Annotated in this window: 47 protein-coding genes and 1 pseudogene (2 of these 48 running past the window's edge); 10 read left to right on the top strand and 38 right to left on the bottom strand. The window is 68.3% G+C overall.

The genetic code is table 11. From position 1 onward, the window contains the following. The 11 genes from LC490_RS11770 to LC490_RS11720 all read right to left on the bottom strand — a co-directional run. Positions 1-114: the 5' portion of a TPM domain-containing protein gene (locus LC490_RS11770; RefSeq protein ID WP_223620287.1), read on the bottom strand. 378 nt of this gene lie to the left of the window's left edge; the window shows 114 of its 492 coding nt (coding positions 1-114); it begins with the start codon at positions 112-114; the stop codon falls past the left edge of the window. Continuing rightward, on the bottom strand, positions 114-905 hold the full coding sequence (locus tag LC490_RS11765) for a TPM domain-containing protein (protein WP_223620488.1): 792 nt from the start codon (positions 903-905) through the stop codon (positions 114-116). The genes LC490_RS11770 and LC490_RS11765 overlap by 1 nt, the downstream gene beginning before the upstream one ends. A gap of 148 nt (positions 906-1053) precedes the next feature. After that, positions 1054-1692, bottom strand: coding sequence for a LemA family protein (locus tag LC490_RS11760; RefSeq protein ID WP_036149658.1), 639 nt, complete (start codon positions 1690-1692; stop codon positions 1054-1056). A 325-nt stretch (positions 1693-2017) separates the two neighbouring features. After that, positions 2018-2761 (bottom strand): TerC family protein, encoded by a 744-nt coding sequence (locus LC490_RS11755; protein WP_031373892.1) that lies wholly within the window; start codon positions 2759-2761, stop codon positions 2018-2020. A 144-nt stretch (positions 2762-2905) separates the two neighbouring features. Further along, entirely contained in the window at positions 2906-3301 is a 396-nt protein-coding gene (locus tag LC490_RS11750) for a diacylglycerol kinase (RefSeq protein ID WP_057918974.1), read from the bottom strand. Between the two features lie 1170 nt (positions 3302-4471). Beyond that, positions 4472-5677, bottom strand: a complete 1206-nt coding sequence (locus tag LC490_RS11745) for a hypothetical protein (RefSeq protein WP_223620286.1) — start codon at positions 5675-5677, stop codon at positions 4472-4474. Between the two features lie 85 nt (positions 5678-5762). Continuing rightward, positions 5763-7001, bottom strand: coding sequence for an ABC transporter permease (locus LC490_RS11740; protein WP_031373581.1), 1239 nt, complete (start codon positions 6999-7001; stop codon positions 5763-5765). Next, positions 6998-7708, bottom strand: a complete 711-nt coding sequence (locus LC490_RS11735; RefSeq protein ID WP_031373580.1) for an ABC transporter ATP-binding protein — start codon at positions 7706-7708, stop codon at positions 6998-7000. Before LC490_RS11735 ends, LC490_RS11740 begins: the two co-directional genes overlap by 4 nt. Beyond that, the gene (locus tag LC490_RS11730; protein ID WP_223620285.1) at positions 7705-9282 is read right to left on the bottom strand and encodes an efflux RND transporter periplasmic adaptor subunit; all 1578 of its coding nucleotides are present in this window, start codon (positions 9280-9282) and stop codon (positions 7705-7707) included. Before LC490_RS11730 ends, LC490_RS11735 begins: the two co-directional genes overlap by 4 nt. Positions 9283-9479: 197 nt before the next feature. Then, entirely contained in the window at positions 9480-10808 is a 1329-nt protein-coding gene (locus LC490_RS11725) for a HAMP domain-containing sensor histidine kinase (protein ID WP_051885307.1), read from the bottom strand. Positions 10809-10820: 12 nt separating this feature from the next. Next, a complete protein-coding gene (locus LC490_RS11720) occupies positions 10821-11531 on the bottom strand; it encodes a response regulator transcription factor (RefSeq protein WP_031373577.1) in 711 nt (236 codons plus the stop codon). Between the two features lie 106 nt (positions 11532-11637). On the opposite strand from LC490_RS11720, the gene LC490_RS11715 reads away from it, so the two are divergent. Continuing rightward, positions 11638-11979 (top strand): DMT family protein, encoded by a 342-nt coding sequence (locus LC490_RS11715; protein ID WP_031373576.1) that lies wholly within the window; start codon positions 11638-11640, stop codon positions 11977-11979. Between the two features lie 61 nt (positions 11980-12040). Here LC490_RS11715 and LC490_RS11710 read toward each other — a convergent pair whose 3' ends face one another. The 6 genes from LC490_RS11710 to nudE form a co-directional block, all read right to left on the bottom strand. Next, positions 12041-12631, bottom strand: coding sequence for a hypothetical protein (locus LC490_RS11710; RefSeq protein ID WP_152566363.1), 591 nt, complete (start codon positions 12629-12631; stop codon positions 12041-12043). Between the two features lie 92 nt (positions 12632-12723). Then, positions 12724-13029 carry a DUF962 domain-containing protein gene (locus tag LC490_RS11705; RefSeq protein WP_031373574.1) on the bottom strand — a complete coding sequence of 102 codons (306 nt, stop codon included), beginning with the start codon at positions 13027-13029 and terminating at the stop codon, positions 12724-12726. A 32-nt stretch (positions 13030-13061) separates the two neighbouring features. Further along, complete coding sequence (locus LC490_RS11700; RefSeq protein WP_223620284.1) at positions 13062-13625, bottom strand: hypothetical protein; 564 nt, start codon at positions 13623-13625, stop codon at positions 13062-13064. Positions 13626-13802: 177 nt separating this feature from the next. Next, positions 13803-14642: a nucleoside triphosphate pyrophosphohydrolase gene (gene mazG, locus LC490_RS11695; protein WP_223620283.1), complete on the bottom strand. Its 840-nt coding sequence runs from the start codon at positions 14640-14642 to the stop codon at positions 13803-13805. Continuing rightward, positions 14635-15474 (bottom strand): 3'(2'),5'-bisphosphate nucleotidase CysQ, encoded by an 840-nt coding sequence (gene cysQ / locus LC490_RS11690; RefSeq protein WP_051885305.1) that lies wholly within the window; start codon positions 15472-15474, stop codon positions 14635-14637. Before cysQ ends, mazG begins: the two co-directional genes overlap by 8 nt. Next, positions 15471-16040, bottom strand: a complete 570-nt coding sequence (gene nudE, locus LC490_RS11685) for an ADP compounds hydrolase NudE (protein ID WP_031373570.1) — start codon at positions 16038-16040, stop codon at positions 15471-15473. Before nudE ends, cysQ begins: the two co-directional genes overlap by 4 nt. Positions 16041-16117: 77 nt before the next feature. Here nudE and bioA point away from each other — a divergent pair, with 77 nt between their 5' ends. Beyond that, complete coding sequence (gene bioA / locus LC490_RS11680; RefSeq protein WP_223620487.1) at positions 16118-17518, top strand: adenosylmethionine--8-amino-7-oxononanoate transaminase; 1401 nt, start codon at positions 16118-16120, stop codon at positions 17516-17518. After that, entirely contained in the window at positions 17509-18246 is a 738-nt protein-coding gene (locus LC490_RS11675) for a 16S rRNA (uracil(1498)-N(3))-methyltransferase (protein WP_223620282.1), read from the top strand. The genes bioA and LC490_RS11675 overlap by 10 nt, the downstream gene beginning before the upstream one ends. 201 nt (positions 18247-18447) lie before the next feature. Here the strand turns inward: LC490_RS11675 and LC490_RS11670 are convergent, their stop codons facing one another. The 8 genes from LC490_RS11670 to pilG all read right to left on the bottom strand — a co-directional run bounded on the left by LC490_RS11670 (position 18448) and on the right by pilG (position 32413). Next, the gene (locus LC490_RS11670) at positions 18448-19587 is read right to left on the bottom strand and encodes a heparan-alpha-glucosaminide N-acetyltransferase domain-containing protein (RefSeq protein WP_223620281.1); all 1140 of its coding nucleotides are present in this window, start codon (positions 19585-19587) and stop codon (positions 18448-18450) included. Next, positions 19584-20093: a chemotaxis protein CheW gene (locus LC490_RS11665; protein ID WP_223620280.1), complete on the bottom strand. Its 510-nt coding sequence runs from the start codon at positions 20091-20093 to the stop codon at positions 19584-19586. The genes LC490_RS11670 and LC490_RS11665 overlap by 4 nt, the downstream gene beginning before the upstream one ends. A 133-nt stretch (positions 20094-20226) precedes the next feature. Next, entirely contained in the window at positions 20227-21969 is a 1743-nt protein-coding gene (locus LC490_RS11660) for a chemotaxis protein CheB (protein ID WP_081931223.1), read from the bottom strand. Then, the gene (locus LC490_RS11655; RefSeq protein WP_223620279.1) at positions 21962-28849 is read right to left on the bottom strand and encodes an Hpt domain-containing protein; all 6888 of its coding nucleotides are present in this window, start codon (positions 28847-28849) and stop codon (positions 21962-21964) included. Before LC490_RS11655 ends, LC490_RS11660 begins: the two co-directional genes overlap by 8 nt. 155 nt (positions 28850-29004) lie before the next feature. Further along, positions 29005-31023: a methyl-accepting chemotaxis protein gene (locus LC490_RS11650; protein ID WP_057918989.1), complete on the bottom strand. Its 2019-nt coding sequence runs from the start codon at positions 31021-31023 to the stop codon at positions 29005-29007. A gap of 50 nt (positions 31024-31073) precedes the next feature. After that, complete coding sequence (locus tag LC490_RS11645; protein ID WP_031372854.1) at positions 31074-31625, bottom strand: chemotaxis protein CheW; 552 nt, start codon at positions 31623-31625, stop codon at positions 31074-31076. 4 nt (positions 31626-31629) lie between these two features. Further along, positions 31630-31995, bottom strand: coding sequence for a response regulator (locus tag LC490_RS11640; protein WP_031372855.1), 366 nt, complete (start codon positions 31993-31995; stop codon positions 31630-31632). Between the two features lie 19 nt (positions 31996-32014). Further along, positions 32015-32413, bottom strand: a complete 399-nt coding sequence (pilG, locus tag LC490_RS11635) for a twitching motility response regulator PilG (protein WP_031372856.1) — start codon at positions 32411-32413, stop codon at positions 32015-32017. Positions 32414-32746: 333 nt separating this feature from the next. Between pilG and gshB the strand changes: the two genes are divergently transcribed. Continuing rightward, positions 32747-33706: a glutathione synthase gene (gshB, locus tag LC490_RS11630; RefSeq protein WP_031372857.1), complete on the top strand. Its 960-nt coding sequence runs from the start codon at positions 32747-32749 to the stop codon at positions 33704-33706. Next, positions 33703-34584 carry an energy transducer TonB gene (locus LC490_RS11625; protein WP_031372858.1) on the top strand — a complete coding sequence of 294 codons (882 nt, stop codon included), beginning with the start codon at positions 33703-33705 and terminating at the stop codon, positions 34582-34584. Before gshB ends, LC490_RS11625 begins: the two co-directional genes overlap by 4 nt. 446 nt (positions 34585-35030) lie before the next feature. Here the strand turns inward: LC490_RS11625 and LC490_RS11620 are convergent, their stop codons facing one another. Continuing rightward, positions 35031-35345: a hypothetical protein gene (locus LC490_RS11620; protein WP_223620278.1), complete on the bottom strand. Its 315-nt coding sequence runs from the start codon at positions 35343-35345 to the stop codon at positions 35031-35033. A gap of 168 nt (positions 35346-35513) precedes the next feature. Between LC490_RS11620 and LC490_RS11615 the strand changes: the two are divergent. Next, positions 35514-35695 (top strand): annotated as a pseudogene (locus LC490_RS11615) (energy transducer TonB); the annotation flags it as partial. Between the two features lie 599 nt (positions 35696-36294). Here the strand turns inward: LC490_RS11615 and LC490_RS11610 are convergent. The 10 genes from LC490_RS11610 to LC490_RS11565 form a co-directional block, all read right to left on the bottom strand. Further along, positions 36295-36600 (bottom strand): hypothetical protein, encoded by a 306-nt coding sequence (locus LC490_RS11610; protein WP_223620277.1) that lies wholly within the window; start codon positions 36598-36600, stop codon positions 36295-36297. 173 nt (positions 36601-36773) lie between these two features. After that, complete coding sequence (tsaB, locus tag LC490_RS11605) at positions 36774-37511, bottom strand: tRNA (adenosine(37)-N6)-threonylcarbamoyltransferase complex dimerization subunit type 1 TsaB (protein ID WP_223620276.1); 738 nt, start codon at positions 37509-37511, stop codon at positions 36774-36776. A 127-nt stretch (positions 37512-37638) separates the two neighbouring features. Beyond that, complete coding sequence (locus LC490_RS11600; protein ID WP_031372862.1) at positions 37639-38070, bottom strand: VOC family protein; 432 nt, start codon at positions 38068-38070, stop codon at positions 37639-37641. A 20-nt stretch (positions 38071-38090) separates the two neighbouring features. Next, complete coding sequence (locus LC490_RS11595) at positions 38091-40205, bottom strand: ATP-dependent DNA helicase (protein ID WP_223620275.1); 2115 nt, start codon at positions 40203-40205, stop codon at positions 38091-38093. Between the two features lie 7 nt (positions 40206-40212). Next, complete coding sequence (locus tag LC490_RS11590) at positions 40213-40848, bottom strand: hypothetical protein (protein WP_223620274.1); 636 nt, start codon at positions 40846-40848, stop codon at positions 40213-40215. 3 nt (positions 40849-40851) lie between these two features. After that, positions 40852-43263: a penicillin-binding protein 1B gene (gene mrcB / locus LC490_RS11585; RefSeq protein WP_223620273.1), complete on the bottom strand. Its 2412-nt coding sequence runs from the start codon at positions 43261-43263 to the stop codon at positions 40852-40854. A 330-nt stretch (positions 43264-43593) separates the two neighbouring features. Beyond that, a complete protein-coding gene (locus tag LC490_RS11580; RefSeq protein WP_051885163.1) occupies positions 43594-44538 on the bottom strand; it encodes a glycosyltransferase family 2 protein in 945 nt (314 codons plus the stop codon). 1 nt (position 44539) lies between these two features. Then, complete coding sequence (locus LC490_RS11575; RefSeq protein WP_223620272.1) at positions 44540-45547, bottom strand: glycosyltransferase family 2 protein; 1008 nt, start codon at positions 45545-45547, stop codon at positions 44540-44542. Between the two features lie 244 nt (positions 45548-45791). Then, on the bottom strand, positions 45792-47351 hold the full coding sequence (locus LC490_RS11570; protein WP_223620271.1) for a hypothetical protein: 1560 nt from the start codon (positions 47349-47351) through the stop codon (positions 45792-45794). A 291-nt stretch (positions 47352-47642) separates the two neighbouring features. Further along, positions 47643-49787: a bifunctional (p)ppGpp synthetase/guanosine-3',5'-bis(diphosphate) 3'-pyrophosphohydrolase gene (locus LC490_RS11565; RefSeq protein ID WP_152566295.1), complete on the bottom strand. Its 2145-nt coding sequence runs from the start codon at positions 49785-49787 to the stop codon at positions 47643-47645. Positions 49788-49907: 120 nt separating this feature from the next. Here LC490_RS11565 and LC490_RS11560 point away from each other — a divergent pair, with 120 nt between their 5' ends. Beyond that, positions 49908-50432, top strand: a complete 525-nt coding sequence (locus LC490_RS11560) for a hypothetical protein (RefSeq protein WP_031372870.1) — start codon at positions 49908-49910, stop codon at positions 50430-50432. 89 nt (positions 50433-50521) lie between these two features. Then, positions 50522-51001 carry a hypothetical protein gene (locus LC490_RS11555; protein WP_223620270.1) on the top strand — a complete coding sequence of 160 codons (480 nt, stop codon included), beginning with the start codon at positions 50522-50524 and terminating at the stop codon, positions 50999-51001. A 36-nt stretch (positions 51002-51037) separates the two neighbouring features. Here the strand turns inward: LC490_RS11555 and hrpA are convergent, their stop codons facing one another. Further along, the gene (gene hrpA, locus LC490_RS11550; protein WP_223620269.1) at positions 51038-55087 is read right to left on the bottom strand and encodes an ATP-dependent RNA helicase HrpA; all 4050 of its coding nucleotides are present in this window, start codon (positions 55085-55087) and stop codon (positions 51038-51040) included. A 135-nt stretch (positions 55088-55222) separates the two neighbouring features. Here hrpA and LC490_RS11545 point away from each other — a divergent pair, with 135 nt between their 5' ends. Further along, positions 55223-55804, top strand: coding sequence for a Dps family protein (locus tag LC490_RS11545; protein ID WP_036149088.1), 582 nt, complete (start codon positions 55223-55225; stop codon positions 55802-55804). A 107-nt stretch (positions 55805-55911) separates the two neighbouring features. Here LC490_RS11545 and LC490_RS11540 read toward each other — a convergent pair whose 3' ends face one another. After that, a complete protein-coding gene (locus tag LC490_RS11540; RefSeq protein WP_223620268.1) occupies positions 55912-56826 on the bottom strand; it encodes a LysR substrate-binding domain-containing protein in 915 nt (304 codons plus the stop codon). 179 nt (positions 56827-57005) lie between these two features. On the opposite strand from LC490_RS11540, the gene LC490_RS11535 reads away from it, so the two are divergent. Further along, a protein-coding gene (locus LC490_RS11535; protein WP_223620267.1) for a nuclear transport factor 2 family protein crosses the window boundary here: on the top strand, positions 57006-57352 show its 5' portion. Its footprint extends 547 nt past the window's final position; the window shows 347 of its 894 coding nt (coding positions 1-347); it begins with the start codon at positions 57006-57008; its stop codon lies beyond the right edge, outside the window.

Raw genomic sequence — 57352 nt, 5'->3', positions numbered from 1 at the left:
CTGGCCGTGATGACGCGACTCGCTGGCCGCGATGGCCGCGGCGATGCGTTGCAGGCTGGCTTCGGGAAACAACCGTCGGGCCGAAGGCGCACACAGATGACGGAGCCAACGCATCACCAACTCCCCGAGGCGCCGCCGCCTCCGCTGGAACCGCCGCCGCCCGACCAGCCGCCACCGCCTCCACCGCCACCACCGCCGCCCCAACCGCCGCCACCGTAGCCGCCCCAGCCGCCGCTGCGGACGAACTGCCCGCCGCTGCCGCCGAGCAGGCCGACGAACAAACCGATCAACGCCGTCAGGCCGACCAGCCACCAGGCCAGCGACAACAACCAGGCGATGCCGCCGACGACCAGCCCGGACGCGAGCCCGCGCACCAGCGCCGGCAGCCGGCCGAGCACGGCGCGCACGAACTGCCCGCCGAAGATCGCGATGAAGAAGGCGAGCACCCAGCCCTCCTCGCCACCTCCGTCGTCCTGGGTCTGGCGCGCCATCGGCGGCGGCAGCGGTTCGCCGTCGATCAACTTGACCAGCATGGCGGTCGCGTCGACCAGGCCGCCGGCGTAGTCGCCGGTGCGGAATTTCGGCGCGAGGTATTCCTGGATGATGCGGCCGGACTGGGCATCGGTGATCGCGCCCTCCAGGCCGTAGCCGACTTCGATGCGCACGCGGCGGTCGTCCTTGGCCACCACCACCAGCACGCCGTCGTCGACGTCCTTGCGGCCGAGCTTGAACTGTTCGTAGGCGCGCACCGCATACGAGTCGATGTCCTCCGGCGCGGTGCTCGCCACCACCAGCACCTGCAACTGGCTGCCCTTGCGCTGCTGCAGCGCACGCGCCTGTGCTTCCAATTGCGAACGGGTGGCGGCGTCGAGCGTGCCGGTGGTGTCGACCACCGGCGAGGTCATCGCCGGGATCGCAGCCGAAGCCTGCGCCCGCACCGGCAACGCCGCGAACGCCAATAGCACGACGCTCAGGCAGACGGCGACCCAGGCGACGGGCGTGCCGTGGCCGAACCCGCGCGTGCGTGCGGGGAACGCCGTCATCGGACGGCGATCAGCCCTGCGCCGGAGCGGGCTGCGCCGCGGCAGGCGGCGTGCTGGCCGGCGCTGCGGGCGCCGGCTGGCCGAAATCGACCTTCGGCGCTTCCTGGATCTCGGCCGGGTTCTCGACGGTGAAGTTGGGCTTGGTCGAGTAACCGAACAGCTTCGCGGTGAGGTTGGTCGGGAACTGGCGGATGTAGGTGTTGTAGTCCTGGACCGTGCCGATATAGCGCTGGCGCTCGACCGTGATCCGGTTCTCGGTGCCTTCGAGCTGGGTCTGCAGGCTCAGAAAGCTCTGGTCGGCCTTGAGCTGCGGGTAATTCTCGCTGACCACCAGCAAGCGCCCGATCGCCCCGCGCAACTCGCCCTGGGCCTGCTCGAACTGCTTGAGCGACTCGGGATTGTTGGCGTCGACATTGATGCTGCCGACCTTGGCGCGCGCCTCGGTGACCTGGGTCAGCACCTGTTGTTCGTGGCTGGCGTAGCCCTTCACCGTGGCCACCAGGTTCGGCACCAGGTCGGCGCGGCGCTTGTAGACGTTCAGCACCTGCGACCAGGCCGCGGTGACCGCCTCGTCCTTCTGCTGGATGGTGTTGTAGCCGCAGCCGCTGAGCAGCGCGGTCAGCGCAAGCACGATCAAGGCTCGGAACATGGCGCGGACTCCTGCTGGGTGACGGCCGCATTCCAGCACCGGCCGCCGGCCGGCGCAATGGACGCGGTGTGACGACGCCGGCCCGCCCGGGGCGCTATAAGCGCGGCCCCAATAAGCACCGCCGCAAACACGAAGGGCCGGTAATCACTTGCCGGCCACAAACAGGAAGGGCCGGCAATCGCTTGCCGGCTACAAACAAGAAGGGCCCGCAATCGCTTGCCGGCCACAAACGGGAAGGGCCGGCAATCGCTTGCCGGCTACAAACAAGAAGGGCCGGCAATCGCTTGCCGGCCCTTGCGCTCGCTCGATCGATGCGGCTCGACGCTTATTCGGCGCTGAGGCGCCGGTTCGCGCGCTTCTTCGCCCACAGGTTCAAGCATTCCACCAGGGCCGAGAAGCCCATTGCGCCGTAGATGTAGCCCTTCGGGATATGCACTTCCAGGCCGTCGGCGATCAGATACACGCCGACCAGGACGATGAAGGCCAGCGCCAGCATCTTGATGGTCGGGTTGTGGTCGATGAAGTAGCCCAGCGGCTTGGACGCCAGCAGCATCACCGCCACGGCGAGCAGGATCGCGGCGACCATGACCGGGGTGTGGTTGGCCATGCCGACCGCGGCGATCACCGAGTCCAGCGAGAACACGATGTCGATGACCGCGATCTGGGCGATGACCGCCATGAACGAGGCCGCCGGCTTGGTGTGCACGTCTTCGGATTCGTCCTCGCCGACGATCAGGTCCTTGACCTCCATCGAGCCCTTCACCAACAAGAAGGCGCCGCCGAGGATCAGCACCAGGTCGCGCACCGAAATGCCCTGGCCGAATACGGTGAACAGATCGTTGGTCAGGCCGGCCAGCCAGGCCAGCGTCAGCAGCAGCGCGATACGCGAGATGCAGGCCACCGCGATGCCGAACTTGCGCGCCTTCTCGCGGCTCTCGTAGGGCAGCTTGCTGACCGCGATCGAGATGAAGACGAGGTTGTCGATGCCCAGCACGATTTCGATCGCGCTCAGGGTGATCAGGGTGATCCAGACTTGCGGATCGGTCAGCAGTTCAATCACGTGCGGCATACCTCAAGATGTCGATAACGAAGAAACCTGCGGACCGGATCCGCAGACGGCGCGCCGAGGGGCGCGCCGGTGGGCCGCCGTGGCGGCCCGGTGTAAGCCAGGCGATGAAGCCGGCCGGATGGCGTGGGCGGCCCCGGGGCGCGCTCAGCCCATCAAATGGGTCCACAGCCGGGGGCCGAGAATCGCCGCCCAGGTCAGCAGCACGTTCATCAGCAACACGAACACCGCCGCCGAACCCATGTCCTTGGCGCGTCCGGCCAGTTCGTGGAACTCCGGGCCGTAGCGTTCGATGACCGCCTCGACCGCGGAGTTGAGCAATTCCACGCTCAGCACCAGCAGGATCGAACCGATCAGCAGCACCCGCTCGACCCCGCTTTCGCCGAACCACCAGCCCACTGGCGCGAGGGCCAGGAACAGGTAGACCTCGAGCCTGAACGAGGACTCGTGCAGCCAGGCCGCGCGCAGGCCCTGGAACGACCAGGTCGCCGCTTTCAGGATGCGTCCGGGACCGCGAGGCAGATGCCCGTATTCGTCAGCCATGGAGGCGGACTCCCTGCGACGAGGGGACCGCGGCATTGCGACGGAGGCACTCGGGCGGAGACGGCTCGAAGGTCGGCATGGACGCGGGTCTCGATCGTGCGGGGCCGGGACAGGCCGGGCGCGGCCGACGGCCGCTACAGGGCGGGGATTTTGCCACAAGCCCGGCAGGGGCGCCCTGACGGCAGGCGGCCGGATCTCGGTTTTGGGTGGCCCGGGCGGGCTCGGGCGCTTGTGCGCGGGTGGGGTGAGGGAGTCGTAAGGCCCGATGAGATTCGGGTGAGGGGAAGTCAGACCGCGGCCTTCGAGGCTTTGGCTCCGGTTGTGGCTGTGGCTGTGGCTTTACCGGTCAAATGGAGACCCGGAGGGCGGCGCACAGGACGTGCGCCGTTTTCCGATAGGACAAGGATGTCCTATCGGAAAATCCCGGCGACAGCATCGCACTCGTGGCCTGTGCCCTTGCAAGGAGAGCCCTTTTCTTTGGTTAGCTTTCTTTTGGGCTTAGCAAAAGAAAGTAACCCGGCCGCGTAGCGGGCGGAAGCTCTGCTCTTGCTTGAGAGACACGCCGGAGGCCGCGAGAACGCGGTCGCGACTTGCGTCGCTCCTACCCTTAAAGCGGCGACCACTACACCTCAACCTCGCGCTGCTCCCGGCTGGAGCCCAGGGTAGGAGCGGCGCGAGCCGCGACCGGGCTGTCGCGGGTTTGCGGCGTATCGCTCAAGCAAGATCTAGATCTAGATCAAACGCCTAAAGCTTCCGCCACTAAAGCGGCGGGTAACTTTCTTTTGTCTAAAGCAACAAAAGTCCGCCTGGATTCCCTTCGGTCAAAAGTCACCAAAGAAAAATGCTTTTGCTTTGAATCACAGGCCCGCACGAGCGGTGCCTCCGCGGGGATTTTTCATACGGGACATCCCTGTCCCGATGAAAAACGGCCCGCATCCTTGCGGGCCGCCCTCCGGGTCTTCGATTGCCTTCGCGAATGCTGGGCGACGCACAACAAGAGCAACAGCAACAACGCCGCCATCGAATATCGAATATCGACGGCACAGCCTAAGGTTTCAGCCGGAATGAAAGATGCGACGCCAACTTGGCTACGAGTCGCGGCTTACGCCGCTCCTACAAGAGGGCAGCCAACATCCAGACGAGAACTCACCGTCGGGATCTGCGCCCCTTCTATCGCGAGGATTTCGCCACCGCCACATCGCGCTGCCAATAGCCACGCAACTGCTCGCGTTGCCGCAGGCTCAGCCCTTCGGTGCAGGCCTCCAGCAACTCGCTCGCAGCGGCCGCATCGCCGGCCGCCCAGGATTCCCGCGCCGCCTCCAGCAGGGCGCGGCGGCGTACGTCGAGGTTGCCGAACGGGTCGAACCAGGAATCCACGCGCGCGACATCCTTGACTCCGGTCCAGGCGAAACGCGCATCGCCGGCGTCGGCGGCGATGGCGCGGTAGCGCGCGATGGCCTCTCCGCGCTCGATCCGGCCTTGCAGCAGATCCAGGCGAACCCGGAACAGCCGCGCCTGCGGCGTTGCGCCGGCGGCTTCCAGCGCCGCCACCGCGCGTCCGACGTAGCCGTAATCCACCGGACCGGCTACCGATTGCTGGCCGAGCAGGTTGAAACTCGCAATCGCGGTGCGGTACTCGATGCGGTCGTGCGCCGCGATCGCCTTGGCATCGGGGCGGCCCAGCGACGACGGCTGCACCAGGCGCACGCCGGGTTCGTCCTTGAGGATCGCTTCGATATCGTGCTTATGGAATTCGCCCACGACCACCACCACCGTGCCGCCCGGATGCGCACGCGCCGCGGCGGCGATGCGCTGCGCCTGCAGATAGGTGCGGTAGAGATAGAGCCGGCGCGGCAGGTCGTTCTTGGCGCGGGCGGACGGCGTCGCCGCCCAGTTCGTCACCTTATGCAGCTTGGCCGGGTCGTCGGCATGGAAGAAGTCGCGCGTCGACGCTTCCTGGCCGAAGGCGAGAAAGCCCATGAAACCCTTGGCCGGGCGCAGCTCCGGCGGCGCGTCCAGGCTCAGGCCGAAGCCGAGCCGCTGGTCCTCCGCCGGCGGCTCCCAGTCGATCGGGCACAACTCGATCCCGTGCCGGCGTGCGAACGGCACCGCCACGTCCTGCACCTCGTAGGTGAACTCGTAGAAATCGCCGCGCGCGAACGCTTCCGGCGCGCGCTCGATGCAGATCGCATCGGGCTTGGCGCGATCGAGGAATGCGTCCAGCAGTGCCGGCTGGTCGCGCTCGGACACCAATTGCGCGGCGTGGTCGACGCCCAGGACGATCACCGTCGCCGGCGTCGCGCCGGCCTGCGTGGCCTGCGCGCCGAATGCCTGCGACGGAAACAGCAACAGCACCGCCAACCACCACTTGCTCATGTGCGCTCCGCTCCGATCCGACGACCCGTCCACGCTGTCACGGCACGGCGGCGCGCGCCCGTGCCGTTGGTCGCGGTCGGTCGCGCTACTGCTGGCGCAAGGCCTCGATGGGGTCGAGCTGCGAGGCCTTGCGCGCCGGGTAATAGCCGAAGAACAGGCCGGTGGCGATCGAGAAGCCAGCCGCCAGGGCGATGATCTGCCCGTTCAAGGCGATCGGCAGGGCGCCGAACTTGCCGACCAGGATCGTGCCGACCACGCCGATGGCGATGCCCAGCGCACCGCCGATCAACGAGATCAGCATCGCCTCGGCCAGGAACTGGCGCTGGATGTCGCTGGGGCCGGCGCCGACCGCCATGCGCAGGCCGATCTCGCGGATGCGCTCGGTCACCGACACCAGCATGATGTTCATGATGCCGATGCCGCCGACGATCAACGAAATCGTCGCCACCGCGCCAAGCAGCAGGGACATCAAACGCGTGGTCTGGGTGCGGGTGGCAACCACCTCGGCGATGTTGCGCACGCTGAAGTCGTCGTCGCCGCCGGGCTGGATCTTGTGGCGCTGGCGCAGCAAGCCTTCGATTTCCTCTTGCGCATAGGCCACGTCCTCGGCGCGGCCGACGCCGACCGCGATCTGCATGACCGCACCGGTCGGCAGGCCCATCGCGCCCAGCAATCGCCGGCGCCCGGTTTCCAACGGCACCAGCACCACGTCGTCCTGGTCCTGGCCGAAACCGCCCTGCCCTTTCGGCTTGAGCGTGCCCACCACGGTGAACGGCACGCGCCCGAGACGCACGGTCTGGCCGATCGCGTCTTCGTCGCCGAACAGTTCGCGCCGCACGGTTTCGCCGAGGATCACCGACTTGGCGCCGCTGCCGTAGTCACGCGCCTCGAAGCTGGCGCCGGAGGCGATGGTCCAGCCGTTGATGTCGAAGAAATCCGCCTGCACGCCCTGCCACTGCGTCGACCAATTGTTTTCGGCGTAGACCGCCTGGGTGCCGCCGCGCAACGAGGCGGCCACGTACTGCACTTCCGAGACTTCGTTGCGGATCGCCTCGCCATCGGCCTCGGTCAGGGTGAAGAAACTCGAGGAACTCAGGCGCACGCCGCCGCTGCCGCGTCCGCCGCCGCCCGAACTGATGTCCAGCCGATTCGAACCCAGCCCCGAAACCAGTTTGTCGATTTCCGATTGCGTGCCCTGGCCGACCGAGACCATCACGATCACTGCGGCGATGCCGATGATCACGCCGAGCGAGGTCAGCGCGCTGCGCAGCCAATTGCCGCGCAGGGCGAAGATGGCGGTGCGCAGGACTTCCATGAAACTCATGCGCCGGCCTCCTGCACGTGCAGTTCGCCGTCGCGCATGACGAAGGTGCGGTCGGCGTGCGCGGCCACGTCCGGGTCGTGGGTGATCAGCACGACGGTGTGATCCTCGGCCTGCAGACGCTTGAACAGGGCGAGGATCTCCTCGCCGGTGCGGGTGTCGAGCGCGCCGGTGGGTTCGTCGGCGAGCAGGATCGGCGGACGGTTGATCAGCGCGCGCGCGATCGCCACGCGCTGCTGCTGGCCGCCGGACAATTCGCTCGGCCGATGGCCGGCGCGGCCGCTGAGGCCGACCGCGTCGAGCGCCTGCTGTGCGCGGAGCATGCGCTCGTCGCGCGGCACGTTGGCATAGCCCATCGGCATCGCCACGTTCTCCAGCGCGCTCATGCGCGGCAACAGGTTGAAGCCCTGGAACACGAAACCGATCTTGTCGCGACGCAGGATGGCGCGTTCTTCGGCGTCGAGGCTGGCGACGTCGATGCCGTCGCACAGATACACGCCGCTGGTCGGCGTGTCGAGGCAGCCGATCAGGTTCATCAGGGTCGACTTGCCCGAACCCGACGGCCCCATGATCGCGACGAACTCGCCGCGCGCGATCGACATCTCGACGCCGTGCAGGGCGATCACTTCGGCCTCGGTGCCGGGCGAATAGACCTTGCCGAGCGCGCGGGTCTCGATGACCGCGGTGGCGTCAGCGATGCCGCCGCTCATTTCGTGCCGCGCCCGCTGCCGACCACGATCTCGTCGCCTTCCTGGATGTTGCCCGAGACTTCGGTCCAACTGCCGTCGCTGGCGCCGACGCGGACCACGATCTGTTCCGGCTCGCCCTTGACCAGCTTGTACAGCGGTACGCGGCGCGCGGTGACCAGGTTGGCGATCTCGGCATCCCACTGCTTGCGCTGGGCCTCGTCGAGCATGGAGCGGAACGAGCCGAACTGCTGGTTGAAGCGTTCTTGCATGCGCTGGCGCGCCGCGCCGGAGACGGCGCCGCCGCTGCGGTTGCCGCGGTTGTTGTTGCCGCCACCGCCGCCCGGGCCGCGCCCGCCGCCGATGATGATCGGCGCGCCGCCACCGCCGCCCGGCGCGGCCGCAGTCGGCGCCGCAGTGCGCGCGGCCATGCGTTGCTTCATCTGCTCCAGCGCGGCGTCGAACGCGGCCCGTTGGTTCGTATCGAGCTTGAGCGCCTGGGCCACCTGCGGCAGATCGCCGCTGAGGCCGCCGCGCGCGCCGCCGGCCGGACCGTTCGCGGCGCCCGCACTGACTGCTTCGTCGGCCGGCTTGTAGCGCAGCGCGGCATTGCTGACCCGCAGCACGTCGTCGCGGCGGCTGACCTCGATCTCGGCGTTGGCGGTCATGCCCGGCAGCAGCACGCCGTCGACGTTGTCGACCGAAACCACGACCGGATAGGTGATGACGTTGCTGGTGTTGGTCGCCGACAACCGCACCTGCTGCACGGCGCCGCGGAACTGACGATCGGGAAACGAGTCGACGGTGAAGTTGACGCTCTGGCCCGGCTTGACCTGACCGATGTCGGCCTCGTCGATGGCCAACACGATTTCCATCTTCGACAGGTCTTCGGCGATCTGGAACAACACCGGCGATTGCAGGCTCGCGGCCACGGTCTGGCCGGGCTCGATGCTGCGCGTCAGCACCACGCCGTCCACGGGTGCGCGGATCACCGTGCGCTGCAGGTTGAGGCGCGAAGTCTGAGTCGAGGCGATCTGCTGGTTGATCTGGGCTTCGGCGCCGGCCAACTGGGCGCGGGCCTGGTCGCGCGCGGCGCGGGCCAGGTCGGCGTCGCTGCGCGCGACGAGCTGGTTCTTGGCCAGTTCCGACTTGCGCTGGTAGTCCAGCTCGGCATTGCGCAGGGTCGCCTGCGCGGTGGCGAGGCTGGCGCGGGCGTTGCTGACCTGGGCCGAGCCCTGGGCGATCTGCGCTTCGTAGGTGGCCGGGTCGATACGCGCGATCACCTGCCCCTTGGTCACGCGGTCGTTGTAGTCGGCCAGCACCTCGGTGACCTGGCCGGAGATCTGGCTGCCGACGTCGACGGTCGAGATCGCCGAAAGTGCGCCGGTGGCCGAGATCGCGACGCGGATGTCGCCGCGTTCGACCTTGGTGGTGCGATAGGCGCCCGCGGCGTCCTCGGCATTGCGCTGACGGTAGTAAGTCCAGGCGCCGCCGGCCACGGCCAGCGCCACCGCCGCGGCGACGATGCGCTTGGGCCACGGCGATTTGCGGCGCCCGTTGTTGTTCGTCGCGGGTGAGGTCGGCTTGGCTGCGCTCATGGGACTCGGATCGTGGGCTATGAAGGCGCGAACGCGCGTGGCTGAATGCGGTTGACAGCGCTCGCTGCATTGACCGCATCGGGCACGAACGGTTCAGTTTCCGCCACGGTCGGTGCAGGCGAAGCGAGCGCTTGGCGGCAAGCGATTCTGCACAGGGATTCGCCAGGGCGCGAAAGCGTCGCAGCCGGCGGCCGGGCTCAGGCGCCGGGTCGGCGCGGCAGCGGCGGCATATGGGTGCTGAGGGTGGCGCTGCCGGGGCGGAAGCGGATCACCGCGGTGGTGCCCTGCTCGGGCGCGCTGGTCAGGGTGACCGGCCAGCCGAAGCGTTCGCCGAGCCGGCGCACGATCGACAGGCCCATGCCCTTGCCGTCGCCGACCGAGAAGTCGGCGCGGTAGAACGGGGTGAAGGCCTTGGTCAGGGTTTCCACCGACATGCCGATGCCGGTGTCGCGGATCTCGATGCTGTCGCGGCTCAGGCGCACGTCGATGCGGCCCTGGTCGGTGAAGCGCACCGCATTGCTGAGCAGGTTGCCGACCATGACCCCGAGAGCGTGCGGCGGCGCGGTCAGGCGCGGCCCGCCCTCGTCGTAAAGATGCAACTCGACCGGTTTGCCGTTGAGCAGCGGCAGGATCCGCTCCATCTCGTTGTCGACGATGTCGCGGACCAGGAAATCTTCGGACTGCGGCTCGACGTCGGACTCGCGCGCCAGGATCAGGAAGGCGTCGATCACCGCCTCCATGTCGCGCCCGGCGCGTTGCACGCGCAGCAACGAGCGTTGCGCGCGCAGGGGCGTGTCGGGGTCGGCCAGCATCAGGTCGGTGGCGACCCGGATCACCGTCAACGGCGTGCGCAGTTCATGGCTGGCGTCGCGGGTGAAATCGCGCTCGCGCTCGACGAAGTCGCTGACTCGTTCGGCCAGGCCGCTGAGCGAACTCGACAAGCGGCGCACTTCGCTGCCGGGGTCGTAGGGGAATTTGATCGGCTCGATCAGGCTGGTGTCGGGATCGCGCGGGTCCCATTGCGAGACCACGTTGGCCAGCCAGCTCACCGGCGAGACCAGTCGCTTCGAAGTGCGGTAGGTATGCCAGGAAATCAGATACGTCGTCAGCAACGACAGCAGCAGCGAGAACAGGCCGGTGTAGAGGATCGCCTCGTCGATCAGCTCGGTGGCGTAGATCATGTAGAAGGTGCCGGGCTCGCGCCGGTCCACCAGCACCACCCGGCCGCCGCCGGGCAGGTTGTGCAGGCCCGAGTCGACCCCGCGGATCACCATCGGCAGCAGCGAGTCGCTGGCGCCGGTCGGGACGAAATGGCCGCGCGTGGTCGAGGTGCGCGGCAACGGATAGTTGGGGTCGCGGATGCGCCCGGCCCAGTAGTCGTCGGCCTCGCGCTGCATGCGCTGTTCCAGCACCACGTGGCGCACCGCGAGTCCCGCCAGGAGGATGCCCAGCGTGATCGCGATGCTGCCGATCAAGGCTTGCAGAATGAACGCGAGCTTGATCTTGCGCGGTAGCCCCTGCGGCATGATCGCGGCCGGTCAGTCCGGCGGCTGGGAGATGTCTGCCACCCGGTAGCCGGCGCTCTGCACGGTATGCAAAAGCTGCTTGTCGAACGGCTTGTCGATGGTCTTGCGCAGGTTGTACAGATGGCTGCGCAAGGTGTCGGAGTCCGGCAAACCGTTGCCCCAGATCTCGCGCTCGATCTCCTGGCGGCTGACCACGCGCGGCGATTCGCGCATCAGGATGGTCAACAGGCGCAAGCCGATCGGCGAGAGTTGCAGTTCGCTGCCGCCGCGGGTGACCCGCAGGCTGGCCGGGTCGAGCACCAGGTCGGCGACCTTGAGCACCTCGCCGCCGACCTGGCGGCGCTCGCGCCGGATCAGGGCGCGCAGGCGCGCTTCCAGTTCCTGGATCGCGAAAGGCTTGGTCAGATAGTCGTCGGCGCCGGCGCTCAAACCGGTGAGCTTCTCGTCGAGCGTATCGCGTGCGGTCAGCATCAGCACCGGCGTGGACTTGCGGGCCTCTTCGCGCAGCTTCTTGCAGACCTCGATGCCGTCCATGCGCGGCAGCATCAGGTCCAGGACGATCACGTCGTAACTGTTCTCGGTGGCAAGGCGGTAACCGTCGAGACCATCGGCCGCGTAATCGACCTCGAAGCCGCGGCTTTCGAGGTACTCGCCGACCATTTCGGAGATATTGCGGTTGTCTTCGACGATCAGGACCAGCCCCCCGTCTCTCGTACCCTGCATGCAGCCTCTCCATTCCTTCAGTTTTGTGAAGGTTGCCCTCGCCAAGGTGGACGGCCCGTGAAGACCCTCGTTACGCTGACCGCCCACTCCGTCACGAAACGCCCCGATGCTCGCCGAACGCCTCTACCCGATCCTGCTTTTGCTCGGTTCGAACATCTTCATGACGTTCGCCTGGTACGGCCATCTCAAATACAAGTCGTCGCCGTTGATGATCGCGATCGCGGTCAGCTGGGGCATCGCCCTGTTCGAGTACTGCCTGCAGGTACCCGCCAACCGTCTCGGCAGCGCGGTGTACTCGGCGCCGCAGCTCAAGGGCATGCAAGAGGTCATCACCCTGCTGGTGTTCGCCGGCTTCTCGGCCTGGTACCTCGGCGAGCCGCTGAAGTGGAACCACTGGGCCGGGTTCGGCCTGATCGTGGTCGCGGCCTGGCTGATTTTCCTGGATTGAGCTTCCCGGATTGATCTTCCCGGATTGATCTTCGCGGATCGAGCGCGGCGCAACGACCCGATCAAGGCCCGCACAAGGACTCGACCTCGACCTCGCGCTGCCAGCGCTGACCACGGACAGTCACCGTCAGATGGCCCTTCCAGCGGGTGAGGGTGCTGGCGTCGTCCATCGCCGCGCGCGCCTGCACCGCCTGCGCCGCCGGCAGCCGGGTCCAGCGCCCGTCTTCCTCGACCGACAGGCTCGGCGCGCCCAGGCGCAGCTCCGCCGAAATCTTCTCGCCCGCATCGGACCAACGCAGGGTCTGACCGCGCTGCCGCTGCAGACCCAGTGCTTCGATATCCGAATGTGCGCCCTCGCGGCGCAAGGCAAAAGCTTGACCGTTCACCGACAGGTGCAGCGCCGGCCAGGCCGCCAGCGCCGAGTTTTGATCGCCGCGGTTGCGCCACAGCGTCGCCACTGCGGAACCGCCCTCGGCCGATCCGGCCCCAGCCAGATAAACGCGGACGATGGGACAGGTCTTGCTGTCCATGCTTTCGCTGAGCCACGGGGAGACGCGCATCGGCACATCGGGCTGTGCGGCGGGCGCCGCCGACACCACGCCCGGCCACAGGTAAGTCAACATAAGGCCGCACACAGCGATCTTGAGATTCAAGATATCTTCCTTGATGGATGCGAGCCCGACGCGACTCGTCGGTTTCGCGGCTGTTTTGGGGGGTTCTTTCTCGGGCGCGTTCGGGCGGGCGCTCAGAACTTGATCTTGCCGGTCAGGATGTCCTTGAACATCACCCAATCGCCGACGAAGGAATACAGCGGGTGCTTGAAGGTGGCCGGGCGATTCTTCTCGAAGAAGAAATGCCCGACCCAGGCGAAACCGTAGCCGCACAACAGCGCCGCCAGCAGCAGCCAGGGCCGGCCTTGGGCCAAGGCCAGCGCGAGCAGCACCAGCACGCCGCAACTGCCGATGAAGTGCAGGCGCCGGCTGGTGCGGTTGCTGTGTTCGCTCAGATAGAACGGATAGAACTCGCGGAAACTCGCAAAACGGTTCGCCATGTCCCTGTCCTCGCCTGATCGCCCCGCGTCGCTCAATCGCCGGCCTTCGCCGCGTCGCCGCCGAACATGCCCCGCGCCTTCAGCACCGTGCGCTTCTTGACCTCGAACAACTCGTGCACCGGGCTGCCGGTCAGACAATACGCCTTGTCGCCGTCGATGCGGAAATGCTCGCTCGCAAACAGCTTGCGCCGGTCCTTGCTGGACCACTCAGGCTTCAGCGGATGGTAGGCATCGCTGTCCCATGGCATCGGCCTGGCTTCGGCGATGCCGCGACGATCCTCGCTATCGCGCTCGCCCACCGGTCCGCAACCGAACCAGGCGCCGGACGGGGCCCTGAACACCGGGTAATACTGGTATTTCTGATGGTAAAGCCGGTTGCCGTCGCGCGATACGAACAACAAGGCATGGGGAAAGCGCGAGAACGGCGGCACACCGTGATGGTCGTAGGCCTCGAACTCAATCGTATCGCCGTCGTACTCGCCATAGACGAGCTGCTCGACCCGATACTTCGCCTTGAAGGCGGCGTCCATGAGGAGCACGTCCTTGCCCAGTACGGGTCCGAACTGCTCGACCGACAGCTTCTCGCCGACGAACACGATCAGGTTTTCCTGCTCCGCCGCTTCGACCGAGAAACATGCGGCGAACAGACAGGCCAGCGACCACCGGCGCATGCGACGATTCATGGCGTTCCCTCGCTTATCGATCCTGCACGCATCCTGCCGTGCCGCTCGCAGCGCCGCAAGATCGGGCGCCGCTGGGCGCGAACGCCGCGCTCAGGATTCGCCGCGCTCGGCTCGCTTGCTCTTGTCCCAGTACGCGTCCTGGCCTTCCAGCGGCAACTCCGCCAGGGCCAGACCGTCTTGCGCGGCCAGGGTTTCCATCGCGCGGAAACGGCGCTCGAACTTGAGGTTGGCACGACGCAGCGCGGCACCGACGTCGACCTTGCCGTGGCGGGCCAGATTCGCGCAGACGAACAGCACGTCGCCGATCTCGTCCTCGAGGCGGTCGTGCGCGGCCGCATCGTCGGGCGCGGCGGCGACCGCGGCGAACTCGGCGCGGACTTCCTCGATTTCCTCGTGCAGCTTGGCGATCACCGGGCTCACGTCGGGCCAGTCGAAACCGACCGCGGCCGCGCGCTTTTGCAGTTTCACCGCACGCTGCCACTCGGGCAGGCCGCGGGCGATACCGGCCAGCGCCGAGGTGTCGACCTCGCCCGCCGCCTCGCGCTCGCGGCGCTTCTGTTCTTCCCAGGCCACGGTCTGGGCCTCGACGTCCTCGACGCTGGCGTCGCCGAACACGTGCGGATGACGGCGCACCATCTTGTCGCTGATCGCCGCGACCACGTCGTCGAAAGCGAACGCGCCCTGTTCCTCGGCCATGCGCGCATGGAACACGACCTGCAGCAGCAGATCGCCGAGTTCGTCCTTCAGCGAGATCAGGTCCTTGCGATCGATGGCGTCGGCGACTTCGTAGGCTTCTTCGATCGTGTACGGCGCGATCGAAGCGAAATCCTGTTCGATGTCCCAGGGGCAGCCGCTGTCGCGATCGCGCAGGCGCGCCATGATCGTCAACAGCCCGGCGATACCCGGCGGCAGGTTCAGCACTTCAGCCATCGAGCCACTCCTTCCACGGCAGAGCCAGGTCGCCCACAGCGACGAAATCGCCGTTGAGAATGCCGGCGCGCTGGTTGTAACGGAACGGCCGGCCTTGCGGGTCGAACACGGCGCCGCCCGCGGCTTCGAGCACGCACTGGCCGGCGGCGGTGTCCCATTCGCTGGTCGGGCCGAAACGCGGGTACAGATCGAGACCGCCCTCGGCGATCCGACAGAATTTCAACGACGAACCCAGGCTGAGCATGTCGATGCCGCCGGGCGCTTCGCGTTGCAGACGCGCCATCGCCCGTTCGGCGCGGTCGCTGTGGAAGGAGCGGCTCGCGGCGACCCGCAGCGGCTGCGCCGCCGGTGCGCGCACCCGTACTTCGCGCTCGTCGTCGCCGTCGCGGCGGTAGGCGCGGCCGCCGCGCTGGGCATGCCAAAGCGCTCCACCGACCGGCGCCTGGATCAGGCCGAACACCGGCACGCCGTGGTCGATCAGGGCCAGATTCACCGAGAACTCGCCGTTGCGCTTGACGAATTCGCGGGTGCCGTCGAGCGGGTCGACCAGCCACAGGCGCGACCATTCGCGACGCTGCTCGAAACTGACCTCGTGCGCGGATTCCTCCGACAGCACCGGGATGTCCGGGGTCAGGCGGGCCAGCCCGTCGACGATGAGGTGGTGCGCGGCCATGTCGGCGGCGGTGACCGGCGAAGCGTCGGCCTTGCGTTCGACCGCGAACTCGCCGTCGTAGACGGTCAGGATCGCGGCCGCGGCGGCGCGGGCGATCGCGATCGCGCCTTCGATCTGTTCCGGGCTGAGCAGGGCTGGTTTCACAGGGGCTGCGCTCATGCTTGCGGCTCCGGGTGCGGCTCGCCGTTGCGCAGCCATTCGCGGGCGATGAACAGCGCGGCGATGCTGCGGCCTTCGGAGAAATCCTCGCGCAGGATCAACTCGTGCAGGTCATCGAGTTTCCACGGCACCACTTCGAGCTCTTCGGGTTCGTCGCCGGGCAGGCGCTCGGGGTAGAGATCGCGCGCCAGCACCAGATGCGCCTGGTGGCTCATGTAGGTCGGCGCCAGGGTCAGGGAACGCAGCACGGTCAACGAGCGCGCGCCGTAGCCGGCTTCCTCTTTGAGCTCGCGGTCGGCGGCCTCGATCGGGCTTTCGCCGGCGTCGATGCGGCCCTTGACCAGGCCGAGCTCGTAGCGGTGCACTCCGGCGGCGTATTCGCGCACCAGCAGCACGGTGTCGTCGTCGATCATCGGCACCACCACGACCGCGCCATGGCCGCGCCCGTGCAGGCGCTCGTACTGGCGGCGTTCGCCGTTGGAAAACTCGAGATCGAGCCGTTCCAGCCGGTACGGACCGGCCTCGTGCTCGGTGACGTGATGAATGGTCGGCAGCCGCCGGGTCATGGCGCGGCTCCGGGCGTGAGCAGGGAGCGGAAAGGCACGATAATAGGGGGATGCGAGAGATCACTCACGACACGACGATGCTAACAGAGCCGGGCGCCGACGCGGCGGACTCCTGGCGCGAACGCGACCTGGCGGTGCTGTGGCATCCCTGCACCCAGATGCGCGAACACCCCCATACGCTGCCCTTGCTGCCGATCGCGAGCGGGCAAGGGCCGTGGCTGATCGGCCGCGACGGGCGTCGCTATCTGGATGCGATCTCGAGTTGGTGGACCAACCTGTTCGGCCATGCCGAACCGCGCATCGCCGAGGCTATCGCGACCCAGGCGCGCACCCTCGAACACGTGATCCTGGCCGGCTGCTCGCACGCGCCGGCGGTCGAACTCGCCGAGCGCCTGCTGGCGCTGGCGCCGCGCCAGGACGGGCGCGCGCCGCTGAGCAAGGTGTTCTACGCCGACAACGGCTCGGCCGGGGTCGAGGTGGCCCTGAAGATGGCCTTCCACTGGTTCCGCAACCGCGGCATCGAAGGCCGGACCAAGTTCATCGCCCTGGAGAACGGCTACCACGGCGAAACCCTCGGCGCCCTCGCGGTCGGCGACATTCCGCTGTACCGGCGCATCTACGCACCGCTGCTGGCCGAGTCGCTGTTCGCGCCCTCGCCCGACGCCTACCTGTGCGAACCCGGCCAAACCCCGGCCGAGCGCGCCGAACAGGCCGCGACGGCTTTGCGTCATCTGCTCGAACGCCATGCCGATGAAGTCTGCGCGCTGATCCTGGAGCCGCGCGTGCAATGCGCCGGCGGCATGCGCATGCACGACCCGCTGTATCTCAAGCTGGCGCGCGAGCTGTGCGACGAGCACGGCGTGTTCCTGATCGCCGACGAGATCGCGGTCGGCTTCGGCCGCACCGGCACCTTGTTCGCGAGCGAACAGGCCGGGGTCATGCCCGACCTGCTGTGCCTGTCGAAGGGCCTGACCGGCGGCGCCCTGCCCCTGGCCGCGGTGCTGACCACGCAATCGATCTACGACGCTTTCCTCGACGACTCGCGCGAGCGCGCCTTCCTGCACTCGCACAGCTACACCGGCAACCCGCTCGCCTGCGCGGCGGCGCTGGCCAGCCTGGATATTTTCCGCGACGACGACATCGTCGCCCGCAACCGCGTCACCAGCGCGCGCATGGCCCGGCTCGCCGCCGATTTCGCCGACCACCCGCATGTCGCCGACGTGCGTCAGGCCGGCATGATCGTCGCCTTTGAGCTGACCCGTAACGGCGACAAGCGCACGCCGTTCGACCCGGCCGCCCGCTTCGGCCTGCACGCGTATCGTGCCGCGCTCGACCGCGGCGTGTTGCTGCGGCCGCTCGGCGACGTGCTGTACTGGATGCCGCCCTATTCGATCGACGAGGACGCCCTGGGCTTGCTCGCCGACACCACGCGCGCGGCGATCGATCACGCCGTGCGGGAGGCCGACGCATGCGCCTGACCCGAGTCCATGTCGATGCCGATCTCGCCGCCGGTCGCGAGGTCGTGCTGCCCGAAGGCCCCGCCACGCACCTGGCGCGCGTGTTGCGCCACGAAGTCGGCGACGCCTGCGTGCTGTTCAACGGCGACGGCTGCGACTACCACGGCCGCATCGTCGCGCTCGGCAAGCGCGAGGTGCGGGTGGCGCTCGAATCGGCGCAAGAGGTCGAACGCGAATCGCCGCTGCCCCTGGTGCTGCTGCAAGGCATCGCCCGCGGCGAGAAGATGGACCTGATCCTGCAGAAGGCCACCGAGCTCGGCGCGCACGCCGTGCATCCGTTGTGGTCGCAGCGCAGCGAGGTCAAGCTCGACGAAGCGCGCGCGGAGAAACGTCATGCGCATTGGCGCAGCGTGGTCGCGTCGGCCTGCGAACAGAGCGGTCGTGCGCGCGTGCCCGAGGTCTCGGCGCCGCGTTCCTTGGCGGCGACGCTGGCGGCGCTGCCGCCCGGCGGCCTGCGCCTGATCCTCGACCCGGAAGGCGAACTCGCCTTCGCCACCTTGTCAGTCGAGATCGAGGCACCGGTACTGCTCGCGATCGGCCCGGAAGGCGGCTGGTCGCCGCTCGACCGGCAGCAACTGCGCGATGCCGGCTTCCAGGGCCTGCGCCTGGGCCCGCGCATCCTGCGCACCGAAACCGCCGGCCTGGCGGCGATCGCGGCCTTGCAGGCGAAGTTCGGCGATCTGGCTTGAGCGACGTCTCGTTGTCGCTTTAAAGGCAAAAGCAAAATCCCCCCTGCCCCCCTTTTCAAAGGGGGAAGTGCACGACGCGACGGTGCTGCTGCCTTAGAGCCGGTGCTATTGCCCCTTTTAAAAGGGGGCGCGCCTGCGCAGCAGATGCGAGGGATTTGCTGTTGCTGTTGCTGCCGCCTCACCCGAACCCGGCAACGACACTCAGATCTTGAAATAGATCCGCCGCGCGTCCAGCCAGCGCACCACGCCCCACCACAACGCGACGAAGACCAGCGCGAACGCCAACGAAGGCAGATAAGGCCCGAACAGCGGCGTCATCCAGTCGGCGAAACCGCGGCGGTAGATCGGTTGCAGCCATCCCATGCCCATCAGCAGGTACAGCAGCAAGGCCGAGCCGCCGTAAGCGGCGATGGCGTTGACGCCGAAGGCGCGTCCGAGCGCGGGCCAGCCGCGACGGTCGATCAGTTCGTGGAACACGGCCAGCACCCAACACGACAAGCCGCCGCTCCACAGCACGTAGGCCGGGGTCCACAGGTTCTTGTTGAACGGCTGCCAATACGCCCCTACCCAGCCGGCGAGCAGGCAGACCGCGCCGGCTATCCACAGCGCGCGCAGGTTGCCGCGGCGCAACCAATCGCCGGCGCGCAGTCCGAGCAAGGTCGTCGCCAGCGCGCCGAGCGTCGACACCAGGCCTTCGGGGTCGTGGCCGCGGCCGCTGGCCGGGTCGATCTGAAAGACGTGGACGCCGAACAGCGCACTGTCGAAACGACTGGCGATGTTCTCGAAGGGTGCATAACTGCCGCCGGCTGCGAGCAAAGCCGCATAGCCGAACAACAGCGCGCCCCAGGCGATCCATTGCACCCGCGCCGGCAGATACAACGCGATCAGCGCCGCGGCGGCGAAACACAGGCCGATGCGCTGCAACACGCCGGGTATACGCAGGTGCTCGTGGCCGAACGCCCAGATCGCGCAGACATGCAGCAGCAGGCCGAGGCCGACGATGCGCGCCGCGCGCCACAACGCCGGACGCAGCAGGGTCGCAGCGGCCACACCGTGTTCGCGGCGCGGCATCAGCGCCAGCGCGATCGACACGCCGACGATGAACAGGAACATCGGGAATACGAGGTCGGTCGGGGTGAACCCGTGCCATTGCGAATGCAGCAAGGGCGCGTAGACATGGCCCCAATCGCCAGGGTTGTTGACCAGCAGCATCGCCGCGACGGTGAGCCCGCGCAGGGCGTCGACCGAGGCGTAGCGTTTCGGCGCCGACGCGGCCGACCGCGGGCCGGATGACGAGCCAGACGGCGACGTCGCGCCGCCGGCCTGCGGCGCCGGACTCACGCCGCTTGTACGAGCGCTTCGCCGATCATCGCTTCCAGCGCTTCCAGATCGGGCAGCAGCGCCGGATCGTCGTTGAGCAGTACGCGCGCCTGCACGGCGTGCGGCAGCACGTCGCCTTCGCGTCCGGCGACCGACAAGCTGTCGCGCGACACCGTGACCAGGCGCGGGAAGCCCTGGGTCAACAAAGCGAAATACGGCAGGCGCGAGGCGGCGCTGAGCGCCTTCAGCACCACGACCTTGCTGCCCAGGCCGCCCTGCTCGCGGGCGAGCCCGGACAGTTCGCCGAAAGCGACCAGCGGCAGATGCCAACCGCGCCAACGGATCTGGCCGAGCAGCCAGCGCGGCGCGTCCTCGATCGGCGCCGGCGGCGCGTACGACAACACCTCGGCGATGGTCGCGTTGGGCAGCAGCAGTCGTGCGCCGCCGACCTGGATCAACACGCCGCGGATGTCGGCTTGCGAGGTGGCTTCAGGGGCTGCGTCGCTGATCTGGTTCTCGTTCGACATCGCTTCGCGTCCTCGCCGCGGATTGCGCGGCCTTCAACGGGTGGATCTGCTGCGGTGGATTCCTTGATGCCGGAATCCGGGATTCGGTGCCGTCGCCACGCGGCGACGGCGTTCGGGCTCTTGGCTTGCGGCCTTAGATCGCGCTTTGTACGGACCAGCGCGAGGCCAGCTTGGCGGCCAGATCGGCCGGCTGTCCGCTGCCGGCGCCGCGCGCGATCGCCGCGCTGGCCGCGGCCGCGTCGTAGCAACCGTCGGGCGACTGGCCGGCGACCAACGCGCCGTGCGCGGACAGCTTCATCGCCGTATCGACCTGGGCCGGGTCGGCGCCGCTGAACAGCAACACCGCGCTGTCGGAAGCCGGCAAGGCGTCGATCACCTCGGCGCCTTCGACGAACTGGATGCCGCTGTCGCTGACGTCGATGCCGAGTCCCGCCGGCAGGATGTAGATCACCCCATCGATGGTGCGCGTGCCGGGTTCGGCGAGCTTGACCAGCACCGAGGTGGCGCGCTGCATCTGAGCGACCAGCTTGTCGTAGCGGCCGCCGTCGAGACGCTGTTGCACCAGCACCGGCCGGCCGAAATTCTCCGGCAACGCGCCGAGCAACTGGCGCACCGCATCGGGTCCGCCGATGCCGGCGAGCACGAGCACGGCGCCATTGCGCGTCGAGGCCGGCAGGCTGTCGTCGACCAGTTCCAGGCCGGAAATACGACGCTCGATTTCGTCGAGATCGTGCTTGCCCACGCCTGCGTTGCCATGCGCGCCGCTTTGACCGGTCGCCGCGCTGACCAGGCTGGCCTCGTCGCTGAACGACCAGTCCGGCACGGCAGGCGCCGGCGGCAACGGCGCTTTCGGCGCCGCTTGCAGGTCTTCGTTCAAGTCGAACTCGAAGTCGCTCTCGAAGTTACGCGCTTCGGCCGCGGCGCGTTCGTTGCGGCCGTCGTCGAAATCGAGCGGCGCGACCGTCGATGCGGATTCGGGCCCGGACTGGTCGTCCTGGATCGCGAAGGCGCTGTCGAAGTCGATCAGCTCGCGGACCTGGTCCTGCGGCGGCGCGCGCCACACTTCGAGATCGCCCAGCCCGGTTTCGTCGAGCGCGGGCACGTCGGCATGGGCCGCGGCCGGCTCCACCCACTCGCCGAGCGTCTGCGAATACGGCGCGGCGTTGCCCGGAACCTCGTCCTGGCTGTCGACCGCTTCCAAGGTCAGGTGGCCGATGTCGAAATCGTCGGCGGCGACCGCTTCGGTGGCGATGATTTCTTCGGCTTCGAGCTGTTCGGCGCCGTCCTCGGCCATCGCTTCGGCGGTGATGAATTCGATACGGTCTTCGGCCGGCGGCGGCGACGGTGCGACCCGCGCCAGTTCGCCGATCTGTTCGGCGGCGACGAACGACAGCGGGTCCAGCGAGGCCTCGGCCGAAGCCGGGTCGAACCCGACCGGCTCCTGCGCCAACGGCGATCCCGCCGCGAACGGACGCTCGAACCCGGTCGAGATCAGCATCGGATCGGGTTCCGGCTCGGGCTCGCGGCCCGGCGGCAACACGTCGTCGTGACGGTGCAGTTTGGCGCTGAGATGGCGCGCCCAACGCGCTTCGTCCCAGCCCTCGCGCGACACCGTCAGTTCGGCTTCCTCGAAGATCACCTCGATCGAGGGATCGACCAGCAGGTTCTCGAAACGGTCCAGCGCGTCCTCGGTGGCCGGGTCGAGCACGACCACGACCACGTCCGGATCGGCAGCGTCGAGCGCAGCCGGTTCCAACGCGGTCGGATCGCCCACCAACACCAGGTTCGCGCCGGCATCGCCGAGCGCGCTACGCAAACGGTCGCAGGCCACGCCGGCCCGCGCCAACAACGCTACGCGACGTTCTGCTTCAGCCATGATGACGCGCGATTCCAAGCAGTTCGAACACGTTGCGGATCAATTCAAGCTCCTGATAAGGCTTGCCGAGATAACGCTCGACACCGATCTCGAACGCACGCTGGCGATGCTTCTCGCCGGTACGCGAGGTGATCATCACGATCGGCACTTCGCGCATGCGCGCGTCGGCCTTCATCTGGGTGGCCAGCTCGTAGCCGTCCATGCGCGGCATTTCGATGTCGAGCAGCATCAGGTCGGGCACGCGCTCGGCCATGCGTTCGAGCGCGTCGATGCCGTCCTTCGCGGTAATGACCTCGAAGTTGTGGCGTTCGAGCACGCGTCCGGTGACCTTGCGCATCGTCACCGAGTCGTCGACCACCATCACCAGCGGCACGCGGCGGGTTTCCGCCGGGGCCGGCGGCGGCTCCACCACCTGGGCGAAGTCGAGCAACTGCGCGGTACGGCGGCGCACCAACGGCGCGACGTCGAGGATCACCACCACGCGGCCGTCGCCCATGATGGTCGCGCCGAAGATGCCGGGCACCGACGCCACCTGCGGGCCGACCGGCTTGACCACGATTTCGCGGTTGCCGATAACCTGGTCGATGGTGATGGCGGCGCGCAGATCGCCGGAGCGGATCAGCAGCAACGGCATCTGCAACTGGCCTTCGGCCTTGGCCGGCGCGTGGCCGATCAGGGTGCCGAGGTCGTGGACGACATAGTCTTCGCCGCCGTAACGGTAGTTGGCCTCGCCCGCGTCGAGCAGCTCGCGCGACAGGCGGCCGACGCCGCGCACCGAAGCGATCGGCACGGCGAAGGTGATGTCGCCGATGCGCACGAACACCGCCTGGGTGACCGCGAGCGTCTGCGGCAGGCGCAGGGTGAAGTGGACGCCGTGGCCGGGACGCGAGTGGATGTCCAAGGTGCCGCCGAGCTGGCGCACTTCGCTGGCGACCACGTCCATGCCGACGCCGCGACCGGCGAGGCGGCTGACTTCGTCGGCGGTGGAGAAGCCCGGCTCGAGGATCAGCGAGTCCAGGTCGGCTTCGGCGATGACCGCGTCGGCACGTACCAGGCCGCGTTCTTCGCCGCGGCGACGGATCGCCGCACGGTCGAGACCGGCGCCGTCGTCGGCCACTTCCAGCACGACTTCCGAACCTTCGCGGCGCACCGCGATGCGCACCGTGCCTTCGTCCGGCTTACCGGCGGCGCGACGCTGTTCGGGACGTTCCAGGCCGTGCGCGACGGCGTTGCGGAGCATGTGCTCCAGCGGCGCGGTCATGCGCTCGAGCACGTTGCGGTCGAGTTCGCCCTGGGTGCCTTCGAGCTTGAGCGTGACCTGCTTGCCCAGTTCGCTCGAGGCCTGGCGGACCACGCGGCGCAGACGCGGCAACAGGGTGTCGAACGGCACCATGCGCGTGCGCATGAGGCCTTCCTGCAACTCCGAACTGACTCGCGACTGCTGCAGCAGCAGGGTTTCGTACTGACGGGTCAGGTCGTCGAGGGTGTTCTGCAGGCTGTTCTGGTCGGCCGCCGATTCGGTCAGCGCGCGCGACAGCTGTTGCAAGGTCGAGAAGCGGTCGAGTTCCAGCGGATCGAACGACTGGTCGCCCGAATCGCCCTCGCGCTGGTAGCGCGCGATGATCTGCGCTTCGGTCTCGATTTCCAGACGGCGCAACTGGTCGCGCATACGCAGGTTGGTCTGCGCCATTTCCGCGATGGCGCCGCGGAACGCACCCAACTGCTGCTCCAGGCGCGCGCGATAGATCGCGACTTCGCCGGCGTAGTTGACCAGGCGGTCGAGCAGGTCGGCGCGGATACGCACCTGTTCCTGCGGCGCCCGCACGCCGATCTCGTCTTCGTCGCCCAGCGGCGCGTCGACGATCGGCGCGGACAGCGGCTTGAGGCCGTCGTGATCGGCCGCGACCGGCTGCGCCTGCGCTTGCGGCTGCGCGGCTTCGGCCGGCTCCAGACCGGCGAAGCTCGGCATCGCCTCGCCGCGCCAGCGCGCTTCGAACACCGAGATCAGCGCTTCCGGCATCGCGATCGCGCGACCGGTGCCGACGCGGGTGACCATGGCGTGCAGGCGGTCGAAACCGCGTTCGAGCAGGACCAGACCGTCGCGACCGAGTTCGGTGCGATGGTCGACGACCGCTTCGAGCAGCGACTCCATGACGTGGCCGAGTTCGCCCACGGCCATGATGCCGGCCATGCGCGCACCGCCCTTGAGCGTATGCAGATCGCGTTGCAGCCCGACCAAGGGCTCGCGCTCGCTCGGCGTCTCGCGCAACTGCGCGAGCAGACCGTCGGAGTGGTCGAGCAGGTCGCCGCCCTCTTCGACGAAGATGTCGACGAGTTCGGGATCGAGTTCGCTCACATCGAGCGCTTCTTCCGGATCGGGATTAGCGTTGGAGGCATGCGCGAAGATCGCGGCCAGCGCGGCCGGCACGCCGGCGGCGATGCCGGTCTGCACGGCCGTGCTTGTGCCCGCCGCCAGCGCTGCGGCCGGACGCTCGACCTCGGCGCTCGACGCTTCGTCGTTGTCGTTGGCCGCGGCTTCGCTGTCGGTGCCGCGGTCGTCGAGACGGACCTGGGCCAGATCGGTCGCCGGCTGTTCGGCATCGGCCTGAGCTTCGGCTTCGGCCTGCTCGCGTGCGAGGCGTTCGGCTTCGGCGTACTCGGCTTCCAGGCGTTCGTATTCGAGACGCTCGGCTTCGGCTTGCTCGGCGGCAATGCGTTCGGCTTCGAGGCGTTCGGCCTCGGCCTGCTCGGCGGCGAGGCGCTCGGCTTCGAGGCGTTCGGCTTCGGCCTGCTCGGCGGCGAGGCGTTCGGCTTCGAGGCGTTCGGCTTCGGCCTGCTCGGCGGCAAGGCGTTCGGCTTCGAGGCGCTCGGCTTCGGCTTGCTCGGCTGCAACGCGTTCGGCTTCGAGGCGCTCTGCTTCGGCCTGCTCCGCAGCAAGGCGTTCGGCTTCGGCTTGTTCGGCGGCGATGCGCTCGGCTTCCAGGCGCTCGGCTTCGGTCTGCTCGGCCGCGATACGCTCGGCTTCGAGGCGAGCCGCTTCGGCCTGCTCGGCTTCCAGGCGTGCCTGCTCGGCGCGCTGAGCTTCGGCGGCGTATTCGGCTTCGAGACGCTCGTATTCGAGACGTTCTTCCTCGGCCAGGCGTTCGGCTTCGGCTTTTTCCGCAGCGATGCGCTCGGCCTCGGCTTGCTCGGCGGCAAGACGCTCGGCTTCGAGGCGCTCGGCTTCGGCCTGTTCCGCAGCGATACGTTCGGCTTCGAGACGTGCGGCTTCGGCTTGTTCTGCGGCAAGGCGCTCGGCTTCGAGGCGTTCGGCTTCGGCCTGTTCCGCAGCGATGCGTTCGGCTTCCAGACGTGCGGCTTCGGCTTGCTCGGCGGCAAGACGCTCGGCTTCGAGGCGTTCGGCTTCGGCCTGTTCCGCAGCGATACGTTCGGCTTCGAGACGGGCGGCTTCGGCCTGTTCCGCAGCAAGGCGCTCGGCTTCGAGGCGCTCGGCTTCGGCCTGTTCCGCAGCGATACGTTCGGCTTCCAGACGTGCGGCTTCGGCCTGTTCTGCAGCAAGGCGCTCGGCTTCGAGGCGTTCGGCTTCGGCTTGCTCGGCAGCCACACGCTCGGCTTCAAGACGGGCCGCTTCGGCACGCTCGACTTCGAGACGTGCGGCCTCGATGGTGCTGTCGGCGAAACCGACCGGCAGCAGGTCGAGACCGAGGCTCAGCTCGTCGCCGTCGAAATCGGTCCGGGAGACCGGCTTGGCCCCGGCATCGTCGTTACCGGCGACCTGGGCGAATTCGCGCGAGGGGTCGTAATCGCCGAACGCGCTGAGATCGTTGACGGTGAGCTCGGACAGATCCTGGCCTTCCGGCAGGACGTCGTCGTGGTAGAGCTCCTCGGTGATCATCGGCGAACGCGCGTCGGGCAGGCTGTCGCGCAGCGCGGCGATGCGTTCGGGCAAGCCGACGAACATCGGCACGTGCGGCATCGGCGACTTCAGCGCCTCGACCGTAGTGCGGATCGCATCGGCCACCGCGGTCAGCGCGGCCACGCCTTCGGCGCTGGCCGGCGCGGCGCTGGCGAGCAGACGCTTGACGTAGGCTTCGGTCGGCGCGGTCACGTCGGTGATGACCGGCACTTCGGTCATCGCGAAGGCGCCGTTCAAGGTGTGGATCGAACGCTGCAGACCGTCGCTGGCGAGCTGCGGTTGCGGGTGCGAGGCCGCCAGCCAGGCTTCGATGGTGACCAGGTGACCGGCCACTTCGCCGTCGAGGATTTCGAGCAGGACCGGGTCGACCGACGCCGGCACGTAGGGCCCGTCGATCGCGACCGGAGCCGCGGTTTCGGTTTCGGCTTCGACCGCGGCTTGCGGCGGCTGGTAGAAGGCTTCTTCGCCGGTCGCGAGCAGATCGGCATGCGCCTCGATGCCGGCGACGTCGACGGTCAGCGGGCCCTGGTTGCGCAGGGCAGCGTAGAAACCCGGCAGCGCGCGATGAGCGTGCTCGACCAGGTCGATCACTTCCGGGCTCGCCACGCGGCCGTGTTCGCGCACGCGGTTGAGCAGGTTTTCGATGTTCCAGCTGAACTCGCCCAGGGTGCGCGCGCCGACCAGGCGGCCGCTGCCCTTGAGGGTGTGGAATACGCGCCGCACAGGCTGCACGCGGGCCAGATCGTCCGGCGCTTCGCGCCAGGCCGGCAGCAGGTTGTCGAGGTTGGCGATCTCCTCCTCGAATTCCTCGAGGAAGATTTCCCGCACTTCGTCGTCGATGTCGTCGACTTGTTCGAAACCGCCGGTCGCCACCGACTGTCCGAGCATCGACGGCGGTGCGTCGGGCACGGCGTTGAGCAAGGAGGCGTCGATCAGCGCGCCGCCCGCGGCGACGGACGCCACGGTTTCGGTCGCGTTGGTTTCGGTCGTGATGGATTCGGTCGGGGTGGTTCCGGGCGCGGCATCCGATGCCATGGCGAGCGTCGGCTCGACCGGTTCGGCGGTATCGGCCGCGACGGCGTCGCCGACCGCTTGCGCGTCGACGGTCTGTTCGCTGCGCTGAAGGTCGAGGCTGTCGGCAACAGCGGATTCCGGCGTCGAGGCCTCGACGGCCGGCGCCTGCGCCCGGGCCGTATCGACCGGGGCGGCTTCGACGGCCGGGGTCGCGGCGACCGGGGTGGCTTCGACCGCCGGCTCGACCCGGATCACGTCCGGCAACGGCCAGTAGCGCAGGGTTTCCAGGCTCTGGCGGGCGATGTCGAGAATGTCGTCGCGGTTCGGACGCTGCTCGCGCAGCGCTTCGAGGTAGTACTCCAGGCTCGCCAGCGCATCGGCCAGCGTGTCGAGCTGCTGGCCGCTGGGCACGCGGCGGCGGCCGATCAGTTCGACTTCGGTGTAGCGCTTGACGCCGGTCAGGTAGTCGGCCGCCAGCGGCAGCTCGATCATGCGCAGGGCGCCGGCGACTTCGTCGAGCACGCGCGGCACTTCGGTCAGTTCTTCGTGGTCCCACTTGGTCTCGACGAAGGCGACGAAGGACTGGCGCGCGTCGCCGAAATTGGCGATGGCTTCGCGTGCGACCACGTCGAGCACCTTGCGCGCCTCACCGGCAAGCAGGTTCTCTTCGGCCTTGTCCTCGGGCAGGCCCAGGCGCGAAACCTGGTCGTCCAGCGAGGCGTCGACATAGAGCAAGGCGCCGGCCACGTCGAGCAAGGTGCCTTCGTCGGCGGCGCGGCGGCCTTCCACGATTTCGTGCATGGCTTCGCGCTGCTGCAGCACCACGGTGCGGGCCATGCCCAGCCCCATCATGCCCAGCGTGTCGCTGACCCGTGCCAGGGCGTCGACCTGCGGACGCAGTTCGCCGGGGTCGGTCTGGTTGGTACGCAGGTGCAGGTCGAGGGCGTCCTTGACCCGCAACAAGTCTTCCTTGATCGCCGCCGCGACGGTGTCGAGCAGGGCGCGGTTGCGGCCGCTGAGGCTGCCGCGGGCGTGTTCGAGTTCGGACTCGCTGGGCAGGTGCGCGGCGAGTTCGAAGGTCTGGCGCAGGTCGTCGAGCGCCGGATGGCGGCCGTCGCTGTGGGCGACGTGGTACAGCAACTGGCGGGTCGGCTCGGCCGCGGGTTCGCCGCGCGGCGCGCTGAAGCCGTCGTCGGACAGCATCTGCCGCGCTTCGCGGTCGACGCCGCCGAAGGCCTGGCGCAGCGCGCGGGTGGCTGGCAGGGCGCCGTCGCGCAGGGCGTGGGCGACCGACGAGGCCACCCACAGCATGCGCCGCACCGGTTCCAGCACGACGTCGGCGAGCAGGCCGTCGATCGCGGAGGCGAGCTGAGCCGGATTCGCCGGCGCGCCGTCTTCCGGCCAACCGGCCAGGGCGTCGCGCAGCGAGGCGAGATGCGGCGCGCTGGCGTTGCGGCCGGCGGCGCTGCCGACCGGCAGCGGCGGCGGCAGGTGCGCCGGCAGCGGTCGGTCGAGATTCGGCGCGAACAGGACGCTTTCGTTGAGCCCGGACTCGCCGCGCGTGGCGCGCAGCTCGTTAAGCAACGGCAGCAGCACGATCGGAATGTCGCGATGCCCGCCCTGCAGACGCTCCAGGTAGTCGGGCAGCAGCACCACGCCGCGCATCAGCGCCGCGCAGGCCTCGTCGCGGTCGGCGACCTGGCCCTGCTGCAGGGCGATGGCCAGACGCTCCATCTCCTCGGCGACCATGGCCGGCGCATACAGCTCGACCATGCGCAGGGTGCCGTGCACCTGGTGCAGATGGTTCGCGCACACCCGCATGCGCGAGGCGTCGGCGGGATCTTCGGCGAATGCCTCGATCTCCTGGCGCGCCTGGCGCAGGGTTTCGTCCAGCTCGGGCTTGATCCAGCCCAGCGTGGTGGTGTCGATCGCTTCGCGCAACGCGGTCATGACGTGACCCGCCCGTCGGCGGGACCGCGTCGCAGACGCGGACCGTGGCTCTGCCAGCGATGTGTCGGAAGCTTCATCCTCGATACAACCCTTCTTTTAATCCCGTCCCAAAGCCGCCGTTCAAAGCGCCGCGTCGTGTCTCGGCTGCCGCCGGGTCAGGCCGGCAACTTGAAGTCGGCGACCGAACGGCGCAGGTCGGCCGCCAGTTGCGCCAGGTTTCCAATCGACGCTGCGGTCTGGTTGGCGCCTTGCGAGGTCTGCGAGGTGATCTGCTGAATCGTGTTCATGGTCTGGGTGATGTTCGAGGCGGCGCTGGACTGCTGCTGCGCCGCACTGGAAATGCCCTGAATGAGGTTGGACAAGTCGGACGACACCTTTTCGATCTCGCCCAGCGCGGTACCGGCGTCCTCGGCCAGTCGCGCACCCGCGACCACTTCCGAGGTCGTCTGTTCCATCGAGCTGACAGCTTCGTTGGTGTCGGACTGAATTGTCTGAACCAGCGTCTCGATTCGCTTGGTTGCGTTGGAGGCGCGTTCTGCGAGTCGCTGCACTTCGTCGGCCACGACCGCGAAGCCTCGGCCCGCTTCACCGGCGGAGGCCGCCTGGATCGCGGCGTTCAGCGCCAGGATGTTGGTCTGTTCCGAGATGTCGTTGATCAGTTCGACGATCGAGCCGATTTCCTGCGAGCTTTCGCCCAGGCGCTTGATTCGCTTCGAGGTTTCCTGGATCTGGTCGCGGATCGAGTCCATGCCCTGAATCGTCTGCCGCACCACGCCCGCGCCCTTGGTGGCGATCTGCACCGAGCGCTGCGCCACGTCGGCCGACTCGGCCGAGTTCTTCGAGACCTGGTCGATCGAGGCCGCGATTTCGCTGATGCGGTCGGAGGCGGAGTTGATTTCCTGGGCCTGGTGCTCGGCCGCTTCGGCCAGGTGCATCGCGGTGGCCTGGGTTTCCTGGGCGCTGGAGGCGACCTGCACCGAGGTGTCGGTAATGGTCTGCACCAGGCTGCGCAGCTGCTCGACGGCGAAGTTGATCGAGTCGGCGATGGCGCCGGTCATGTCCTCGGTCACCGTCGCCTTGACCGTCAAGTCGCCTTCTGCGAGCGAACCCATTTCGTCCAGCAGGCGCATGATGGCCTCCTGGTTACGGTCGTTGAGTTCCTTGGTGGTTTGGTAGCGGCGCTGCTGAGCGTAGTTCAGCGAGAACAGCAAGCCGGCGATCGCGACCAGCGCGGCCAGGCCGGAGATGATCGACAGCCACAGGTTGCCGAACACGCTCTTGTCGCGCAGCGAACCGAAGGCGGTGAAGGCGCTGAACAGCGTTTCGCTTTCGCTCAGCAGGCGTTCCGAGCCGCCGGTGATCGATTCGGCCGCGGCCTGGGCCTGGAACAGGTCCTTGGAGCTGGCCGAGATCGCGTCGAGGTCTTTCTTCATTTCCAGCCACAGCGCTTCGGCCTGGCCGAGCGCGGCGAGCGCGCTGGAGTTGGACAGCGCGGTCACGCCGAACGAGGTGTCGCCCTTGCGCAGGCCGGTGAGGACGTTGCCGAACACAGTGGCGTCGCGGACCAGCGCTTCGCCGGCCATGCCGGCGCCGCTGCCGCCGGCGCGGATTTCGGTGATGCGTCGGGCCATGGTCGCCGACAGCACGACCTGACGCAGGGCGATGTAGACCTGCGAGGACGGCGAGCCGGAGGCCGACATGGCGCGGACCAGTTCGTCGAGGCGGGCCTGCAGCTGCGGGACGCGGCTGGAGAAGCTGTCGGCGTTGCCGGCCAGGGCCAGCACCGCCTTCTCGCTCGCGATCACCTGTTCGGCGCTCTGTCCCAGCGGCTGCCAGCTCTTGCTGACCACGCCGATCGGGCCCGACACGCCGGCGGTGTCGCCGAAGTTGTCGTTGAGCGTCTGCACGTCTTCGTCGATCGCGGCCTTGGTCTTCTTGAACTCGGCGAAGGCGTCTTTCGCGCCGCCGACCGCTTCACGGCCTTGAATGGCGAGCTTCTGCGAATTCACCTGCAGGTTCGACGCCGCCGAGCCGGCGCCGCCGAGCCTGGCGCCTTTCCAGGTCGCATAGCCTGTGTTGAGACCGAACACCAGCACCGATACGGCCAGTACGATCAGCCAGGTGTTGGCGCCCAGAAGGCGGCTCTTGCCGGCGTTGTCCATCACAGTGCTCATGGTTCGCAAACCTCGGTGAACTTACTAGTCGGGCTGATGAAGGGAGCGGCTCAGGCCGCTGCTTGTCGGAATTCGGGAGTACGGGCCAGGCGGTCGAGGCTGAAGATGCCCCAGTACCGGTCGTCCAGGCGGTAAGCCCGGTCGATGAAGTACGCGTAGCGGCCCTCGGTGAGGCCCTGCTCGGCGACTTCCTCGAGGCCGATCTGTTGCTGGTCGTGGAAACTGCGCTGGCCGTAGAGCTCGTCGATCAGCACGGCGACGTCGCCGCCGGGCTGGCGCACCAGCAGGATGCGCTGACCCTCGTGCAGCACCGTGCGCTCGCCTTCCAGGAACTGCTTGAGGTCGACGATCGGCAGCAGGCTGCCGCGCACGTTGGCCAGGCCGAGCATCCACGGCTGCGAGCCGGGGACGTGGGTGACCTGCGGCAGCGAGAGGATTTCCACCACCTCGGCGAAGGTCGAGGCCAGGCGCCGGTCGCCGATGCGGTAACCGACGCCGCGCCACAGGCCGGGCGCGTCGAGCTGTTCGGGCAGGCCGGGCACGTGCGCCAGACTGCGGCGCTCGTAATCGGTCAGCACATCGAACGGCGGCTTGAGCGTCATCGTTTCAGTTACCCAGCAATGCGTTGATCCGCGCGATCAGTTCGTCCTCGCGCGGCGGTTTGACGATGTAGTCGCGCGCGCCCTGGCGCATGCCCCAGGCGCGATCGGTTTCCATGCCCTTGGTGCTCACGATCAAGACCGGGATGGCACTGGTCTGCGCGTCGCGGCTGAGCGCGCGCGTAGCCTGGAACCCGTTCATGCCCGGCAACACCACGTCCATCATCACCAGGTCCGGCAGCTCGCGTTTGCAGGCTTCGATGCCGTCCTCGGCGCTGCCCGAAGCGAAGACTTCGTGCCCATTGCGTTGCAGCAATTGGGTCAGGACCGCGGTATCCGTCGGCGAGTCCTCGATAAGCAGGATGCGTGCCATGGTGTGCCTTACCCCCCGGTCAGGCGTGTACGTGCTTGCGAATCGCGTCGAGGAGTTCCTCGCGCGTGAAAGGCTTGGTCAGGTATTGCTCAGACCCGACGATGCGGCCCCGCGCCTTGTCGAACAGGCCGTCCTTCGAAGACAGCATGATCACCGGCGTGCCCTTGAACAGTTGATTGTTCTTGATGAGCGCGCACGTCTGATAGCCGTCCAGACGCGGCATCATGATATCCACGAAAATGATCTGTGGCTGCTGGTCGGCGATCTTCGCCAGCGCTTCGAATCCGTCGATGGCCGTGACCACCTCGCACCCTTCGCGTTTCAACAGTGTCTCGGCGGTTCGACGGATGGTCTTGGAATCGTCGATCACCATGACCCTTAGACCATCGAGGCTGCCGCTACGAACCTCGTCGAGCATTCTTTGTATCCCCCATTGCAAACGCCGATATCCCCGGGCGTCGCGAAGCCGTCTTTATTCCAAGCCGCACGCGGGCTGTCAAGCGCGCATTCCGTGCCTGGAAACTGAATACGCAGCGATTCCGTCATCCGGAACAGGCTCGCCGTGCGCTACCGAACGTTGTGCAGGCCGATTACTCGGTCCGCGCATCGCCGCCCCGTCGCATCGCGCAGTAGCCATGATCGCTGCGTGTCGCAAATGGACGCAGCGCGACCGTTTCCGACCCCGTCATCATGACAGATACCGGCGACCCGCCTGCTACCATCGCCGTCAATCTTTTAGGATTCCGTTCCCATGCCGTTGGACATCGTCGTCGTGATGGACCCCATCGGGTCGATCAAGATCGCCAAGGACTCGACCTTCGCCATGCTACTGGAAGCGCAGCGCCGCGGACATCGGCTCTGGTACGTGCAGCCGGGCGGACTGAGCCTACACGGTGGCCATGCGGTGGCGAAGGTGACGGCGCTGGAAGTGCGCGACGATCCGAGCGGCTGGTACAAACTGGGAACTTGGTCACAAATTAAGTTGGCGGCCGGTCACGTCGTACTGATGCGCAAGGACCCGCCGGTCGACGCCGAGTACCTGCACGATACCCAGATCCTGAGCATGGCCCAACGCGCCGGCGCCTTCGTGGTCAACGATCCGCAGGGCCTGCGCGACTACAACGAGAAGCTCGCCGCCCTGTTGTTCCCGCAGTGCTGCGCGGCGACCCTGGTCAGCCGCAACCCCGCGGCGGTCAAGGAATTCCTCGCCTTCCACCAGGAAGCCGTGCTCAAGCCGCTCGACGGCATGGGCGGGCGCTCGATCTTCCGCGTCCGCGCCGGCGAGCCGAACGTCAACGTGATCCTGGAGACCTTGTCCGACGGCGGCCGCCACCTGGTGATGGCGCAGAAGTACCTGCCGGAGATCAGCGACGGCGACAAACGCATCCTGCTGGTCGACGGCGTGCCGGTGGACTACGCCCTCGCCCGCATCCCGCAGGGCGACGAGTTCCGCGGCAACCTCGCCGCCGGCGGCCGCGGCGAAGGCCGCCCGCTCAGCGAGCGCGACCGCTGGATCGCCGCCGAAGTCGGCCCGGAAATGAAACGCCGCGGCATGCTGTTCGTCGGCCTGGACGTGATCGGCGACTACATGACCGAGCTCAACGTCACCAGCCCGACCTGCATCCGCGAGCTCGACGAACAATTCGGCCTCAACATCGCCGGGCTGCTGTTCGACGCGATCGAGGCCCGCGTCGCCGCCCAGGCCGCATGAGCGCCGTCGCCCCCGCCTCCCCGGCCGGCGGCATCGCCGAGCCGCAACGCTTCAGCGCGACCATGGTGCTGTCGCTGCTGGTGCACGGCATCGTCGTGCTCGGCGTCGGCTACACCCTGGAGCAGGCCGCGCCGGTGGTGCCCACCCTCGACGTGATCCTGACCCAGACCCAGACCGCGCTGACGCCCAAGCAGGCCGACTTCCTCGCCCAGGCCAACAACCAGGGCGGCGGCGAGCACGACAAGAGCACGCGCCCGCGCGACAACCAGTCCGGCCCCGCCCCGCAGGCCGAAGCCGGCGTCGCCCAGATGGCGCTGCGCGCCCAGTCGCCGACCGCCCAGCCCGAGCCGGTCGCGCGCGTGGTCAGCAGCACCCGCGGCGAAACCGTGACCGCGCGCGACCGCAGCACCCAGACCCCGACCGAGCGGCCGCTGCCGACCGGCCCGCGCAAGATCGAACACGACATCGAGATGGCGCGCCTGGCCGCCGAAATCCACATGCGCTCGGAGCGCTACGCCAAGCGCCCGACCCGCAAGTTCGTCTCGGCCAGCACCACCGAGTACGCCTGGGCCGGCTATCTGCGCGAATGGGTCGACCGCGTCGAACGCGTCGGCAACCTCAACTACCCCGACGAAGCCCGCCGCCGCCGGCTGGCCGGACAAGTGGTGATCAGCGTCGCCGTGCGCCGCAACGGCAGCGTCGAACGCGCCGACATCATCCGCAGCAGCGGCATCGCCCTGCTCGACGCCTCCGCCCTGCGCATCGCCAAGCTGGCCGAGCCCTACCCGCCGCTGCCCAGGACCGAAGAGAACCCGGACATCCTCCACGTCACCCGCACCTGGAATTTCTTGCCAGGCGGGTCGCTGGTGGACGAGTAGGGACCGGCCACGAGGCCGGGTTTCGTTCCTACTACCGCAAGCTCAGCAAGGGCAGGCCGATACCATTGACCGCACAGGAGCGCGAGGAGTTGCTCGCGTTCCTCAGGTCAGTCTCCGCCCCTCTCTCGAAGCGGATACCAAGCCACTAGGACATATTCGATCCGCGATCGAGTTGCTCTCGGCCAGCATGCAAACCGCATGCATCGCCCATGCCTTAATGCCCAGCTGGACGCGATATCGCCTCCCAACCTTGTTAGTGCCCGTCTCCAAACAGGCGACCAAGAGTAACGCTGATCGACCCGTGCAGCCGCATTACGCCGAAACTTGCTCATAGGCGAGTAATGACGCGCCGTATGCACGGCCTGGACTCACACCACCCCAAAATGAAGACGGGCATATACATCCGCGAAAACAAAGTTCAAGGCGCCCCCATGCCCAACACAAACTCATGTCCTTCTAAACCAAAAGGCAACAACGACTCCAACAACAAGCGGCACGCCAAGCCAAAGCCACATCGGATAAGCAGCATTTAGCTCCTTGGCAAACTTCGCAGGAACTAGAAGAAAAGCTAGCCACAACATGTAGCACGAAGCATGGCTTACAAATGCCAACCAAGCCATGCACCCGAGAGAAACAACTTTACCTTCGGACCTGAGCTCCCCCAAGCGGCGCAAGGCAATCTTCTGGGGCAATCCGAGTAAGGCCGGAGCTATCAAACCAACAGAAAAAACATACGCCATCAAGAAAAAATCAAGCCTCATTTGCAACCACCTCCCCATCAGGAGGAGACATATTGCTATATAGCGCGCCAAAGAAGCCCCTCGCTAAACCGGGCAAACTGGTATCCGCTCCGACATCTACAGAATTATTGATGGCGCGAGCGTCTCCTCGGGCGAGCCAAGGCGCCCCTTCGTCCAGCGTATTCGCGCTCGATTGAACGCGCCGACATCATCCGCAGCAGCGGCACCGCCCTTCTCGACGCCTCCGCCTGCGCATCGCCAAGCTGGCCGAACCCTATCCGCCGCTGCCCAGGACCGAAGAGAACCCGGACATCCTGCACGTCACCCGCACCTGGAACTTCCTTCCGGGCGGGTCGCTGGTGGACGAGTGAGGTCAGGCCGCGAGACCGGGGCAACCCGAGTCGTCGAAAGATCTTGCTCGTTTCTTCCCGTGAATGGCAGACAAATTCATAGCCAACGACTGCTATCGACGTCGCCGAAACAGAGCGGCGATTCCTATACCGACGAAGAACGGCACTCCGAACCATAATTTTGGAGGGTACAAAACATTCATTTCTTTCGAGAACACTATCGGCACGAGGCAAAGCGCAAACCAACATGCAAAACCGAGCACATGAAGCCCGACACCAATCGCGACACTTACACCCGCGGAGACGACCCGCTTAGCAATTCCTTGTCGCCCGACACGCCCTGCGATCAGTCTCGCTGGCGACTCCATTACATACGGAGTCGCCAAACCCAGAGCTAATACATACGCCATCACTAGGCAGGGAACAGCACTCATTTGCGGCCTGACTCTGGCGAGCCACACCGGCCTTCCTCAATATTTCTGAGCATGCTACGCACCTGGGCACTGTTTATTGTGCCGTCTACATCGCTCGTGGCTCGCGCATCCCGCGAACAAGCTGAGAAAACCAATCGAGACACCTTAACAAGAGAAAGCCAACGATTCTCCACGAAGCGAACCGACCTAGCCGCCGCCAATTCCATGACGCCGCCGCCAAGCCTCAAACTGCTCAGCATCGGCAGGGGTGATCAATACTTGACGCGCGAACCAGCCGCGCTTCAAACGGACCATGAAAGATCGAGCGAGAAATCGGCTCTTGAAGTTGAACGCCGAGATGGATCCTATCGAGGCCACACCGGTCTCCTTGATCTCTTCGATGCGATCCCTGTCGAGGAAGTGAACTGTCACCTTCCTGAGAACGACGAAACGAATGCCATCGTCCTCGACAATCACGTCGTAAAGCCACGTAAGAGGCTGAAACCCAGCCATCAGCAGTCAAATCCCAGAATGGTTTCGATCATCGAAGGTCGTTCCAAGCTTTCCAAATCGGGATAACCCGTCGCATTCACAGCGGGCGGCGCCTGTTTACATTGCTGGACTACTATCCGCCGATCGCATGCTGTCTTCCTTGAGCGACAGCGCGGACGCTGCGAATAGGTGAATCAGGACGCGGCCTTGCGCTCGCTGCGCAGGGCGACCTGCTCGGCGATGGTCAGGGCGACGTTGTTGCGCAGGTAGGCGGGCTCGACCAATTCGGGAGCGACCGCTTCGCCGCGCGCATACGCCAGCGCCGCCAGCCGCGCGAGATCGGCCGCATGCGGCAGGGCTTCGGCGTCGATGCCGGCGAAACGCGCGCCGAGCCGCTGTTGCAGCGCGCCGTGGGCGGCGGCGAAACCGGTGCCGACGCCGAGCCAGTTGGGAGCATCGCCGGGCACCACGGCCGCATCGGGCGCGATCACGGTTTCTTCGTCGAGCGCGTGCGCATCGCCGCCGCGCAACTCGAAGGCACCGGTGTAGACCTCGCCCATGCGCGCATCGATCGCGGTATACACGCGCAAAGCGTCGTCGCTGCCGGCGTTCGCTGCGAGCGGATGCGCGCGCAGGGCCAGCACGGCCAGCGTCGATACCGGCACGATCAGCCGGTCCAGGGCCAGGGCGATGCCCTGCGCGATCGCGATCGCCAGGCGCACGCCGGTGAACGCGCCGGGGCCGCGGCTGATCGCGATGGCATCGAGTTCGGATCGCCGCACGCCGGCTTCGGCCAACAATTGCTCGGCCCAGGGCAAGGACAGTTCGGCGTGGCGCCGCGGCGCCAACTCGAAGCGCTCGCGCACTTCGCCGTCCAGCCACACGGCGACGGAACAGGCTTCGGTGGCGGTTTCGAACGCTAGCAGTTTCATGGGGCTCGGCAGGGTCGGACGGGCGTTTCGCGCCGCGATTGTCTCATGCGGGCGCTCCTGGAACCCCCGCCGCACTGTGCCCGGCACCACTCGCCCAGTCGCGCCGCCAAGGCCTCGCCGGCGCCCCTCACTCGCCGTCGGCGACCGCCGGATCGTTCGGGTTCGGCTGCCACAGCTCGATCAAGCCGCCTTCGGGGTCGAGCACGTAGCCGAACTTGCCCTGCTCGCTGTCTTCACCGCGATCGAGCACCTGGCAGCCCTCTTCGCGCAGCGCGAGCAGCATCGCGTCGAGGTCGTCGACGCGGAAATTCACCATGTAGGGCTTGCTGCTGGGCTGGAAGTACTCGGTGTCGGCCTTGAACGGCGACCACACCGTATAACCCGTCTGACCGGTCGGCTGGCCGTCGGCATCGAGCCGGCCCCAGGGGAACAGGGCACCGCCCCAGTCCTCCACGCCGACGCCCAGATGCCTGGCGTACCAGGCCGCCAGCGCGGCCGGATCGTCGGCCTTGAAGAACACGCCGCCCAGGCCGTGCACACGCGGTTTGCGCTCCGTCATGCTCCTACCCTCCTCGCGGATCAGCGGTAGTGGTCCTCATCGACCGACGAGGACGATTCTAGACGCAAGGGCTCGCCGGCGAAGAAGGCGGCCACGTCCTCGACCCGGCGCGTGCGCGGCAGCGGCGGCAGCGAATCGAGGAAGGTCTTGCCGTAACTCTTGGAGATCAGGCGCGGGTCGCACAGCACCAGCACGCCGCGGTCGGTCTCGCTGCGGATCAGGCGCCCGGCGCCCTGCTTCAGCGCGATCACCGCCTGCGGCAGTTGTTCGTCGCGGAACGGGTTGCCGCCGCCGCGGCGGATCGCGTCCAGGCGCGCCTCGAACACCGGGTCGTCGGGCGCGGCGAACGGCAGTTTGTCGATCACCACCACGCTCAGCGCCTCGCCGGCCACGTCGACGCCTTCGCGGAAGCTCGCCGCACCGAGCAACACGCCGTTGCCGGAGGCGCGGAAGCGTTCCAGCAACACGTGGCGCGGCGCTTCGCCCTGGACGAACAAGGGCCAGGGGCCGCCGCGCAACAGTTCGGCGGCTTCGCGCAAGGCGCGGTGCGAGGCGAACAGGACGAAGGCGCGGCCGCCCGAGGCTTCGAGCACCGGCCGCAGCTTGTCGACCATGCTCTCGTTGTAATGGCGCACTACCGGATCGGGCAGCCCGGTCGGCAGATAACACAGCGCTTGCTCGGCCCAGTCGAACGGACTTGGCGCGAGCAGGGTCTTGGGCTCGACCAGGCCGAGCTTGGTCGCGTAATGCTGGAACTGGCCGCCGATCGCCAAGGTCGCCGAGGTGAACACCCAAGACGCGCGAGAACGTTCGCGATGCTCGGCCAGCGGGCCGGCGACGTCGAGCGGCGTGCGGCTGAGGCGGAAACCGCGCGCGGTCAGTTCGTACCACAGCACGCTGCTGTCGGGGCCGGCGGGCGTTTGTTCTTCCTCGTCGTCGGCGGCGGCAGCGTCCGTGTCGACCGCTTCGAGCGCGACCTCCGCCAGCGGCCGGCGCGGCGGTTCGAAATCGTCGTCTTCCTCGACGACCGGCTCGGGCGGGCGCGCGACGGTCGGGCCGCGCCAGCGCCGCAGCTTGGTCTCGAAGTCCTTGGCCCGTGCATGGCAGCTCTCGAAGCCCGGCGCGGCGGCGCGCAGCGGTTCGAGGGTGGTGCGCATGCTGCGCAGGGCCGCGGCCAGCGTATCGAACGCCGCTTCCACCTCGGGCAATTCGGCGGCGCGGCGACGGGTCGCGCGCACCGGCAACTCGTCCATGGCCGCACGCACGGTGCGCACCGCCTGTTCGAGTTCGCGCGCGGGCCCCTGCACGCTGGCGAGCGCGCCGGTGACCTGCTTGCATTCGGCCAGGGCGTCGCGGGCCAGCTCGACCAGCGGCCGCGCACTGATCGCCTCGCCGAAGAACTGCGAAGCCAAATCGGGCAGCTGATGCGCTTCGTCGACGACGAAAGCCTGTGCGCCCGGCAGGATTTCGCCGAAGCCTTCCTGCTTCAGCGCCAGGTCGGCGAGCAACAGATGATGGTTGACCACGACCAGATCGGCGGCCTGGGCGCGCTGGCGCGCCTGGATCACGAAGCAGTCGCCGAACATCGGGCAGTCGCTGCCGAGGCAGTTTTCCGCGGTCGAGGTGACCATCGGCAGCAGCGGCGAGTCTTCCGGCAAGGCGTCCAGCTCGGCCAGATCGCCCATGCGCGTGCGCCCGGCCCAGCTGACGATGCGCTGGAACTGGGCGGCGTATTCGCGGCTGGTGAAACGCGGTTCGCCCTTGGCCTGCTCGGTGCGGTATTTGCACAGATAGTTGGCGCGGCCCTTCAACAAGGCCGTCTTCAAGCCGACCCCGAGGGCGTCGCGCACCCGCGGCAGGTCGCGGTGATAGAGCTGGTCCTGCAGCGCGCGGGTGCCGGTCGAGACGATGGTCTTGAGCCCCGACAGCAGCGCCGGGACCAGGTAGGCGAAGGTCTTGCCGGTGCCGGTCCCGGCTTCGGCGAGCAGGGCCGTACGCGATTCGAAGGCATCGGCGATCGCCGCCGACAAGTCCTGCTGCGCCGAGCGCGGCGCGAACGCGGCGATGTTGCGCGCGAGGTCGCCGCCCTCGCTCAGCGCGGCACGACTGGCTACGCCAAGGCGGCTGGGTTCCATATCCGATTCAATACCGCGCTGGCGCTGCGACCGTGCAGGCGTCGATTTTAGCCTGTGCCTGCTTCTTCGCCTCGGTGAGCTGGCTGCGCTGCGGCACCAGGGCGTCGTAATGCTCCTGCCGCTGCGCCAGTTTCATCGCCGCGCCGACACCGTCCAGCTTCGCCTGCCGCACCTGGGCGATGGTCGCCCAATGACGGCGGCACAGCGGGCCGACCTGGGAGCCGGAATCGAAGGCCTTCTGTGCGTAGCCCTCGGCATCGTCGAGACGGTGCTGCAGCAGCGCCGCCTCGGCGCGTTCCTGCAGCAGGGCCGGGTCGGCGGCGTTGATCTGCAGCGCCTGGTCGAGCGCCGCGGCGGCTTCGACGTACTTGCGTGCGCGTTCCAGTTGCGCGGCCTGCTGGCGCAGATCCTCGACTTGCGGATCGCGGATCGGTTGCACGTCGAGTTCGCGCGCGGCGCCGCCGGCGGCGGCGGCGCGCACCGCGGCGACCGCGGCCTCGCCGTTGAAATTCGCTTCGGCCAACTGCGCCGGCTGCGGCGGCGCCACCGCGCAGGCGCTCGCCAGGCAGGTCAAGACGACCAGGACGACGCCTTTGCGCCGGGCACCTCGGGGGAAGGCGCCGGTGAAATCACTGCACTTCATGACTTACTGCTCCGGGGGCGGGGAATCGGGAGACGGCGCCGGTTCGCGCGCAGGTTCTTCCTTGTCCTTGCCGATGCCGAACCACTCGCGCCAGCCGCCGCCGGAGGCTTCGCCTTCGGCCTGCGGCGCCGGGCACGGCGCGTATTCCGGCGCGAAGCCGGCCACGAACGGGAAGCGGCGCGCGCCGACGCAGCTCGCGTCGGTGGTGTGGGTGCCGATCACCGCCTGCCAGTCCAGGCCCTTGTCGGTGACCTTGAGCGGCGCGGTCGGCAAGCGCGAGAAGATCGCCGACCACACCCGCATCGCACCGGTCGCCCCGTACAGGCCGGTGGTCTGGTTCTGGTCGTTGCCGACCCAGATCACCGCCAGGTGATCGCCGGTCCAGCCGGCGAACCAGCTGTCGCGGCCGTCGTTGCTGGTACCGGTCTTGCCCGCGGGCGAGAGACGGCCGAGGCCGTCGCCGATCAACTGCCGGCCGGTGCCGTTGCTGACCGCCTGCTGCAGGGCGATGGTGATCAGGCGCGCGGCGATCGCGTCGCCTTCCTGCGCCGGGGCCGGTTCTTTGTCGTAACGCTTGACCGCCTTGCCGTCGCTGCCGAGCACGCCGCGCACCGCATGCAGCGGCTGGATTTCGCCGCCCGAGGCGAGGAACTGGTACAGCTGCGCCATCGCGTACGGGCTCTGGTCGACCGCACCGAGGATCAGCGAGGGGTTGTTCGGCGCTTCGATGCCGGCCAGGGTCTTGATCAGGTCGGCGACGCGTTCCGGCGCAACCTTCATGCCGATGCGCACCGTGGCCTGGTTATAGGACATGGCCAGCGCATCGATCATGCGCACCAGACCATGGCTGCGGCCGTCGGAGTTGCCGGGGTTCCAGTTGCGGCCGCGGCCGAGCTTGACCGTGACCGGCGAGTCGTCGACCCACGAGGCCAGGCTGAATTCGTTCGGCTGCGCCAACGCCAGCAGGTACACGAACGGCTTCAACAGCGAGCCGACCGGGCGCTGCGCTTCGACCGCGCGATTGAAACCGTGCTCGGTGAACTCCCGGCTGCCGACCACGGCGACGACTTCGCCGTTATGCACGTCGGTGACGACCAGGCCGGCCTGCAACGGCGGGCGGCGCTTGCTGTCGAGGCTCTTGAGGGTGCGCGCGACCGCGCCTTCGGCCTGCGCCTGCGCCGACGGCGACATGCCGCTCATGACGCTGAGGCCGGCGCCGGCGAGCGCATCGGCCGGGTAGTCGCGCGCGAGTTGGCGGCGGACCAGGTCGACATAAGCCGGGAAACGATTGGCGGCGACGCTGCCGGGGTTGGAGGTGATGCCGAGCGGCGTCTTCAACGCGCGCTGGTATTCCTTGTCGTCGATCAGCTGGGTCTCGTGCATCTCGCCGAGGACGAAATTGCGCCGCTCCAGCGCGCGCTCGGGATTGCGCCGCGGGTCGTAGTAGGACGGGCCGCGCACGATGCCGATCAGCAACGCGATCTGTTCGGTGTTGAGGTCGCGCAGGTCGCGGCCGAACCAGAACTCGGAAGCCGCGGCGACGCCGTGGATGGCCTGCGAGCCGCGCTGGCCGAGATAAACCTGGTTGAAATACGCCTCGAGGATGGTGCGCTTGTCGTAGCGCGCCTCCATCAGCAGGGCGTAGATGATTTCCTTGCCCTTGCGGGTCAGGGTCTGTTCCTGGCCGATGCCGAGCAGGCCGCTGCGCGCGAGCTGCTGGGTCAGGGTGCTGGCGCCCTGCTTGGCGCGGCCGGCGGCGACGTTCTTGAACGCCGCGCGCGCCATGCCGCTGAGGTCGATGCCCATGTGATGGGCGAAGTCGCGATCCTCGACGGCCTGCAGGCCGGTGACCAGCAATTCGGGCACTTCCTCGATCCGCACCAGGCGGCGTTCTTCCTGCTTCTGCCCGTACAGCGTGGCGATGCGCGCCGGGTCCAGGCGCGTGGTCTTCAGCGACTTGCGCGAGGTCAGGTCGCGCAGGCTGGCGACGCGGCCGCCGGACACCACGACTTCGATACGCCGTGCCGGCACGGCACCGTCGACATCGTTGAAACCGCGGCTGGCGACGGTGAAACGGCCGCCCTGGCGGGCATAGGTACCGGGGCGCTCGCCGCTGTCCTCGCGGTAGGAGGCGGCGTCGAGTTCGGTCTTCAGCGTGCCCGGATCCAGGGCCAGGCCCGGCGCCAGTTCGAGCGGACGCGCATAGACCCGGGTCGGAATCTGCCAGCGCAACTGACCGAAGCGCTGGCCGACCTCGTGATTGAGATAGAGCGTGTACGGAATCAGGAAACCGAGCCCCAGGCCGATCGCGGCCAGGGCCCAGGTCACCAGTCGGCGGCGCCAGGTCGGCGCATGGCCGTCGCCGTCATTACCGTCGTTGTCGAGCTCGTCTTCGTCGTAATCGATTCGGGCCACGGATATGCAACACAGGGAGTCGCGGCAAGTCTAGCGCAGGCATCCGGAGCCCGTGCCCGGGGCCCCGCGGCGGCGGCATCGGCGTTCATACCCGGTGAATGCAGGCTGAGGCCGGGGCTGGAGGGGCCCGCGGGGGGCGAATGCGATGCGGTCTGGGTGGGGTGGTTCGGGGGCGGCCGGAGCTGGCGATAGCTAGGGCGCGAGGGCCGACGGGGCGGTCGAGGGGGTTTGGGCGACGGCTGGGCACGCAGGGGCTGCCGGGTCTCAGGTTGCCGGTGGTTTTTTGGCGCGAGCGATGTCGCGCCTGGACAGGAACTTCGGCCTTGTTTTTCAGCCGAGATCACGCGGCATCACCCCGTCGCGGCCTCGCAGGCCGTCGCGCAAGCCGCGCAGCATCGCGCGCAGATAGGCCGGGCGCGGTTTCAGCAACAAGGCGGTGCCGACGAATTTCAGCACCAGCCGCGGCAGGTCCTGCGCCATCCAGCGGCGCGGCACTTCGGCGCGGCGGTACAGCAGCACGCGGTTGCGCATCATGTAGTACAGCCGGGTCGGGCTGTGCACCACGGTGCGATAAGGAATCAGACTGGAGACCTGGACCAGGTCGCCGATGCGGTGCTGCATGCGCGCATCGCAGATGCCGTACAGGCGATAGCCGCGATGGCGCGCGCGCGAGCTCCATTCGATGTCGACGTTGTCGATGAACAAGCCCTCGTCCATGCCGCCGACCGTGTCGAGCACGTCCAGCGGCAACAGGGTGCCCGAGGTGATCAGGAAGTCGCAGTCGACCACCTGCCCCGGCCCGCCGTAGAGCTTGCGGTTCATCGGGAAGGCGATCTGCACGAAAGGTGCGACCTCGCCGGTGCGTTCGTCGCGGAACTGCGGCCCGACCGCGGCCACCGGCCCCTGCCCGCGCAGTTGCTGCAGGTGGCGCATCAGCACAGCGACCATGTCCGGATCGACGATGCTGTCCTGGTCCATCAACAGCACCTGTCCGAACCCGGCCGCACGCGCGGCGCGCGCGGCGTGGTTGATGGCGCTGCCCAGGCCGACGTTGCGTTCGGAGCGGAACACCTCGACACCCTGCCCGCGCAGCCGCTCGAAATACGCCTCCAGCGCCTCGCCGGTGCTGGCGTTGTCGAAGATCTGCACGCGCCCGACCTGGTCCCTGACCGCGGCGATCACGCGTTCGAGCAGCTCGATCTGCGGGTGATAGGTGACGATGGCGGCGCTGACGTCGATGCGCCCCGGCTCGCCGGTCGGGTGGGTGGCGGCCATATCAGCGCAGCCCCAACAGATCGCAGACCAGGGAGCGCAGCCCGGCCGAATAACGGTGATACCGGCCCTGGCGCCATTCTTCGCGGATCAGCGGCAGGCGCCGACCGAAACCGGTCGGCATCGCCAGACGCAGGCGCAGGTGGGCCCAGCGTTCGTCGATCGCGGCGCGCTTGTCGGCGCCGACGTCGAGCTGGGCACTATCGATGTGTCGGCGCAACGAGTCGAGCTTGGCGACCATCAGCTGCATGTGTTCGCGCCGTTGCTTGCCGCCGCCGAGACGCTCGACCAGGCTGCGCCGGCGCGCGCCGATCTGGTTGCCGCCATGCTGGCGGTAATCGATCGTCGGGGCTTCGACGCAGTCGATCTCGCCGGTCGCGGCGGCAATCAAGGCCAGCCACTCGTCATGGACCCAACCGTCCGGAATCGGCAAGGCGCGGTCGAGCAAGTCGCGCCGCATCGCCATGGTCGCGCCGGTCACGATGTTGCGCCGGAGCAGCACGTCGAAGCCCCGGCCGCCGTGCACCGCGGCCAGTTCCCAAGCGGCGACCTCCAGGGTCTGGAACATGCGCTGGCCGAGATCGCGGCCTTCGCCGTCGACCAGGCGCGAGTCGCCGTGCAAGACGGTCAGCGCCGGCCGGCGGCGGAAGGATTCGAGAAAGTCCTCGATCTTGTCGGCATGCCAGACGTCGTCCTGGTCGCACAGGAACACCACGCCGGCCCCGGCGCGCTGCAGCGCCGCCTCGAAGTTGCGCAGGTAGCCGAGATTGAGCCGATTGCGCTGCAGATCGACCTCGATGCCGCGCTCGCCGGCCCGCGCCGCGAACTCGCCGAGCAAAGCCCAGGTCGCATCGGTCGAGGCATCGTCGGCGATCACGATCCGATCCGGCAGCCGCCGCTGCGAAAGCAGGCTGTCGAGCTGGGCCGGCAGATAGCGCACACCGTTGTAGGTACACAGCACCACGGTCGCGACCAAGCCCGCGGCCTCGTCGCGCGGATCGAGCATGCTCATTGCGGCACGCGCTCTGCGCGCGGGCGCTGACGCCACCGCAACGGATATCGAACGACGGCGAATGGCGTATCGAAGGGCAAGGGAGCGTCGAGGCCAGGCAGGAATCGCGGCATTATCGCTCAGGCGGTGCCGGGACGCTGTACCTAAGCCCACCCGCCACAGCGCAAATCGGAGAAAGCCGGCGCCCGCCCGCCGCGAACCACAGTGGTGCCGGCGGCCGCGGCGAGATCCTGCAGCGCCCGCCTCAGTTCGAAGCCGCTTCGGCGCTGCGCACGCGGGCGCTGAGTTCTTCGATGCCGGCGGCGCGGGGGTCGAGCGAACGGGCGGCGTCGAGCGCGCTGCGGGCGGCGCGCAGTTCGCCGGCGCCGAGGCGTTCGTCGCCGACCGCGATCCAGCGCTGGGCCAGGCGCGCGGCGGCTTCGCGCGCCGGCGCGCCGCCGCCTTCGAGGGCGCGCCGCGCATCCAGGCATTCGCCGGCGCGCGACAGGCGGTTGGCGCTGAGTTCCTTGTCGAAGCAACGCTTGGCGGCCGGCAACAGGCGCGCCGCGGCGGCGCGCACCGCCGGGTCCTGCGGCGCGATCGCCTGGACCGCGCGCAATTTGTCGTAGGCGCTGTCGCCCGGCGGGGTCAGCAGGTCGCCGCGCTGCTCGGCGGCGGCGGCTTCGCTCAACAGGCGGCGCAGCGATTGCCGTTGCGCGGCCGGTGCCTGCTGCTCGAAGCGCTTGCGCGATTCGCGGGCGCGGTCGAGATGCTGCTGGGCCAGCGCGACCGCCGGCACCTCGATCGCCGCGCTCTCGGCGATACCGCGCGCCTGCAGCAACACGGTCTCGGCCTCGGGGACACGGAAATCCGCGGCGAGGCGCTCGCTGCGCGCGGCATAGGCGTTGGCGACCGCAGCCAGCCCGCGCCGCGCCGCGTCGTCGTCGGCATGCACAGCGAGCAGGTCGCTGTAACCGGCCAGCGCGTCGTCGAAACGCTGTCGGCGCAGCGCCAGGTCGCTTTCCCGGCGACGCCGTTCGACATGGCTTTCGAGCAGGTTCAGCGCATCCGGCAGATCGGCATGACCGGGGTCGGCGGCCTGTACGCGCTGGATGCCCGCCGCGCCGCGCGCGAGGTCGCCGTCGGTCAGCGCCTTGCGCGCCGACTGCAGCAGATCGGCGAGGGTGTCGTCGCGGCCTTCGAGGGCGTCGTTGCGTTGCGGTTGCAGCGCGAGCACGCGCAGATACAGCGGCAGGGCCGCATCGGGCGCACCGTCGAGCCGGCCCTGCGCACGTGCGGTCGCGGCATCGGCGACCAGCCGGTCGAGCCCGGCATGGGCCGCTTCGCGTTCGCGCAGCCGTCGCGCCATGGCTTCGACCTGGTCGCGCGGCGTCGCCAACTGACGCGCCATATCCAGCCGTTGTCGGGCGAAGTCGAAATGGCCGCCGTCGATCGCCTGGCCGGCCTGATCGAGCGCGACCCGGCCGACCTTGACCAGGCCTTCGCGGGCATCGCTGCGGTCGGGATCGAGGGCCAGCGCGGCCTCGAACAACTCGCGCGCGCCGTGGCCATCGGCCGAACTCAGCCGGCCTTCGGCCAAGGCCCGCGTCGCTTCTTCGCGCAGGCTTTGCGCACGCGTGTCCGGCCACAGCCATTCCGACATCGCCTGCCGCCCGAGGACCAGCGCCAGCAGTAAACCGGCAGCGACGAGGATCGCGCCACGCAGACCCCAGCGCCGGACACGCAAGCCGTTGTCGCGCTCCCGTGGCGGTGCCCGATCGAAGCGCAGCGCGCTGTAATCCCCAGCCAGCGGTTCGATGCGCACGGCAGAGGTGTCGGAGGGAGACGGCTGATCGCGCTTCACCGCGACAGGATAACGCCGGCGCATGACTGCCGCGTCTTCGCGGGTGTGTGCTAACTGTCTCCGGGATCGCGCCCGCTTGGGGTAGGAGCGGCGCGAGCCGCGATCTCGCCAATAGAAACTACGACGCTATCGTCAGGCGATTACGGATCCGTTGGGTGAAGCCGGCTGGCTTTCCGCGCGGGACCGGTTTCGCAGGCACTTACCGGTTCGCGGTCGCGGCGCGCGGCGCGGGAATGATGCCGCGCCTGCGACTCAATGCCGCTGCGCATACTCCACGCCCGGCAGCGAGGACAGCTTGCCGAGCAGGGTCGAGAGTTGGCCGTAGTCGGCCACCCGCAGACGCAGGCGCAGGCGGACCTGGGCGCTGCTGCGCTCGACGTCGCTGCGGATGCTGATCACGTGGGCATTGGCCTGGGCGATGACGTTGGTCACTTCCTTGAGCAGCCATTTGCGGTCGAGCGCCAGTACTTCGATGTCGACTTCGTAGCCGCTGCCCTTACGGCCCCACTCCACCGGCAGCACGCGCTGCGGCTGGGCCGCGGCGAGGCGGACGAAGGCGCTGCAGTCGGGACGGTGCACGCTGACGCCGCGGCCGCGGGTCAGGTAGCCGGCGATCGGCTCGCCCGGCAGCGGCTGGCAGCAACGCGAGATCTGCACCAGCAGGTTGCCGACGCCCTCGACGGTGAAATCGGTGGACTTGCCGGGGGTCTTGCGCGGCGCCGGCGGGATCGTGGTGGTCGAGGTCGGCGCGGCCGACGGTGGCGGCGCCGACAGTGCGCGCTCGTGTTCGAGCAGAGCACGGCCGATCTGGTGCGGACCGATGTCGCCCAGCGCGACCTGCACGTACAGGTCCTCGTCGTTGGCGAGGTTGAACCGGGCGCGCGCCGGGGCCAGGTCGGCGCCGAGCACGCCGAGCCGGCGCAGTTCCTTGTCGAGCAGGTCGCGCCCGGCCTGTTCGTTGCGCGAGCGGTCGAGCTTGTGGAACCAGTTGCGGACCTTTTCCCGCGAACGGTTGCTGGCCAGGAAGCCGTTCGCCGCGACCAGCCAGTCGCGGCGCGGCTCGCCGGTCTTGGCGGTCAGGATCTCGACCCGGTCGCCGCTGCGCAGCTTGTGGTCGAGCGGCACGATGCGGCCGTCGACCTTGGCGCCGCGACAGCGGTGCCCGACCTCGGTGTGCACGTGGTAGGCGAAATCCAGCGGGGTGGCGCCGGTCGGCAGGTCGATCACCTCGCCCTTCGGCGTCAGCACGTAGACCCGGTCCTCGACCAACTCGGTGTCCAGCTCGCTCGCCAGCGCGGCGTCGGCGCCGTCGCTGCCGCCTTCGCTCTTGCTGTCGAGCAGGCGCCGCATCCAGGCGATCTTGCGGTCGAACGCGGCGTCGGCGCTGTGGCTGCCGACTTCCTTGTACTTCCAGTGCGCGGCCACGCCGAGTTCGGCCTGGCGGTGCATCTCTTCGGTGCGGATCTGCACTTCCAGGGTCTTGCCCTCGGGCCCGACCACGGCGGTGTGCAGCGAACGGTAGTCGTTGCGCTTGGGCCGGGCGATGTAGTCGTCGAACTCGCTCGGGATCGGCGTCCACTGCGCGTGCACCACGCCGAGCGCGGCGTAGCACGAGGCCAGGTCCTCGACCATGACCCGCACCGCGCGCAGGTCGTAGAGCTCGCCGATCGGCACGTCCTTGCGCTGCATCTTCTTCCAGATGCTGTAGATGTGCTTGGGCCGGCCCGCGACTTCGGCCTTGAGGCCCTGCGCGGCCATCGCCTCGCGCAGGGTGCGCTTGACCTGCTCGATGTAGCGCTCGCGGTCGCCGCGCTTCTCGTCGAGCAGGCGCGCGATCTTCTGGTAGGTCTGCGGCTCCAGGTAGCGGAAAGCCAGGTCTTCGAGCTCCCACTTGAGCTGCCAGATGCCGAGCCGGTTGGCCAGCGGCGCATGAATGTCGCGGGTCAGCGCCGCCAATTCGCGGCGGGTGTCCGGCGGCAGGCGTTCGGCATGGCGCATGCGCGCCAGTTGCCGCGCCAACAGAATCGGCACCACCCGCAGGTCGCGCACGATCGCCAGCAGCAATCGGCGCAGGCCCTCGGTACCCGAGCGCCGGCCCTGTTCGGCATGCAGCGCCCAGACCTGGCCGGCGGCGCGCTGGCCGTCGAGCAAGGCCGCCAACAGGGGATGCTCGCGTTCGAAGCCCGGCCCGAGCGCCTTCGCCCAGCCCGGGTAGGCGTGCAGGATCGCCGCCGCGACCGTGTCGCTGTCGGCATCGAGCAGGGCCAGCGCGTCCAGGGTGGCGGCGATGACGGCCGGCGAATCGAGTGCGCCCTCGCCGGCCTCCGGCCTCTGCGCAGCGGCTTCCAGCGCCTTGCGCAAGGGCCCGGCGATGATCGCCGCCGCAGGCAGAGCCAGCACGTCGGCAGGGGAATGGCGGGACTCGGCGGGAGACGCGTTCACAACGGGGGAGAAGAGGTTCGAAGCGCAAGGGACGAGCGACTACACTAGCGAGCAACCGCCCCGAGGAACAGCACGATGTCCGCGATTCACCCTTCCGCATTGCGTCCCTTGCTGATCGCCGCTGGTGTCGCGATCGCCCTGGCGCTGAGCGCGCCGGCCGCCCTCGCCCAGTCCAAGATCGAACAACAGATGAGCGCCGAACAGTTCAAGGCCGCCGGTCTCGACCAGCTCAGCCCGGAACAGCTCGCCAATCTGAACGCCTGGCTCAACCGCACCCTCGACGCCGAGACCAGCAAGGCCGTGGTCAAGGCCAAAGAAGAAACCCGCGAATTGGTCAAGCACGAGAACCGCGGTTTCCTCGGTTCGGGCTCGCGCGAAGCGGTGGTCGCCCGCCTCAACGGCAAGTTCGACGGCTACGGCCAGGGCCAGGTCTACGTGCTCGACAACGGCCAGGAATGGCGCCAGGTCGACGGCGTCGACCTGCCCGGCGTGCACCTGGATTCGCCGCAGGTGCGCATCAACCCCAGCGTGATCGGCGGCGCCTGGTTCCTCTCGGTCGACGGCTACAACACCCGCGCCAAGGTCACCCGCGTCAAGTAATGAATGCCGCCCGCTCGCCCACGCCCCACGGCGTCGGCGCGCGGGCGTTCTCCTTCGCCGTTTCGCCGCTGCCCCGTCCGGAGTCCGACATGCGTGTGCTGTCCTCGTTGACCGTTGCCGTCCTGCTCGCGATCGCGCCCGCCGCGTTCGGTGCCGAGCGTCCCTATGTCGCGGTCGAACAACGCTTCAATGCCGAACAGATGAAGGCCACCGGGCTCGACACCCTGTCGCCGCAGCAACTGGCCCTGCTCAACGAACTGCTGTCGCAGGAGCAGACTGCGGCCGTCGCCGAGGCCACCAAGGCGGTGCGTTCGGAACGCAAGGGGCTGCTCGACCGCGGCGACGTGGAACCGGTGCACAGCGCGCTCAAGGGCGAGTTCCGCGGCTGGTCGATCGGCACCGTGTTCGAACTCGAAAACGGCCAGCGCTGGCGGGTGACCGAAGGCTCGCTGTTCCTCGGCAAGCCGGTGCCACCGCCGAAGGTCACCATCAAGCCCGGCCTGATGGGCGGCTGGTTCCTGGAAGTCGAAGGGCAGACGCCGAAGGCCAAGGTCCGCCGCCTCGACTGAGCGCGGCGCGCCCGAAGGCGCGCTTCTGCCAACGGCTCAAGCGCGCAGCGACGCCAGTCGTTGCGCGAGCTTCTTCGGCGACACGCCGCCGCGCACGCCCAGTTCCTGGGCGAACAGCGACACCCGCAGCTCCTCGATCTCCCAACGCAGCGCCTGCCAGCCGGCAGCCTCGGCCCGGCCGGCGGCATTCGCGGCATCGAAGGCCTCGACGAAGGGCTTGAGCTCGAGCATCCGCGCCTGGTCGCGCACCGGATCGCGCAAGGCGCGCTCGCTGCGCACCGCCAAGGCCTTCAGATAGCGTGGGTACTCCGCCAAGGCCGCGGTGGCGACATTGCGCAGGAAGCCGGGCGGTGTCAGCCGCGCGAGCTGCGCACGCATGTCGTCGAGGTTGCCGCTGGCCCAGCCCATCAACGACGACTCCAGGCGCGAACGCACCTCGGCGACCGCGCTCAGGATGGCTTCGGCCTGGGCCAGGCGTTCGGTCGCCTCCGGGAACAGCTTGCGCGCGACCGCCTCGCGACGGGCCTCGAAGGCCGCCGCATCGCGCACCGCGATCAGTTCGGCATCGTCGCCGAGCAGGGACTGCAGGGCGCCGTCGACCAGATCCTCGCGCAGCCGGTCGCTGTCGCGCAGGCCGTTCTGGCGCGGCGCGGCCGATTCGATCGCCGCGTACAACAAGCCGGTCTTGGCCTGCACCGGCAGTTGCTTGCGCGCCTGCTTGAGCTTGTCGGCCATCGCCAGTGCCAGCAGGCGCCGCACCCCGCCCGGATGCGCCCGCAACGCGGCCTCGCGCTCGGCGTGCACACGTAACGAGACCGTGTCGCCGTCGTCGTGCAAGGCCGGAAACGCCGGCACGCCGGCCGCGCCCGGCACCGACATCGGGATCGCCTGCTCCGGGAACGCGGTCAGGCCACGCTGGCCGAGGCCGTCGGCGGCGCGCGCGGCGAAGGCACGCGCCGCACGCTCGCCGAAGCGCGCGCGCAGCTCATCGAGATCGCGCGACTCCGCCAGCACCACCGCGGCCTGGGCCTTGCCGGCGCCCTTGTCGGCACGCGCATCGGCGAGCTCGAGCAGACGCAGGTTCATGCGCAGATGCGGCTCGATCGAAGCCGGATCGAAATCCGTCGCCGCCACCTCGACCCCGGTCAGCTTGCGCAGGAAACGCGCGAGCGTGCCGACCAGGTCGTCGGCCTCGGGTTTGGCGTGCGCCTCATGGAAGGCCTTGGCGAAATCCGGCGCCGGCACGAAGTTGCGGCGCAGGATCTTCGGCAGGCTCTTGATCAGGGCCGCGGCCTTGTCGGCGACGAACCCCGGCGCCAGCCACGACAGCTGCGCCGGGTCGAGTGCGTTGAGCAGGTGCAACGGCACCGCCAGGGTCATGCCGTCGTCGGCCGCGCCCGGCTCGAAGCGATAGCTCACCGCCAGCCGCGCATTGCCGAGCTGCAGATACGGCGGGAACCGCGCGGCCTCGCTTTCGCCGCCGATCATCAGATCGGCGTTCGACCATTCCAGCTTGGCTTTTTCCCCCGCCGGCAGCTTGTGGTACCAGGCATCCAGCGCCTGCACGTTGTGGACCTGCGCCGGCAGGCGGTCGAGGTACCACTGCGCCATCCATTCCTCGTCGACCACCAGGCCGGCGCGGCGTTGCTTGGCTTCTTCGTCGTGGGCCTTGGCCAGGGTGGCGAGGTTGCGCGCCAGGAACGCGGAGCGGGTGTTGATCTCGCCGGTCACCAGGGCGTCGCGGGCGAAGATCGCGCGGCTTTCCTCCGGGTACAGCGCGCCGTAATGGATCGGCCGCTTCGGCGCGAGCACCAGGCCGAACAGACTGATCTGTTCGCTGCCGACCACCCGCCCTTGCGAGCGCGCCCAGCGCGGGTCGTGATGGCGCCGCGCGAGCAGATGCGGCAGTTCCTGGATCGCCCAGTCCGGCTCGATCGTGGCGTTGGTCATCGACCACACCCGCTCGGTGTCGAGCAGGGTCGCCGACAACACCCACGGCGGCGGCTTCTTGGCCAGCGGGGAGCCGGGGAACAACTGGAACTTGCGCCCGCGCGGGCCGTCGTAGAAACCGCGGTCGGCGCGGAAACCGATCTGGGTCGGCAGGCCGGCGATCAGGGCGCGGTGCAGTCTGGCGTAGCCCTCGGAACTCGGGACCGGCGACTCGGGATTCGTAGAAGCCGCGGCACCAGGCTGATCGAGTCCCGAGTTCCGAGTCCCAAGCCCCGTCTCCTCGCACACGAGCTTCAACTGCCGGTGCAGCTCGCGCCACTCGCGCATGCGCAGGAAGCCGAGGAAATGCTTCTCGCACCAGCTGCGCAGCTTGGATTGGGTCAGCTCTTCGTGGGCGCCCTGGTAGGCGTCCCACAATTTAAGGATGCCGACGAACTCCGAACGCGGGTCGGCGAACTCGGCATGCGCATTGTCGGCGGCCGCGCGCTGATCGGACGGACGCTCGCGCGGGTCCTGGATGCCGAGGAAGGCGGCGATCGCGATCATCTCGCGCAGGCAGCCGTGGGCATTGGCCGCCACCAACATGCGCGCGAGTTTCACGTCGACCGGCAAGCGCGCCATGGTCCGGCCGGTGGCGGTGAGCTTCTTGTCCTCGCCGACCGCGCCGAGCTCCGACAGCTGTTGCCAGCCGTCGGCGATGGCTCGGCCGTCCGGCGGTTCCAGGAACGGAAAGTCCTCGATATGTCCGAGGCCCAGCGACAGCATGCGCAGGATCACCCCGGCCAGGGCGGCGCGGCGGATTTCCGGGTCGGTGTAACGCGGCCGCGACTCGAAATCGGCCTCGCTGTAAAGGCGGTAGCAGGTGCCTTCGCTGATGCGGCCACAGCGGCCCTTGCGCTGGTCGGCGCTGGCCTGCGAGACCGGCTCGATGTGCAAACGATCGAGCTTGCCGCGCGGGCTGTAACGCTTGACCCGGGCCAGGCCCGGGTCGACCACGTAGCGGATCCGCGGCACCGTCAGCGAGGTCTCGGCGACGTTGGTCGCCAGCACGATGCGGCGCTTCGGCCCGGGGTTGAACACCCGGTCCTGGTCGCGCACCGACAGCCGCGCGTACAGCGGCAGCACTTCGGTCTCGCGGTACTTGCGCCGCTCCAGCGCCTGGTGGGCGTCGCGGATTTCGCGCTCGCCGGACAGGAAGATCAGCACGTCGCCGCGCGGGTCCTCGCGGGTGATTTCGTCGCAGGCCGCGACGATGCCGTCGTTGACGCTGCGTTCGCCCTGGCGGGCCTCGCGCACGCGGCCGTCGGCCTGGCTCTCGCCCTCGCCTTCCAGCGGCCGGTAGCGCACCGTCACCGGATAGCCGCGGCCCTCCACGCTGACCACCGGCGCACCGTCGAAATGCGCGGCGAAGCGCTCGGTGTCGATGGTCGCCGAGGTCACGATGATCTTCAGGTCGGGCCGCTTCTTCAGCAGTTGCTTCAGATAGCCGAGCAGGAAATCGATGTTGAGGCTGCGTTCGTGGGCCTCGTCGATCAGGATCGTGTCGTAGGCCGACAGCCAGCGGTCGGACTGGATCTCCGCCAGCAGAATGCCGTCGGTCATGAACTTGATCGCGGTACGCTCGCCGACGTTGTCGTTGAAGCGGACCTGGTAGCCGACGGTCTCGCCGAGCGGCGTCTGCAATTCCTCGGCCACGCGCCGGGCCACCGCGCGCGCGGCGATGCGGCGCGGCTGGGTGCAGCCGATCATGCCGGCGGCGCCGCGCCCGGCGGCCAGGCATAGCTTCGGCAACTGGGTGGTCTTGCCCGAGCCGGTCTCGCCGGCGATCACCACCACCGGATGCTTGCGGATCAACTCGACGATGCGCCCGGCTTCGGCCGCGATCGGCAAACCCGGGTCGACCGGCACGCGCGGCAGCGAGGCCGCCCGCGCTTCGCGCTGCGCCACCGATGCCGCCAGGGCCTGCGCGAATGCAGCGCGCGCGCGCTCGTCGCCGGGCTTGCCGCTCCAGCGCGACCACAGGCCGTGCAAGCGACCGCGGTCGCGGCTCAAGGCGCCATCGATCGCATGCCGCGCCTGTCGTAACGCGGCACTAGCATTCTCGTGGCTAGACTGATTGGAATCGGTACTCTTCATCGATAGATCGTTCGTATCGCAACGCTAGGCACAAACCATTTCACTTCGCGGCCGACTGCGCCTATTGTCGCCGCATTGTTCAAAAAACCCCCGATCGAAACCGTTCGATCGCCCGCATCGGAGAAGGAGTCGCATATGGCCAAGCCCAACAAGCCCGCCAAGACCAGCAAAACGGACAAGACCAAATCGGACAAGGTGTCGGTCGCCCCGGCCGCGTCGCCGTCGGCCGCCGACAGCGCACCCTCGATCGATATCGGGATCTCGTCGGGCGATCGCAAGAAGATCGCCGAAGGTCTGTCGCGCTTCCTGGCCGACAGCTACACCCTGTACCTGAAGACCCACAACTTCCATTGGAACGTGACGGGCCCGATGTTCAACGCCCTGCACGTCATGTTCGAAACCCAGTACACCGAGCAGTGGACCGCGCTGGACGACATCGCCGAGCGCATCCGCGCGCTGGGCTTCAACGCACCGGGTTCCTACGCCGAATTCGTCAAGCTGTCCTCGATCACCGAAGAGCCGGGCCTGACCGACAGCGCCGACTGGCGCGAGATGGTCCGCCAGCTCGTGGTCGGCAACGAAGCCGTGTGCCGCACCGCGCGCAAGGTACTCGACCAGGCCGACGACGTCGACGACGCGCCGACCGAAGACCTGCTGACCCAGCGTCTGCAGACCCACGAGAAGTATGCGTGGATGCTGCGTTCGCTGCTGCAGTAAACCGTTGAAGGCAGGCCGGCGCGGAGCGTCCGTGCCGGCCCGCCGCGCTGTACCGAACCCCTGTTTCGCTCTGCGGGACAGGGGTTTTTCGTGGTCGGTCGCCGGCCTCAGCGCGGGCCGCCGCCGTCCCAGCCCTGCGCGTCGGCCTGGGCCTGCGCCAGCAACCAATCGCGGAAGGCGCGGATCTTGGCGCTGCCGCGGCGCACCTCGGGATAGGCCAGCCAGTAGTCGCGCTCGTCGCGCAGCACCAGTTCGAACGGCTGCACCAACCGCCCCGAGGCGAGTTCGCTGCGGAAGAACAGCGGCGAGGTGATCGCCACGCCGTGCCCGGCGATCGCCGCGGTCACTTCGTATTGCTCGACCCCCAGTTCGACCCCGGGCCGCGCCGACAGATCGGCGTCGCCGACACCCGCCGCCTCCAACCAACTGCGCCACCAGCGTTCGCGTCCGATCCGCGGCAGCCTCAACAGATCCGCCGGCGTCCGCAGCGCACCGCTTTCGATCAGGTCCGGGCTGCACAGCGGCGTGAACAGGCCCGGCAACAGGAAATGCGCGCTTAATCCTGGCCATTCGCCGCGGCCGTTGCGGATGCCGACGTCGAACTCGCCCTGGGCCAGGTCGACCAGGGGCACGCCGGTGTCCAGGCGCACCGCCAACCGCGGATGCACCAGCTGAAACCCGCCCAGGCGCGGCACCAGCCAATTGGCGCCGATGGTCGGCAGCGAGGTGATCGCCAGTTCGGCTTCGGAGCGCGCCTGGCTTTGGGCGAAGGCCGAACGTAGCGCCTGGAAGCTGTCGAGCACCGTCGGCGCCAACCGCTCGCCGGCCCGGGTCAGCACCACCTTGCGCGGCAGGCGCTGGAACAACACCAGGCCCAGCCGCTGTTCCAAACGCTTGATCTGGTAACTGACCGCAGCCTGGGTCATGTCCAGTTCCTCGGCGGCGCGGGTGAAGCTCTGCAGGCGCGCGGCGGCCTCGAAGGCGCGGATCGCGCTGAGCGGCGGCAATGTCGGTATATCCATAATCTGACCTTATGTATCTGGCGCGATTTTCGCGTTGTCGGCCGCCCCACCCGCTCCTAGCCTAGTCCGAAACCCACGCCGGGCAGCGCCCGGACCGGTCGCCACCGCCCGCGGCAGGACTATCTGCCAAAAGCCGAGCTTGGGCAAACAGATCTCGCCTCTCTCTCCGGAGCACCGCCATGCAACGTCGATTCACGCTCGTGCTTTCGCTGGCTCTGATGAGCTTTATCCCGGCCGGGGCCGGGGCCGGCTCCGCGGCCGACCCGGCCGCCGTCGTCGCCGCCGACTTCGACGCGCTCAACCGCAACGACCTGGAAGCCTTCCTCGCCCTGTACGCCCCGCAGGCGCAGATCTTCGGCCTGCCCGCCGACCCGCACGCCCTGGTCGGCAAGCGCCTGGAGCAGATGTACGGCGCCGAGCGCCTGCGCGCGCATTTCGCCAAGGCCATGGCGCAACCCGACACCCCGCATATCGAGCAGACCCGCATGATCGCGCTCGGCGAACTGGTGGTATCCCGGGTCCACAT

This window comes from Lysobacter sp. ESA13C, assembly GCF_019970005.1.
Lineage (GTDB): Bacteria > Pseudomonadota > Gammaproteobacteria > Xanthomonadales > Xanthomonadaceae > Lysobacter > Lysobacter antibioticus_B.
This window is presented reverse-complemented; position numbering and strand designations above follow the sequence as displayed.

Excerpts from the sequence above, each read along its gene's own strand:
- LC490_RS11765 (WP_223620488.1), bottom strand. The coding sequence starts at position 905 with ATGACCTCGCCGGTGGTCGACACCACCGGCACGCTCGACGCCGCCACC.
- LC490_RS11760 (WP_036149658.1), bottom strand. The coding sequence starts at position 1,692 with ATGTTCCGAGCCTTGATCGTGCTTGCGCTGACCGCGCTGCTCAGCGGC.
- LC490_RS11755 (WP_031373892.1), bottom strand. The coding sequence starts at position 2,761 with ATGCCGCACGTGATTGAACTGCTGACCGATCCGCAAGTCTGGATCACC.
- LC490_RS11750 (WP_057918974.1), bottom strand. The coding sequence starts at position 3,301 with ATGGCTGACGAATACGGGCATCTGCCTCGCGGTCCCGGACGCATCCTG.
- LC490_RS11745 (WP_223620286.1), bottom strand. The coding sequence starts at position 5,677 with ATGAGCAAGTGGTGGTTGGCGGTGCTGTTGCTGTTTCCGTCGCAGGCA.
- LC490_RS11740 (WP_031373581.1), bottom strand. The coding sequence starts at position 7,001 with ATGAGTTTCATGGAAGTCCTGCGCACCGCCATCTTCGCCCTGCGCGGC.
- LC490_RS11735 (WP_031373580.1), bottom strand. The coding sequence starts at position 7,708 with ATGAGCGGCGGCATCGCTGACGCCACCGCGGTCATCGAGACCCGCGCG.
- LC490_RS11730 (WP_223620285.1), bottom strand. The coding sequence starts at position 9,282 with ATGAGCGCAGCCAAGCCGACCTCACCCGCGACGAACAACAACGGGCGC.
- LC490_RS11725 (WP_051885307.1), bottom strand. The coding sequence starts at position 10,808 with ATGCCGCAGGGGCTACCGCGCAAGATCAAGCTCGCGTTCATTCTGCAA.
- LC490_RS11720 (WP_031373577.1), bottom strand. The coding sequence starts at position 11,531 with ATGCAGGGTACGAGAGACGGGGGGCTGGTCCTGATCGTCGAAGACAAC.
- LC490_RS11715 (WP_031373576.1), top strand. The coding sequence starts at position 11,638 with ATGCTCGCCGAACGCCTCTACCCGATCCTGCTTTTGCTCGGTTCGAAC.
- LC490_RS11705 (WP_031373574.1), bottom strand. The coding sequence starts at position 13,029 with ATGGCGAACCGTTTTGCGAGTTTCCGCGAGTTCTATCCGTTCTATCTG.
- mazG (WP_223620283.1), bottom strand. The coding sequence starts at position 14,642 with ATGGCTGAAGTGCTGAACCTGCCGCCGGGTATCGCCGGGCTGTTGACG.
- cysQ (WP_051885305.1), bottom strand. The coding sequence starts at position 15,474 with ATGAGCGCAGCCCCTGTGAAACCAGCCCTGCTCAGCCCGGAACAGATC.
- nudE (WP_031373570.1), bottom strand. The coding sequence starts at position 16,040 with ATGACCCGGCGGCTGCCGACCATTCATCACGTCACCGAGCACGAGGCC.
- bioA (WP_223620487.1), top strand. The coding sequence starts at position 16,118 with ATGCTAACAGAGCCGGGCGCCGACGCGGCGGACTCCTGGCGCGAACGC.
- LC490_RS11675 (WP_223620282.1), top strand. The coding sequence starts at position 17,509 with ATGCGCCTGACCCGAGTCCATGTCGATGCCGATCTCGCCGCCGGTCGC.
- LC490_RS11665 (WP_223620280.1), bottom strand. The coding sequence starts at position 20,093 with ATGTCGAACGAGAACCAGATCAGCGACGCAGCCCCTGAAGCCACCTCG.
- LC490_RS11660 (WP_081931223.1), bottom strand. The coding sequence starts at position 21,969 with ATGGCTGAAGCAGAACGTCGCGTAGCGTTGTTGGCGCGGGCCGGCGTG.
- LC490_RS11655 (WP_223620279.1), bottom strand. The coding sequence starts at position 28,849 with ATGACCGCGTTGCGCGAAGCGATCGACACCACCACGCTGGGCTGGATC.
- LC490_RS11650 (WP_057918989.1), bottom strand. The coding sequence starts at position 31,023 with ATGAGCACTGTGATGGACAACGCCGGCAAGAGCCGCCTTCTGGGCGCC.
- LC490_RS11645 (WP_031372854.1), bottom strand. The coding sequence starts at position 31,625 with ATGACGCTCAAGCCGCCGTTCGATGTGCTGACCGATTACGAGCGCCGC.
- LC490_RS11640 (WP_031372855.1), bottom strand. The coding sequence starts at position 31,995 with ATGGCACGCATCCTGCTTATCGAGGACTCGCCGACGGATACCGCGGTC.
- pilG (WP_031372856.1), bottom strand. The coding sequence starts at position 32,413 with ATGCTCGACGAGGTTCGTAGCGGCAGCCTCGATGGTCTAAGGGTCATG.
- gshB (WP_031372857.1), top strand. The coding sequence starts at position 32,747 with ATGCCGTTGGACATCGTCGTCGTGATGGACCCCATCGGGTCGATCAAG.
- LC490_RS11625 (WP_031372858.1), top strand. The coding sequence starts at position 33,703 with ATGAGCGCCGTCGCCCCCGCCTCCCCGGCCGGCGGCATCGCCGAGCCG.
- LC490_RS11620 (WP_223620278.1), bottom strand. The coding sequence starts at position 35,345 with ATGAGGCTTGATTTTTTCTTGATGGCGTATGTTTTTTCTGTTGGTTTG.
- LC490_RS11610 (WP_223620277.1), bottom strand. The coding sequence starts at position 36,600 with ATGGCTGGGTTTCAGCCTCTTACGTGGCTTTACGACGTGATTGTCGAG.
- tsaB (WP_223620276.1), bottom strand. The coding sequence starts at position 37,511 with ATGAAACTGCTAGCGTTCGAAACCGCCACCGAAGCCTGTTCCGTCGCC.
- LC490_RS11600 (WP_031372862.1), bottom strand. The coding sequence starts at position 38,070 with ATGACGGAGCGCAAACCGCGTGTGCACGGCCTGGGCGGCGTGTTCTTC.
- LC490_RS11595 (WP_223620275.1), bottom strand. The coding sequence starts at position 40,205 with ATGGAACCCAGCCGCCTTGGCGTAGCCAGTCGTGCCGCGCTGAGCGAG.
- LC490_RS11590 (WP_223620274.1), bottom strand. The coding sequence starts at position 40,848 with ATGAAGTGCAGTGATTTCACCGGCGCCTTCCCCCGAGGTGCCCGGCGC.
- LC490_RS11580 (WP_051885163.1), bottom strand. The coding sequence starts at position 44,538 with ATGGCCGCCACCCACCCGACCGGCGAGCCGGGGCGCATCGACGTCAGC.
- LC490_RS11575 (WP_223620272.1), bottom strand. The coding sequence starts at position 45,547 with ATGAGCATGCTCGATCCGCGCGACGAGGCCGCGGGCTTGGTCGCGACC.
- LC490_RS11560 (WP_031372870.1), top strand. The coding sequence starts at position 49,908 with ATGTCCGCGATTCACCCTTCCGCATTGCGTCCCTTGCTGATCGCCGCT.
- LC490_RS11555 (WP_223620270.1), top strand. The coding sequence starts at position 50,522 with ATGCGTGTGCTGTCCTCGTTGACCGTTGCCGTCCTGCTCGCGATCGCG.
- hrpA (WP_223620269.1), bottom strand. The coding sequence starts at position 55,087 with ATGAAGAGTACCGATTCCAATCAGTCTAGCCACGAGAATGCTAGTGCC.
- LC490_RS11545 (WP_036149088.1), top strand. The coding sequence starts at position 55,223 with ATGGCCAAGCCCAACAAGCCCGCCAAGACCAGCAAAACGGACAAGACC.
- LC490_RS11540 (WP_223620268.1), bottom strand. The coding sequence starts at position 56,826 with ATGGATATACCGACATTGCCGCCGCTCAGCGCGATCCGCGCCTTCGAG.